This window comes from Curtobacterium sp. MCBD17_013 (assembly GCF_003234565.1).
In the GTDB taxonomy this organism is placed as follows: domain Bacteria; phylum Actinomycetota; class Actinomycetes; order Actinomycetales; family Microbacteriaceae; genus Curtobacterium.
Genome location: NZ_QKTU01000001.1, coordinates 1 through 57,671 on the forward strand (window position 1 = coordinate 1; position 57,671 = coordinate 57,671).

Genomic DNA, 57,671 nt, shown 5'->3' on the forward strand with positions numbered 1-57,671 from the left:
GGAAGTACGGGGGGGGGGGCGGGTAGGGCGTGGCCTGGGTCTGCATCAGCGGGTCGACGGAGGCCGAGGTGTACGAGGCAACCTCGTTCCCGGGCTCTGTCACCACGGTCTCCGGCGTCGCGGTCACGCCTGCCTCGGATTCCTCGAATCGGCGATCGTCGTACTGCGAATTCGTCATGATGTTCCCCTCAGGCGTCGTGCCGCGGTGGACCGCGTTGGCCAGAGCCTCCCATAGTTGAGGAAGGCCCAGACACCGCCCGTTCGGGTGACGCTTCACATCGCGGGAACGAGATCGACTTCACCGCTGTCGTTCGACAATGGTCGGGTCGAAAAGGGTCGGTTTCGACACCAAGACGGGCTAGAATCGCCCGATGCCCTCCGACCTCCGCACCCCCGGCCTCCGCCCCGCGACCGTGAGCACGGAGGCCGCCCGCCCCCAGGTCCGTCCGACAACCGAGGGCTGGAAGCAGCAGCTCGACCCAACGGGCCGCCCGCTGCTGCAGTTCGCGTCGCCGAAGCGCGGCAAGCCGCCGGTGCACCTCGCGGACCTGTCGGCCGAGGAGCGCGTCGCCCGCGTCAAGGAGCTCGGCCTGCCGGGCTTCCGGGCGAAGCAGCTCATGACGCACTACTTCACGCACTACACCTCGGACCCGGCGGCGATGACGGACCTGCCCGCCGCCGGACGCGAGGAGCTCGTCGCCGGACTGCTGCCGCCCCTCCTGACCGAGGCCCGGCGCCTGACGACCGACAAGGGCGACACGATCAAGTTCCTGTGGAAGCTGCACGACGGCGCGCTCGTCGAGTCGGTGCTCATGCGGTACCCGGGCCGGATCACGCTGTGCGTGTCGTCGCAGGCCGGGTGCGGGATGAACTGCCCGTTCTGCGCCACCGGGCAGAACGGCTTGACGCGCAACATGTCGACCGCCGAGATCGTCGAGCAGATCGTCCGGGCGAACGCGGCGCTGGCGGCGGGGGAGCTCGCCGGTGCCCCGACCCGTGGTGGCCAGGACCGAACCGACCCCGAGCGCGTCACGAACATCGTGTTCATGGGCATGGGGGAGCCGCTCGCGAACTACAAGCGCGTGATGGACGCCGTGCGCATCATGGTCGCACCGCAGCCGAACGGCCTCGGCATGAGCGCCCGGCACATCACCGTGTCGACGGTCGGACTCGTGCCCGCGATCGACAAGCTCGCCGACGAGGGCATCCCCCTCACGTTCGCGCTCTCCCTGCACGCGCCCGACGACGAGCTCCGCGACGAGATGATCCCGGTGAACTCCCGCTGGAAGGTCGACGAGGCCATCGACGCCGCGTACCGCTACTTCCGGAAGACGGGCCGTCGGGTGTCGATCGAGTACGCGCTCATCAAGGACATGAACGACCACGCCTGGCGCGCCGACCTGCTCGCGCACAAGCTCAACCAGCGCGGCCACGGCTGGGTCCACGTCAACCCGATCCCGCTCAACCCGACGCCCGGCTCCGTGTGGACGGCGTCGGAGCGCGACGTGACGGACGAGTTCGTGCGGCGCCTCAACGACGCCGGCATCCCGACGACGCTCCGCGACACCCGCGGCAAGGAGATCGACGGCGCCTGCGGGCAGCTCGCCGCCGCCGACGTGTAGGGCGACCGCCCGCCGGCCGGGAGGCGCGGTGCGGGCTGGTGCCGTCCCTCCCGTCCGACGTCCGGTGCGGGGTGCGCTCGCCGACGACAACGGGACATGCGCCCGCATGCGCACTCGTCGTCGGCGTGCGCACGTGCGGCGGCGGTACGAGTGGCGCCCGCAGGCGACAAGTGCGCCCGCAGGCGACAAGTGCGCCCGCAGGCGACAGCGCAGTTGTCGCTGGCGCGCGCAGATGCGGCGCGCCGGGCCGCAGCGTCAGCCGAGTGACGCCGTCGCGGCCCGGAGGTCCTCGAGCGCGGCGAGCGCGTGCGGCGCGAGCCCGGCATCGTCGTCGCGCGGACCCTCGACCCAGCGGCTGTAGCCCTGCTTGAACGCGAGCAGACCCATCTCGGCCGCGAGGTGCGCGGTGGCGGCCCGGACACCGCGGGCGACGAGCGCGTCCGTCATGGCGACGGCGAGCCCGACGCTCTTCAGCGCGTCCCGTCCCTGCAGCTCGGCGCTCGCGGCGACGGCGGCCCGGAGCCGAGGCCCGATGTCGCGGTTCATCGGCCCCATCTCGTCCGAGGCGCGTGCGAGCCCGGCTGCGACGGCCTCGAGCGGGGACGCGTCCGCGGGAGCGGCGGCGATGCCCTCGGCGAGCAGGGTGCTCAGGGTCTCCTGCCCGGCGACGAGGAGTTCGCGCTTGTCCGGGAAGTACCGGAAGAAGGTGCTCTTGGTGACGCCGGCGCGTTCGGCAATCTGCGCGACTGTCGTCTCGTCGTAGCCCTGCTCGGTGAACAGGTCGACGGCCGCGAGGACGAGTCGGTCCCGCGCTCCCGGTTCCCATCGCGCCATGCCATTCATCCTACGGCTCCGAGTCCGTGATGGGACAGTTGTCCCATCACGGTGCTACGGTGATGGGACAACAGTCTCATCACCCGGAGGAGTCCCCATGCACGTCTTCGTCACCGGCGGCACCGGCACGATCGGCACGCCCGTCGTCGCCGAGCTGCTCGCCAACGGCCACACCGTCCTCGCCCTCGCTCGCTCCGAGGCCTCCGCCGCCACGCTCGAGCAGGCCGGCGCCACCGCGATCCGGGGGAGCATCGCCGACCTCGACGTCCTCCGGACCGCGGCCGGGCAGGTCGATGGCGTGATCAGCCTGGCGTTCAGCCGCGACTACGGGTCGACCGAGTCGATCCAGCAGGGCATGGCCGAGGAGACCGCGGCGATGACCACGCTCGCCGACGCACTCGTGGGCACCGACCGTCCGCTCGTCGTCGTGTCCGGGACGCCCTGGGTCGAGGGTCGCCCGTCGACCGAGGAGGACCCGCTGCCGACGGACGGACCCGTCGGCGGGCGCGGCATCACCGTGAACGCGATCCTCGGGTACGCCGACCGGGGTGTGCGGTCCTCGGCGATCCGCCTGCCCCGCACGGTGCACGCGAACGGGACGGGCGGGTTCGCCGGGCTCCTCACCGAGAACGCCAGGAGGACCGGCGTCGCGGGCTACCCGGGTGACGGCAGCCAGCGCTGGCCCGCCGTGCACGCCGCCGACGCCGCGGTGCTCTTCCGGCTGGCGCTCGAGTCCGCCCCGGCGGGGTCCGCGTGGCACGCCGTCGCCGACGAGGGTGACGCCGTGATCGACCTCGTCCGGGTGATCGGTCGGCGCCTCGGCCTTCCGGTCGAGCAGGTGCCCGAGGAGACCTTCGGCCCGTTCGGACCGATCTTCGCGACGGACCAGCCGGCCTCGAGCGCGATCACCCGTAGGGCGCTCGGCTGGACCCCGACGCACCCGAGCGTGCTCGAGGACCTCGAGCTCGTGCAGCCCTGACCCCCTGGCGGCCGGGAGGGACGGGGCGGGCTGGCACCGTCCCTCCCGGCCGACCCGCCGCGGCCCCTGCACGTGCGCGCGCCGACGACAACTGCGCTGTCGCTGGCGCGCGCACTCGTCGTCGGCGCGCACCCGCGCGCGCCGACGACGACTTCGGGCGCACCCGCGCGCGTCGACGACGACCACGCGCGAACTCAGCCGAGACGCCCGGGTCCGGACCCCCGCGGTCACCACCGGAGTAACGTCGGCCCCGGTGTCGCCCATGACGCCGATGTGCGAGGAGGCACCGTGGCCCGAGGACCAGACCGACCCGGAACCGAGCAGGACTGGGACCCCGCCACCTGGACCGCCGACACCTGGCCGATCGCCGTGTGTCTGCACGGGTTCCCACCGGTCGGTCGCGACGGCACCACGTTGCACGACGCCCCGATCGCGGTGTGGGACGACATCTTCGCCCAGATCGAGCGGGTGGGCTTCACGCTCGCCGAGATGGCCGACGACCGGATCCGCCCCGCCGACTACGACCCCGGCAAGCGTGACGAGCTCCTCGCCACCGCCAGGGAGCACGGCATCGGGATCCCCAGCGTGCACCTGCAGCGCCGGAGCGTCATCATGCCCGGGCACGAGGAGGAGAACCTCGCGTACGCGCACCGCACGATCGACGCCGCGGCCGCGTGGGGCATGCAGGTGTTCTCGACGGGGCTCCACCAGCCGTTCAGCGAGGCCCAGCGCAAGGCCCTGTGGTTCTGGACCGCGCCCGGGCCGAAGGACCCCGACGACCCGGAGGTCTGGGACCGCGCCGTCCGGTCGATCCGCGAGCTCGGCAAGCACGCCGCCGACGTCGGGCTGCCCCTCGCGCTCGAGATGTACGAGGACACGTACCTCGGCACGGCCGAGAGCGCCGTCCGGTTCGTGGAGGCGGTGGGCCTCGACAACGTCGGCCTCAACCCCGACGTCGCGAACTTGATCCGTCTGCACCGTCCCGTCGAGGACTGGCGCGAGGTGTTCTCCGCGACCCTCCCGTACGCGAACTACCTGCACGTCAAGAACTACACACGCGACGAGGCCGGTGACGGCTCCTGGGCGACGAGCGTCCCCTCGACGATGGAGACCGGCATCATCAACTACCGGCAGGTCCTGCGCGAGGCCGTGGACGTCGGGTTCCGCGGCATCATCATGACCGAGCAGTACGGCGGGGACAGCCTCGGCGTCTGCGCCACCAACCAGCGGTACATCCGCACCCTGCTGCCCCAGGAGGTCGCACGATGAGTCAGATCAGAGCCGCCGTCGTCGGATCCGGGTACATGGGTGGCGGGATCGCGCAGATGCTCGCGCTGTCCGGGGCCGAGGTCGCCCTCGCCGACGTCTCCGCCGAGATCGCCGCGAGCAACCACACGCGGCTGCTCGATGAGGCTCGGCAGTTCGTCGCCGACGGGCTGTTCCCCGCCGACGCGGTCGAGCGCATCGCCGCGCTCGTCCACCCTGCCGAGTCCGTCGAGGCCGCCGTCGCCGACGCCGAGTTCATCGAGGAGGCCGTGCCCGAGAAGATCGAGATCAAGCACGCCACCCTCGCCCGGATCAGCGCGGCCGCGGGCCCGGAGGCGGTGATCGGCTCGAACACGTCGACCATCCGCATCAGCGCACTCGCCGAGGCCGTCGAGGGACCCGAACGGTTCCTCGGCGTGCACTTCTCGAACCCCGCGCCGTTCATCCCCGGCGTCGAGATCATCCCCCACGAGACCACCACCGAGTCCGCGATCACGACCGCCGAGACGATCGTCCGCGCGACCGGCAAGCAGACCGCCCGGGTCAAGGACAGCGTCGGCTTCGTCCTCAACCGCCTGCAGTACGCGCTGTTCTCCGAGGCAGCGGACATCGCCGCCGAGGGCATCGCGAGCCCCGAGGACATCGACACCATCGTCCGGACCACGTTCGGCTTCCGGCTGCCCGTGTTCGGCCCGTTCGCAATCGCCGACATGGCGGGCCTGGACGTGTACGCGTTCTGCTACGCGTCCCTCCAGACCCGGTGGCCGGAGCGGTTCGCGACCCCGGAGTCGCTCGCCGCGCTCGTGGCCGAGGGCAAGTTCGGCACGAAGTCGGGCGCGGGGTACCTCGACGTCCCGGCCGACCGGACGCCGGAACTCGTGGCGTACCGGAACCGGGCGTACGTGGCGTTGCAGAAGCTGCTCGACGAGCTCGGCCCCGCACCGATCGACTGACCGGACCGCGATGGAGGAGTTCGACGTCGCCGTCGTGGGCGCCGGGGCGCTGGGCAGCGCCGCTGCCCACCACCTGGCACTCCGGGGTGCGACGGTGGTCCTGTTCGAACAGTTCGAGTTCGGTCACGTGCGCGGTGCCTCCCACGACACGTCGCGGATCCTCCGCACCTCGTACGGCGACGAGGCCTACGTCCGGCTCGCGAAGTCGGCGTACCGGGACTGGGGCGAGTTGGAACGCGTCAGCGGCGAACGCATCGTGACCACCACCGGCGGCGTCGTGTTCGTGCCACCGGGCAGTCCGTACCCCGTGACGGCCTTCACCGCGGCACTCACGGCGCAGGACCTGCCGTTCGAGGTCCTCGACCGCGACGCGGTGCGCGCTCGTTGGCCGCAGTTCACCCTGCCCCCGGGAGTCGAGACCGTGTTCTCGCCCGACACCGGGATCGTCCCCGCGTCGCGCACCGTCGCGACGCTCCAGATGCAGGCACGGTCGCACGGAGCGGTGCTCCGCGACCGGACACGGGTCGAGGAGCTCCGACCCCAACCCGACGGAGTCGTGGTCATGACGACCGCGGGGAAGGTCCGAGCGCGGAAGGTCGTCGTCGCCGCCGATGCGTGGACGAACGCGCTCATCGCGCCCCTCGGTGTCGAGGTCCCGCTCGTGACGATGCAGGAGCAGGTCACGTACTTCGGGCCGGACCGCCCCGAGGACTTCGGCGACGACCGGCTCCCCGTGTGGATCTGGGAGGACGAGCCCTGCTACTACGGGTTCCCGACCTACGGGGAGCCGACCGTCAAGGCGGGTCGAGACGCCTCCGACAACCGCATGACGCCCGACGAGCGGACCTTCCGGCACTCGGAGGAGCTCCTGGACCAGCTGCGGGCGTTCATGCGCGGGTTCCTGCCCGCCAGCGGCGAGGACGTCCGGACCATCACCTGCCAGTACACGCTGACCCCCGGCCGGCGGTTCGTGCTCGACGCGCTGCCGGAGCACCCGGACGTGCTCGTCGCGCTCGGGGCCGCCCACGCGTTCAAGTTCACGCCGACGATCGGGCGGATCCTGGCGGAACTCGCCCTCGATGGTCGGACCGACGACGACATCAGCGCCTTCCGGCTCAGGGATGTCCTGGCTCCCGTGCCGACCGCCTGACCGTCCGTGGCGGGCCTCCCGGGTCAGCCGGGCCCGTCGCTCGCGGCGGCGAGCAGCGGCACGACCACGTCGCTGACCGGGGTGGGGATGCCGTGCGTGCGGCCGAGCCGTGCCACGACCTCGTTCCGGACCCGCCACTCGAGCGGGCGGTCCGCGGCGCGGTCGGTGAGGATCGAGGTCCCGAGGTCCGCCGGCTGTGCGCGGAGGCCGTCGAGGACCTCGTGCGGGACCTCATCACCGAGGCGGGCGCCCGTTGCCCGTGCCACGGCGAGGCACTCGGCGAGGTAGTCGAGCGTCAGCCGGGCGACGTCCTCACGTCGGAACATCCCAGATCGCCGCCCGCTCAGCGCCATGAGCCCCGCGGCCGCGTTGTGGAGGAGCTTGCGCCACGCGACGGTCACGAAGTCCTCGGTGACGTCGACCGCGCACCGGGTGCCCTCGAAGACATCGACCACCGACTGCGCCGCCGGCACGTCGGGGAGCGTCAGGCGCGGCGGTCGCCGCAGCGCCACCGTGCCGTCCGGCTCGGCCTGGGCGGGGAACCACACGACGGCCGGGAGGACCGTGCCCGCGACCCACGGACCGACGCTCGCCTCCTGCTCCACCCCGTTCTGCAGCACGCACACGACCGTGTCTGCGTGGCACAACGCGGCGAGCCAGGGCCCGGCGGCCTCGATCTGGGTGGCCTTGACGGCGAGGAACACGACGTCGACGGGTCCGGATACCGTCGTCGGATCGGTGTGCACCGGCCCGGGGACGACGACGACCGCGCCGTCCGGGGTCCGGAGCCGGAGGTGCTCCCGCGGCGTCCGGCCGGCGAGCAGCGGGGTCCGACCGGCCTCGTGGAGCGCTGCTGCCACCGTCGTGCCGATCGCACCCGGGCCGACGATCGCGATGCTCGGGTCCATGGACTCCATCCTGGCGCTTCGGCGCACGGTCAGGACGCGCTCGGCGAGCGGGGCCAATGTGGAGGCATGCTCACACGACGTTCCTCGGGTCTGGTCCTCCTCGGCACGGCGCTCACCGTGGTGCTCGCCGGGTGCTCGGGCGGGACCACCTCGCCGCACCCGAGCAGCACGGCGCGGACGGTCGCCCACAGCACCCCGACACCGTCCGCCGCCCCCGCCTCGCCCAGCACCACGAGCACCCCGAGCGCGACGAGCACGTGCGGACCCGCGACGGGGCGGGCTGCCGCCGCGACGGGGATCGCGGCACTCCCGCTCCCGGTGAACCTGCGGGGAACGGCCCACTGGGACGCGGCGGGCGCCGACTACTCCGGGTACGACCCCTGCGCGCCGCTGTCGTGGTCGGTCGTGACCGTCTCCGGCTCCACGGCGAGCTCCCCGTACGCGATCCTGCTGTTCCACGACGGCACCTACCTCGGAACCGCGACGAAGGAGCAGTACGCGTTCCAGCCCACGGTCCGGCGGACCTCGTCGACGAGCATCGCCGTGACCTACCCGTACCCGCAGGGCAACGACTCCGACGCCGATCCGACCGGCCGCGCGAACGCCACGTACACCTGGGACTCCGGTGCCGGGAAGGTCACGATGGACGGCAGCACGCCTCCGGCGCAGTGAGTCAGCCCGGGTCCGGCGTGCCGGTGGGCGAGCACCGCGCGACGTCGGCGTCGCTCGCTGCAACGGCCCGGCGGCATCCGTCGACCATCGTGTTCAGCGTGCTCGCCGTCGTGTTCGCGGTCCTGACGGTCGTGCTGCTCGTCCGCATCCACGGCGTCCACTCGGACGCGTTCCCGCTCGCCCTGCGCGCCGGGGGTCTCGCGACCATCGCGTGCGCGGCCGGTGGCCCGTTGCGTCTGGTGCCACTCCGCCGGAGGGACGAGCGCGGGGCGCTGACTGCCCGGCATCCCGGGATCGCCTTCGTCAGCGCGCTGGCGACCCCGACGACGAAGGACGACCTCGCCGCGTGGGACCCAGGTCTCTCCGTCACGTTCCCGTGCCAGCTCGCGTTCTCCCCGCAGGGGATCGCGCTCTGGGACACCGCGACCGACACGGAGGGCCGTCACATCGCGGAGCGGGCCGAGGTGCTGTCGATCGAGCCGTTCCACACCCCGGACCACTCGTGGGAACAGTCGGAGCAGGGATGGGGCGTCGTGCTGCATCTCGCCCCGCGCGACGGCGTGAGCACCGGCCGGTACACGGGCGTCGTGCACCTCTGGATCGAGGACGCACAGACCGAGCGTGACGAGTACGCAACGAAGCAGTCGATCCGGGCGATGGAGCGGGCGCTCGGCCGTTGACTACTCGGCGGCCCACGCCTCGTCCTGTGCAGGTGATCGAGCGGAAGGCCCGGTGCCGGACCACGCTGACGAGGAGCGAGGAGGATGGTCGCGTGAGCGAGACGACCGATCCGAAGACCGTGACGCTCATCCGGTCCGCGAGCCTGGCGCAGGGCGTCGACTACGCCTACGCTGCGACCGCTCCCGCCGGCGCGCGGCTGGTGTTCCTGGCAGGGGCCTGTCCCCTCGACGAGACCGGCGCGACCGTCGCGCTCGGGGACCACGCCGGGCAGGCCGCGCAGTGCGTCGAGAACATGGTGACGGCGCTCGGCGCGGCAGGCGCCGGCATCGAGGACGTCATCAGCACGCGGGTCCTCGTCGCGTCGTCGCGGCAGGCGGACCTCATCGCCGCCTGGGACGTCGTGCGTGCCGCGTTCGGTGCGCACGACGTCCCGAGCACCCTGCTCGGCGTCACCGTGCTCGGGTACGACGGGCAGCTCGTCGAGATCGAGGCGGTCGCCGCGGTCCTCGACGTGTGACGTCCCGCGGCGGCGAGCCCGAGGTCGACGAGACCTGGATCACCGTCGAGGGCGGCCCGACCGGCAGCGTGCCGGTCCGGATCGTCCGACCGCAGGGAGCCACCGGAGTCCTGCCCGTCGTGCTCTACACGCACGGCGCGGGCTGGGTCTTCGGCGACGCCCACACGCACGACCGGCTCGTCCGCGACCTCGCGGTCGGCACCGGCGCCGCCGTCGTGTTCCCCGAGTACGACCGCGCTCCCGAGGCGCAGTACCCGACGCAGAACGGGCAGTCCTACGCGGTCGCGCAGTGGGTCGTCCAGCACGGTGCCGAGCAGCAGCTCGACGGGTCGCGACTCGTCGTCGCGGGGGACTCGGTCGGCGGCAACATGGCGACCGTCCTCACCCTGATGGCGAAGGAGCGCGGGGACATCACGTTCCGCGCGCAGGCGCTGTTCTACCCGGTCACGAACGCCGCGTTCGACGCCGGCTCGTACGACGAGTTCGCCGAGGGGTACTTCCTGGCCCGCGACGGCATGCGCTGGTTCTGGGATCAGTACACGACGAGTGAGGAGGACCGTGCGCAGATCACCGCGTCGCCGCTCCGCGCCACCGAGGAGCAGCTCGCCGGCCTGCCGCAGGCCCTCGTGATCACGGGCGAGGCCGACGTGCTCCGCGACGAGGGCGAGGCCTACGCGGCCAAGCTCCGCCGCGCGGGCGTGCCCGTCACCGCCGTGCGCTACCAGGGGATCATCCACGACTTCGTGATGGTCAACTCCATGCACGACACCCACGCGGCGAAGGCCGCGATCGCGCAGGCGGTCGCCTTCCTGTCCGCGGCCCTGTCCGACTGACCCACCCGACCAGCCGGGAGGCGCGGCCCGCGTGCTCGACGCGGGTCGCGCCTCCCGGGTGCCGGTCATCGAGCACCTCATCGCGCCGGGATGCTTCGCGCTCACGCCGGCCGCTCGTACTCAGTGCGCCGCTTCGTACGCCCGGATCTCCTCGACCTTGTCGTTCGACGCGCTCGAGCTGTCGAACTCGTACGTCAGCCACTCCCGCACGTTGCGGCGGGCGAGCTCGAGGCCGATGACGCGCTGCCCCATGCAGAGCACCTGGGCGTCGTTCGACAGGATCGAGCGCTCCACCGAGTAGGAGTCGTGCGCGGTCACGGCCCGGATGCCCGGCACCTTGTTGGCCGAGATCGCGACGCCGAGGCCCGTGCCGCAGAACAGGATCGCCCGGTCGGCATCCCCGCGGGCGACGATCTCCGCCGCGGCAGTCGCCACGGTCGGGTAGTTCGTGTGCCCGTCGGCGTCCACGCCGACATCGACCACCGAGGCCACGAGGTCGCTCGCCTCGAGGTCCTTGCGGATCGCTTCCTTGTAGTCGTACCCGGCGTCGTCCGAGCCGATCACCAACCGCCACTGCGTCATCGCGTGGCTCCTTCCTCGCGACGGTCTGTCGCTCCGGGGTCCCGGTGTACTCCGTCGGTGTCCGTGCCACCTGCGAGTGCATGGCCCACCACGCCGACGATCGCCGCGAACGACACGGCGCCGGGGTCGGGGGAGCCGACGGCCTTGTCGCCGTGCGTCTTCGCGCGCCCGAGGTGCGGCACGAGGTCCGCCGTCGACGCCGCACCCTCCTCGGCAGCGGAGGCAGCGGCGGCCCACGCGGTCGCCAGGTCGTCGCCCACGTCGACCCGCGCGGTGAGCGTGTCGGCGAACGGCACGAGCGCGTCCACCATCGTCTTGTCACCGACGGCCGCTCCGCCCACCGACTGCACGGCCTCCCGGCCCTGGGCGACACCGGTCGCGACGGCGGTGGCGGTCGGCTGCGTCTCGTCGTCGAGCTCGCTCGCGAGGGTCCGCAGCAGCACGCCCCACAGCGCGCCCGAGGTGCCGCCCGCGCGGTCGGCCCAGCCGGCGCTCGCCCGGTGGAGGACCGTGGCGGCGCCGCCCTGGGCCTCCAGAGCGGCGGTCGCGGCCTCGAGTGCCGCGCTCGCGCCGCGCTGCATGCCGATGCCGTGGTCGCCGTCACCGGCGATCGAGTCGAGACGACCCCAGTCGTCGACGTGGTCCTCCACGGTCGTCGCGACCGTGCGGAGCAGGTCGACGATGCGGCTCGCGGTCTCGCGGGACTCCGCACTGGAGGGCCGGATCGCGTCCTCCGTGTCGGCCTCCGCGGCCGTCGGTCCGGCGCTCACGAGGTCCTGCTGGACGCTGCCCCGACGGAACGCCGGGGTGTCGGCGGGCGCGGTCCAGAGCCGCTCGAGCTCGTCGTCGAGCCAGAGCAGGGTCAGGGACGCGCCGGCCATGTCGAAGCTCGTGCAGAACTCGCCCACCTGCGGGTCGACCACGGTGAGCCCACGGTCCTGCAGCAGCCCCGCGATCGAGCGGTAGACGACGAACAGCTCCTCGACCTTGACCGACCCGAGCCCGTTGAGGATCGGGACCACGCGCGCGTCGTCGAGGTCGACGCCCTCGGGGATCTCCGCCTCGGCGAGGAGTCGCTCGACGAACAGCTCGGCGAGCCCCTCGGCGCTGGGGATGTCGGTCTCGTCGATGCCGGGCTCGCCGTGGATGCCGAGCCCGATCGCCATGCGCCCCTCGGGGACGTCGAACAGGGGTTCGTCGGCGCCGGGCAACGTGCAGCCGCTGAACGCGACGCCCATCGACCGCGTCCGCTCGTTCGCCAGCACCGCCACGCGCTCGACGTCGTCGAGGCCCATGCCCTCGGCCGCGGCGGCCCCGGCCACCTTGAACACGGTGAGGTCGCCCGCGATGCCGCGACGCTTGCCGCGCTCGTCGCTCGACGCGCTGAAGATGTCGTCCGTCACGAGGACCGTGCGGCAGTCGATCCCGTCCGCCCGGACCGCGTCCTGCGCTGCCGTGAAGTTGAGGACGTCGCCGGCGTAGTTGCCGTAGCTGAGCAGGGCGCCCCGGCCATGCTCGCTCGCGCGGATCACCGACTCGACCTGGATCGACGACGGCGACGCGAACAGGTTGCCCATCGCCGCACCGTGCGCGAGCCCCGGACCGACGAGACCGCCGAACGCCGGCCAGTGACCCGAACCGCCGCCGATGACCACGGCGACCTCGGGGTCCGGGCTCCTCGTGGATCGGGTGACACCGCCTCGGACCTGGCGGACTCGATCGCCGTTCGCGAGGACGAAGCCCTCGATCATCTCGTCGACGAACTGGGTGGGCTGGTTCCACAGACGCGTCACGACACTCGCTCCTTCGTTGGACCGGACGTGGTGATCGGGATCCTAACGACGTGGTCCGGGCGTCGCATGGTCATGACTCGTCCTCGGGATGGTCTTCGAGGAGCATCCCGTACGCACCACGTAGGTGCTGCTCAATGGCTGCAGCAGCTCGTGCGGGGTCACCGGTCGCGAGGACGTCGCGAACGGCCTTGTGCTCATCGTGACCGACTTCCAGGAAGTCGCGATGGGACGTGTTCCGTGCCTGGAGGAAGAACTCGACCTGACTCCGGATGAACTCCCACGAGCGCTTGAGGCGCTGGTGCTCGGCGGCTTCGTAGAGGAGATCGTGGAACGCCAAGTCGAGTTCGACCGCCTCGGTCGGGCTGTAGTCCGCGGTCACCTGCTGCATCCGATCGAGGATCACATCCATCGCGGCGAAGCGTGCGGGCGTCATACGGGTGGCGGCTCGCTCGATCGCCAGCCGTTCGAGCGCGAGTCGGAGCGAGTACACCTCGTCGATGTCCTGCCGCGTGAGCGTCACGACGAATGCGCCTCGGTGTCGACGGAGCTCGACGTAGCCCTCGTTGGCCAGCTGGGAAAACGCTTCGCGCACGGGACCCCGGCTGACTCCGAGTGCCACCGCGATCTCCGTCTCCTTGAGATGTTGCCCCTGGACGAGGTCACCGCGGCTGATCATGTCCCGGAGCACGTCCACGACGCTCTGCGAGAGCGCGGGCTGCGCGACGGGGGCGTTGAGCCCTGGAAACGTCATCCGGGCCTCCTTCGATCGAGATTGTAAACAATAAACCCTTGACAGTCAGCATTCGGCCGCTAGATTGACCGTAGCTCGTCGCCCACCAGGACACGCAGAAGTGACCACCGGGACCGCGACGATCATCTCGTGGCGTGCCCGACGCGCCATTTCTCGGCGCGCTCCGCGCCGTGCAGAGGGAGTCCCAGGCGGGACCGCCCACACAGGAAGGTCAAGGATGACCGACACCTCGCTGTCGTGCCAACGGTTCCCTGGCCATCTCGTGGTTCCGCCTCGGTCGACCTCACACGATCGAGATGACGGGTGGCTGACGACGACGTCGACGAGCTACAACCGAAAGGGAATCACAGTGCACAAGAAATCGTTCCTGGCGGTGCTGGCAGCGGCTGGCCTCGTCGCGGTGAGCGCCCTGGGCTTCTCGGGTCCGGCGAATGCCGCCGGTCGCTCCTGCGCCAACAAGATCGTGGATCCCGCGGCGCCGGTGGTCACCCTGTGGGCCTGGTCACCGACCGCGTCCGTCGCGGTCGACCAGTTCAACAAGGCGCACAAGGACGTGCAGATCTGCTGGACGAATGCCGGTGCGGGCTCCGCCGAGTACGACAAGTTCTCGACGGCCATCGCGGCGAAGAAGGGCGCTCCTGACGTCATCATGCTCGAGACCGAGCAGTTGCCGAGCTTCGAGATCAAGAACGCGCTCGTCGATCTCAGCAAGTACGGGGCGAACAAGGTGAAGCGCCAGTTCTCGGCCGGAACCCTGAAGGACATCTCGCAGAACGGCGACATCTACGCGATCCCGGACGACGGCGGGCCGGTTGCCATGATGTACAACAAGCAGATCTTCGACAAGTACGACCTCACGGTGCCGAAGACCTGGGCGGAGTACCAGTCGGCGGCGGAGAAGCTCAAGGCCGCGGGGGGACCGGCCTTCGGCGACTGGCCGAGCGACACCCCCGCGTTCACACAGGCGATGTTCAATCAAGCCGCCGGCTCGACTGCGAAGCAGAGCTTCAGCTACAACATCAAGAACAAGGCCGCGCTCGGTGTGAAGATCAACAGTGCGGCCAACAAGAAGGTGCTCCGCTACTGGTCGAACCTCGTCGACAAGGGACTCATCACCACCGTCGGCCAGCAGACCACCGACTTCACGACCAAACTGTCGAAGAACCAACTCGCCACGATGATCGCCCCCTCTTGGGAGCCCGGCCACCTCGGTACGTTCGGCATCCCGACCGGTGATGACGCTCCCTGGCGGCTGGCACCGCTTCCGCAGTGGAGTGCCAACAAGTCGGTGCAGGTGAACTGGGGCGGGTCCACCTACGCAGTGACGTCGCAGTCCAAGACCCCGAAGCTCGCCGCCGAGGTTGCGATCAAGCTGTTCGGGAACGAGAACCAGACCACGATCGGGGCACACTTCCCGATGCACTTGAAGGCGCAGAAGGCGGATTGGTTCGTGAACGCGTCGGACCCCTTCTTCGGCGGCCAGAAGTCCAACAGGGACGTCTGGATCCCCGCAGCCAAGGGTTACAAGGGCACCGTCTACAGCCCGTTCCAGAACTACTACTACACGCAGCTGCAGTCCCAGCTCACCAAGACCAACTCCGGGTCGTCGACCAGCAAGGCACTGAACTCGCTGCAGGCGACCATCACGAAGTACGCGACCTCGCAGGACTTCTCCTTGAAGAAGTAGTCGGGGCGCACCCGCCGGCGAGAGCGCGTTCCGCGCCATGCATGCTGGCGCCTCCGCCGGCAGAACGCCGCGACGAGCGGTACCACCCTTCCGGAGCTCTCGGACACCACATCCCCGAGAGCTCCGGATCGGGATCCATCGGACCGGGTGCGCGAGCCGCCGTGTCCGGCATCAACGAACAGACGAGGACAGTCGAATGAGTGGCGCTGAGTCTTCGGTGGCAACGACGCCAGCGAAACAGAGAAACACGATCGTGCGTGCCCGGCGGGGTGGAGTGAGGAGGCGACAAGGGCTCGGATGGTTGTTCATCGCACCGTTCGGTGTCGTCTTCGTCGTCTTCCTGATCGTCCCGCTCGGGTACGCCTTCTACCAGAGCCTGTTCAGCCAGAGCCTGGTCGCCGGCACCAGCTTCGCGGGATTGAGCAACTACGTGAAGGCCTTCACCGACCCGGACTTCCTGGGCGGAGCTGTCTTCGTCGTCGTCTTCTCGGTCGTGCTCATCCCCATCCAGATGGCGATCTCACTCGCCGCTGCGCTGGTGCTCGACACGCTCACGACCAAACTGGCTCGGTTCTCACGGCTGATGATCTTCGTCCCGTACGCGATCCCCGCCGTGGTCGGCGCCCTCATGTGGGGCTTCCTGTACAGCCCGAGCTTCGGGCCGTTGAGCGACCTGTTCGCGCTGTTCCACACGTCGGCGCCCAACCTCTTGAGCTCGCACAACATCTTCGGCGGCCTGCTCAACGTGGTGGTCTGGCAGTGGGTCGGCTACTACATGATCATCATCTACGCGGCACTCCAGGGCATCGACCCCAGCCTGTACGAGGCGGCTCGGCTCGACGGGGCGAGCGCGCGTCAGATCGCGTTGCGGGTCAAGGTCCCGCTCGTCACATCGGCGCTCGTGCTGATCCTCGTGTTCGCGCTCATCGGCACGCTCCAGTTCTTCACCGAGCCCACCGTGCTCACGCCGCAGGCGAACGGCTCGATCGGACCGGCGTTCACGCCGAACATCTACGCCTACAACCTGGCGTTCAAGTTCTCCCAGATCAACTACGCGTCGGCGGTCTCGTTCGCCCTGGGGATCATCGTGTTCATCGGGGTCTACATCTTCCTGTTCCTGACCCGTAAGAAGGGGAGTTTCCTCTGATGGCAACGACCGCACCCGCGCGAGCGAAGACGTCGAACCGGGCCTCGGCGCCGTCGAGCAAGGGCCGAGGCGCGAAGAAGCCGAGGAACGTCGCGGCCCACGTGTTCCTCGTGGTCCTCGTCGTGTACTTCCTGCTCCCCATCTGGTGGCTGTTCGTCGCCAGCACCAAGGACGCGCACGGACTGTTCAACCCGTCCGCCGGCGCGCTGTGGTTCGACAAGACCTTCGCGCTGTTCCAGAACATCGGCATGCTCTTCAGCTACAGCCACGGCATCTACCTCCGATGGCTCGGCAACTCGTTCCTGTACGCACTCAGCGGTGGCGTGGGGTCGACCGTCCTCGCGATCCTCGCGGGCTACGGATTCGCCAAGTTCGACTTCCGAGGGCGCAACCTCAGCTTCGCGATCCTGCTCGGTTCCGTGATGGTGCCGCTCACGGCGCTCGTGATCCCGACGTTCGTGCTCTTCTCGCAGATCAACCTCACCGACACGATCTGGGCAGTGATCCTGCCGTCGCTGCTCAACCCGTTCGGCGTGTACCTGATGCGGGTCTACGCCGCGGACGCCGTGCCGGACGAGATGCTCGAGGCTGCGCGTATCGACGGCGCGGGAGAACTCCGGACGTTCTTCCAGGTGGCGCTCCCGCTGATGCGCCCGGCGATCGTCACGGTGCTGCTGCTCTCGATCGTGGCCACCTGGAACAACTACTTCCTCCCGCTCGCGGTGCTGTCGAACAACAAGCTCTACCCCGTGACCGTGGGCCTGGGGCTGTGGAACGGCCTCGCCTCGGCCAACAGCGGAACGGGGACCGACTCGCTCTGGAGCATCATCGTCGTCGGTTCCTTCATCTCCGTCATCCCGCTGATCATCGCGTTCCTGACCATGCAGCGGTACTGGCAGGGCGGGTTGGCGATCGGCAGCCTCAAGTAGCTCCTCCCTCCTCCGAACATCAACAGCACCACGAAAGGTTCGACAATGACGTCCACGACCGACACCGAGCAGGGCACCGGCCAGCAGAACGCCAAGAACCCCGGCATCGCCGTCAGCACCGTCTTTCCAACTGCCGGTGGCCACGACCCAGCAGCGCCACACGTGCGCAGCGCGACAGTCAGGGTCGACGCTGCCAGCACAGGCACCGCGATCACGCCGATCTGGGCCAGCCTCGGGTACGACGAGATCAACTGGACTTACACACCGACGGGCAAGCGCCTGCTGCGGACCATCGGCGACTTCTCGCCGACCGCGTTCCACGTACGACCCCACTACATCTTCATCAGCGGAACCGGATTCGGTCTCCCACACCAGGGCAGCGGCAACGTCTACCACGAGGACGAGACCGGCACCCCGTTCTACGACTTCACGATCGCCGACCAGACCTACGACGCCATCGTGGAGGCTGGCCATCACGTGTTGGTGGAGCTCGGGTTCACGCCGCGCGACCTGGTGCCCGACCACGCCCACACCGAGCTCACGCTCACCGAGAGTCCCACCGTGTACAGCGCGTACGAAGCCGGGCAGTGGGGGTACCCGCCCAAGGACTACGACAAGTGGGCCGGACTCGTGACCGCCCTCGCTGAACACGTCCTCGAGCGGTACGGCGAGGACGAGGTGTCGACCTGGCTCTGGGAACTCTGGAACGAGCCCGACATCTTCTACTGGCGCGGTACGCCCGAGGAGTTCGACCGTCTGTACGAGGTGACCGCGGCAGCCGTCCGCCGTGTGCTGCCGACTGCGAAGGTCGGAGGCCCCACCGTCACCGGGGGACCGGACGGGACCGGCTTCATGCGGCAGTTCCTGGCCTACGCGGACGAGCGGGACCTCCCGATCGACTTCGTCTCGTTCCACACCAAGGGGTCGCACTTCACCCCCTGGCGGACGTACGGTCCGACGGGCGGTGAAGCGCCGGTCAAGGAGTCGCCGATGACGACCAAGATGTTGTTCGAGATCCGGAGCCTCCTGCGCGTCATGGCGGAGTTCCCGCGGTACGCCGACGTACCCGCGATCGTGGACGAGTGCGACGCGGGTGTGCCCGCGCACTGGGGCGTCTACGACAACTCGAACTTCGGGTTCCAGAACACGGAGTACTACCCCGTGTTCCAAGCCAACCTCATGAAGAAGATCCTCGACCTCAACGAGACCGAGGTGGCCTCGGTCCGCGAGGCCACCACCTGGAGCTTCTACTTCGAGGGTGAGCGCTACTTCGAGGGAACGCGTGCGCTCATGACGGCCGGGGGAGTCGAGAAGCCGTTCCTCAACGCCTACCGCCTCTTCGCGAAGCTGGGTGGGACCCGGATCGCCGCCGCGTCGGACGCAGCCTGGGACGTGAGGGAGCTCGACACCACGGCTCCTGCGAGCCCCCCGGAAGAGGTGGACGTCCTGGCCACACGCGCCGATGACGGCGAGGTCGCCGTGCTCGTGTACCGACACACCGACGACCAGTACCAGTCCGATGACGTCGCGGCCTCGGTCACGGTGGACGTCTCCGGCCTGGCCGCGTCCGAGTACCGTCTGGAGCACTTCCGGATCGACGCCGAACACAGCAACGCCCACACGGTCTGGAAGGAGCTCGGTTCGCCCCAGGACCCCACTGAGGAGCAGCTGTCCGCGATCCACGCGCGGATGGGTCTCGAGCGCCTCGAGGACGAGCGGTCCCTCGACGTCGCGGACGGCGCAGCGAGGATCACGATCGAACTCCCGCTCGAGTCCGTATCGCTGCTCGTCCTGAGCCCGCGATGACGACGCACCCGTTCTGCCGACCCTGGAGGCGCGCATGACCGTTCCGACCATCGCCCTGAACAACGGCGTCGACGTGCCCCAGGTCGGGTACGGCGTGTTCCAGATACCCCCCGACGGCGCACAGGAGGCGGTCGAGGCGGCGCTCGAGGCCGGGTACCGTCACATCGACACGGCAGCCGCCTACAACAACGAGAGCGGTGTCGGTGCGGGGATCCGCGCGAGCGGTGTCCCTCGCGAGCAGGTATTCGTCACCACCAAGCTCCGCAACGGCGAGCAGGGCGCCGACAGCACGCGCCGAGCGTTCGCTGCGAGCATCGAGCGCCTCGGCCTCGACTTCGTGGATCTCTACCTCATCCACTGGCCGTCTCCGGCGCGGGACGCCTACGTGGCGAGTTGGAAGGCGATGGAGCAGCTGTACCGCGACGGCGCGGTGCGCGCGATCGGGGTCTCGAACTTCCTCGTCCCGCACCTCGAGCGGCTACTGGACGAGACCGAGATCGTGCCGGCGGTCGATCAGATCGAGATCCATCCGTCGTTTCAGCAGCGCGAGTTGGTCGAGTACGCCCGGTCGAAGGGCATCGCGATCGAGGCCTACTCACCGCTCGGGCAGGGTGCAGCCCTCCGGCACGGGACGATCGTGGCGATCGCGGAGCAGCACGGGGTGACGCCGGCGCAGGTCGTCCTGCGGTGGCACCTGCAGCGCGGCAACATCGTCATCCCCAAGTCCGCCGACCCCGGGCGGATGCGGACGAACCTCAACGTCTTCGGCTTCGACCTGACCGAGGACGAGGTCGCGGATCTCGACGCGCTCGAGGCGGGAGCGCGCGTCGGCGGGGACCCCGCCGTGTTCGAGATCTCCCAGATCCGCTGAGCACGGAGGGCGTCCTCCCGTCCGTCGTCCAGGTGCCGCCGACGCGGACCTGACCATCACCACGAAAAGAGAGAACATGACTTCCACCTTCCCTGCGGCACGCACCGCGATCGTCACCGGAGCGGCGTCGCCCCGCGGGATCGGTCGGGCGACCGTGTCACGCCTGGCCCGCGACGGATGGAACATCGGGATCATCGACCTGGACGGCGACGCGTGCCGTCAGCTGGCCGCGGAACTCGAGACGGAGTTCGGCATCAGAGCTGCCGGAGCCGGTGCGAACGTCGCTGACGAAGCGGCGGTCCGCGCTGCCGTCGGCGAGCTCGAGGCCGCGCTGCCCCAGATCGTCGCGCTCGTGAACATCGCCGGCATCAGCTCCGCCACGCCGTACCTCGACCTCGAACCCGGTGAGTGGGCGCGTGTGCTCGACGTGGACCTCAACGGCGTCCACTACGTCTCGCGACGCGTGGCCGAATCGATGGTCAAGAGCGGCGTCGGACGCATCGTCAGCATCTCGTCGGTGTCGGCCCAGCGCGGTGGCGGGACGTACAGCAAGACCCCGTACTCGGTCGCCAAGGCCGGCGTGATCGGACTCACCCGCGCGCTCGCTCGGGAGCTCGGTCCGCTCGGTGTCACCGTCAACGCGATCGCCCCCGGCCCGATCGACACCGACATCATGGGCGGCACGCTCACCGACGAGCGCAAGGCGGCGATGGCCGCGGACCTGCTGGTCGGGCGCGTCGGCACGGTGGACGACATCGCCGTCGCCGTCGAGTTCCTTGTCCGCGAGGACACGGCGTTCATCACGGGGCACACACTGAATGTCGATGGTGGGCTCTACATGAACTGACCGCCCTGGGCACGCAGACGACAAGTGCGCGGGCGGGCGCGGGGCACTTGTCGTCCACGTGCGCACGTGCGGTGGTGCAGGCGTGGTTGGTGGTCATCTCGGCGCCGAGGACGTCATGGCGTTGATGCACGCGCCGCAGTGACGGGTTCCGACAGGCGCACCTCGAACCAGCGCTCCGCCAGATCTGCCAGCTCCTCGCCCGTGAGGGGCAAGCCCTCCGCCGTCAGGTCCAGGAGCGGATCGGCCCCGTGGCGGTCGCCCGACGTGCTCAAGACTGTCGAGCGGGGTCAGTCCTCCTCGTCGGCGGCCGATTCGGGCTCGACCTGCGTCTCCGCCATCCGGTTCCGGAGCTCGTCGGCCATGCTCGAGGCGCCTTCGCTCCCGTGGTCGTTGTCCACCTGCTCGATCAGGCCCGCCAGCTTCTCCTTGTTCGTCGCGTCGGTGGCGCCGTCCATGACGGGCTCGGTCTGCTCGTTGTCGCTCATGGCGCGGACGCTACGCGCGGTGCCTCCGTGTCGCGGCGCGTCGATCGCGCCGATGGCGCGTGTCGACGACAAGCGGTCGGTCGGACGACCGCGCCCGCGTCGTCGGCGCGCGCTTCTCGCCAGCGTCAATCCGATGCGAGGGCGATCCGAATGACCTCCACCGCGTCCGGGTCAACGCCAGCGCGCCGGCTCAGCGACGGGTCTCGCTTGATGCGCGCTACGGCCGCGAGCAATCGACGCCGCTCCGTGGCGGTCAGGTCGATCCCGAGCGCGTCACGACGCTCGACCAGCGCTGCGAGTGTGGCGATGTCCACAAGGTGACGGGAGTTGTCCTGTCCGACGAGTGCGTCGGCCGCCGCGGCCTTGCTCACGAGTGCGCCCTGCAGTGTCGGGCGGAGCAGACGCCCAACGCGTCCGTTCACGTCGACCTCGATTTCGGAGGCACGATAGAGCGCGCCCTGCGTGCCGGGCGCCGCGATCGTCGTCCCTCCGCGGACACCGCGCCGACTGTCAGCACGCTCGCCGAGGAATCGAGCCTGCAGGACATCGATCTGAGCCCCTTCTCGGACCCACCGATGTTGGTGCCCCTCGAATGAAGTCCCGTCTGGCTCGAATCCGAGGTCGGCGAGCACCCGCGTGAGATCCCAGAGAATCTGTGGACGTGCGCGGACGTCGAGCGCGACGTCAGCGTCCTGGGTCGGACGTGCGCTCGCAGAGCCCCGCTCCCAGCACAGCGACTGCACCATCTGGCCGCCGACGAGGATCCAGTCCCGCGGCAGTCGTTCGTACGCATCGAACAGCGCATGCCATGCAGCTGCCTGCGCAGGCGCGAGGGCCGGCGCAACGATCACTCGTTCGTTCCTCGAAGGAGCTGTGCCAGCCGAGCTCGCTCTCGTGGGCCGCCGTCCGTTGCGAGATCGAGGAGCAACGTCGACAGCGGGAGCGTGGCAGGCAGACCGTCAGCCTCGACATGGAGAGCGACGTTCGGGAACACAGATTCTCGGAGCAGGAACTCGCGCCGCAGGCTGTCCAAGTCCTGCTCCGTCACATGGGCTTCGAGGAAGTCAGGAGCGGTGATCTCCGCACGAGGATCGCTGACGCCGCCGAGAACGAGGCGATCGTCCGACCGAAGATCGGCCATGTCGGCAGGTTGCACGAACAGCATCAGAGGTCGCTGCAGGACGCGAGGGCGGAACCAGGTGGTGAAGACGTCGGCCGCGTGTTCGTCGTGGCGGAGGGCGTGGAGCCGTGCATCGAGGCGATGACGCTCGGTCGGACGCAGTGAGGCTCGCAGTGCGTCGCTCCCGTCGATCATCGACAGGAGCGCGGCGGCCGTGCGTTGCGCCAGCGGACGACTCCGCTGAGGACGCAGCCGTTCGCCGTCGTCGATGAGCCAGACGCCGCTCGCCTTTCGAGCCGTCAGGACTCCCCGGCGCGCTGCTTTGCGGACGATCTGCTCAGAGAGACCGTACTGGTGCGCGTAGTCGCCGATGCTCACCTCAGCCATGCACACAAGTGTAACGTCGGTGGTCGACTAGTGTGCATCCGTCAGTGCGGGCAATCGAACCGTCGGCGGTGTCTGGCGGACCAGTGAGACGCGCACGCGGAAGACAAGGGCGCGGTCGGACGACGGCGCCCTCGTCGTCGACACGCGCAGTTGCGGCAGCGCTACGCCTGCGGCGGCTGCCCGTTGCTCGCGGTCGTCCCGCCGTCGACCGGCAGGATCGCCCCGGTGATGAACGACGCCTCGTCGCTCGCCAGGAACAGGATCGCGGCGGCGACCTCCTCGGGCTGACCCCCGCGGCCCAGGGCGATCCGCTCGGCGAACGCCTGCTTGAGCTCCTCGTTCTGCGCCTGCTGCTGCGTCATGTCCGTCCAGATGAGCCCGGGCGCCACCGCGTTGACGCGCACCCCGTGCTCCCCGTTGTCGAGCGCCGCCGCCCGCGTGAAGTTGCTCACGCCGCCCTTCGCCGCGTTGTACGGGCTCATGCGCCAGTCGCCGCTCATGCCCGACACGCTCGAGGTGTTCACGATCGACCCCTTCGTCTCGCGCAGGTGGGGGAGCGCTGCGCGCGTGCCGTAGAACACGGCGGACAGGTCGGTCTCGATGACGCGGCGCCACTCCTCCGGCTCGATCTCGGTGATGTCGCCCGAGGTGAACGTCCCCGCGTTGTTCACGAGCACGTCGAGGCGGCCGTAGGTGTCGACGGCGGTGCGCACGGCCTCCTCCATCGTCGCCGGTTGCGCGACGTCGCCGGTGATCGTGGTCACGGCACCGTCCGGGAGGCTCGCAGCGGTCTCCGCGATCTTCTCGCCGACGGAGTCCACGGCCACCACGCGGGCACCCTCGCCGACGAACGCGCGCACCGTCGCCGCGCCGATCCCGGAGCCCGCTCCGGTGACGATCGCGACCTTGTTCTCGAATCGGTTGGGCATGGTGGTTCCTCTCATCGGTGGCGGGTGCGGTGCCTCCATTGACCCACCACCGCGCTCGGCGGCACTCAGCCGGGAGGCTCGGCTGCAGCCCGTCGGTTCGATGCCTGTGGACGCGGGTCCGGACCGTCGAGCGCCCGAATAGGATCCGGGGCGTGACGACATCGACGCCCCGCGAGCTCGCGGTGGAGCTCGGGTACCGGGACGAGACGCGTCCGGGCGCGGTCGTTCGCAGGTACCTGCGACAGCGGTACCCGGAGCACCCGAAGCACGAGCGCTGGGTCCTCGACGACGCACAGGCCGACGACGTGCGTGCCCACGTCCCACGTGCGGAGCCGCGCGGGTGAGAGCGCCAGCGCTGTTCTCGAAGGTCGCGAAGTGGCGCCGTGACGCCATCGTCGCGGCCGCCCAGGCTCAACACCGCCTCGGCGAGATCGTGCTCGAGTGCGAGGTCTGGATCGCCTTCGACACCCGCGAGGTGGCGTTCTCGCAATCGGACGCCAAGGAGACCCACGGCGGTAGCTTCGACGCCGACGACGTCCTCGCGCACTGGATGCGGTTCCTCGAGGAGCCCGGCGGGCGGTGGATCATCCCGCACCTGCAGGCGATGACGCGCGGCGAGGACGTGCGGAGCGCCGTGCTCGCGGACTACGAACAGCAGAACGGCGGCGGGGAGCCGGAGACCGTGCTCTGGTAGACGGGCGTAGGCGACTGCAGCGAACGGCATACGACGGCTGCTGCACACGATTCCGACAAGTGGGCTCCCGCACTCGAACGGGCCCTGACTCCGCGGTCAGGGGGCTCGCGCCGCTGAGGCGGACGCCTGTCGGTGCTCTACCGTTGCACGGTGACCTCTGTGTACCCGCCCTCCGATGCGCGTCGCTCCTTGGCGGCGGTGTACTTCGTCTGGCTGTTTCTCGGGCTCTTTGGCGGCCACCGCTTCTATCTCTCGCGGACGGGTTCCGGCTTCCTATATCTGTGTACGGGCGGACTTTTCCTTGTCGGATGGATCTGCGACGGCTTTGCCCTGCCACGGTTGGTAGGAGCGGAAGTTGCTCAGGGAACGGAATCTCCGCGCGGAATGAATAGGCGGCGAAGTGGCAGGAGAGCAGAGCGCTTCGCCGCAACCGCGTTCTGGGGCGGGGTGTCTGGTCTCACGGGCAAGCGCGTTCCGCAATACGTTCGCCGCGAAGCTCGGCGGATGAGGTAGGTATTCCTAAGTAGCTGTCGTCCTGTCCGCCTTTCAGTCGCCCCCGTGCACGGTCGTCGAGCTCGAACGAGTTCATCGTCCGTCGTGGGGTTGAGGTAAGTACCGGCAAGGCGACGTCGACCGTGCCGTCGTTGTATCCACCTCGTCGCAGTCCCCGAACAGGTGCAGCGAGTAGGTCGGCTGCTTCGTGACCAGTAGTCCGACGTTCCTTTCGTCGACGATCGAGACGTCGTACGAGAACGGGCAGTACTCGGGCATCGACGCCGAGATCGACGCCGCGAACTTCGCCACGACCCATCGGACCGCCGCGATCGCGTCGGCTTTCGGGGCGCGGTTCGGTAGGTCACGCCGACGTCAGCAACGGGGAGCGCGCTCCTTGCGCATCGACCCGTGGGCCGAGCTTGGGGGAGGGCTCAGGAGGCTCACGTCGTTGGCGCTTCCAGGCTCTACGCTTCAAGTTGACGCTGCCTCGCGAAGACGGAGGCTCGACAGGAGGTCCTGCATGTCCCATAGAGATCGAGAGGCAGCGAGACTCCGGTACGCGCTTGAGTTGCTCGCGCGAAGCGAGGTCCCTCTGCGACGCGGGGATGTGTGGGAGGCGGTCGCGGCCGAGGTGCCGCTGACCGAGGAGGACCTCGTCCATGTCGCATCACGCCCTGAGCCGCGCGCGATGAACGGATTCTGGTTCGCGACCTCGGACCTCGTGCGTGCCGGTTACATGACGAAGTCCGGCGACGGCTTTTGGGCAATCACTGAGGCAGGCCTAGCGGCCCTTGAGGAGGACGACGATCCGGTCGCTTTCGAGCGTTCGGCGGTCGCTCGTGCCCGAGAGGCAACGCGTGTTCTCAGAGAAGATCAGGCGGCGCTTCGACGTTCAGTGGTCCTGCCACCTCACCCACGCGCGGAGAAGGTCCGCCAGGTTGCGGGCAGATTCCGCGAACGGGGGCTTCGGACGATGTCGTCGGTGTTTGCTGAGGGCCGCTCGGTGTGGCGACAAGACGTCGCGGAGGAGCTCATGCGTCGATTCGTCGAGCAGGAGGAGGTGGACGGTTCGTCGTTCGCCGACAAGCTCCGGACGCAGTTCGCCGAAGCAACGGATGACGCGCGGTTGCTCATGGCGGAACTCATCGCTTGGCAGGTGCTCCCGTTGCAGAACCCGGGAGAACGCAAGAAGCGTGAGCGCGTGAGCGTGCTGCTCGAACAGATGAACGAGCGCGTCCTCGTACCCGCGGAGGTCGATGATGCGTTCCGCTCGTGGTCCTTCAATCCGGGGCAAGGCATGGCCCACGGGATTCACAGTGCGCTGTCGATCGTGGTCAGACTGGTACGCCAGTGGGTGGACCTGTCCGACGCGGAACGGGACGACCTGCTGAACGACCCGTGGCGGTGGCGGGACTTCGTCCTTCAGGTTCCGGGGAGCCCCTTCCCGACCCAGCGCAACGAGCTCATGTACCTCGTTCACCCCGAGGCGTTCGGCGAAGTCGTTTCGAGCGCCGACCGCGACCAAATCCGTGTTGCGTTCCGCGGGGAAGTTGCCGGCGACGCTGATGATCCGGAGCACGAGGATCCAGACAGGCTGTTCCAGCTCATCACGCTCGCCCTGCAGGTCAAGAACAACGGTGCCATCGACTTTTACCAGGGACCGTTGAACTCCATCTGGTCTCGCTCCGACGACGTGCCCGATCTGGAGCCCAGTCGGGAAGGGGCGGCCGCCGAGGATGACATGGACGGCGTCCGTCCCGACAGGGTCGCCTTCCCGTCCGCGACATCTGCGCTCGCGAACACGCTGTACATACCTGTGCCGTGGTTGCAGGAGACGCTCGACCTGCTCGAACGGCGAAAGCAGGTCATCTTCTACGGGCCTCCGGGTACCGGCAAGACATTCCTCGCTCAGGCGCTGGCAGCGCATGTGACAAGCGGCAGCGACGGCGACGCAACGATCGTGCAGTTCCACCCCACCTACTCGTACGAGGACTTCTTCGAGGGATTCCGTCCCGTTGCCAGCGACGAGGCCGGCAACCTCAAGTTCACACTGCGGAAGGGCCCGCTCCGCCGCCTTGCCGATGCAGCTGCGGACAATCCTGAGAGCAACTTCTTCCTCGTCATCGATGAGATCAACCGCGGCAACATCGCGAAGGTCTTCGGCGAGCTGTACTTCCTCCTCGAGTACCGTGACAGCGAGATCTCCCTCCTCTACAGCGACGAGCCGTTCACCCTGCCGAGCAACATCTTCGTCATCGGCACGATGAACACCGCAGATCGGTCCATTGCGATGCTCGACGCCGCCATGCGGCGGCGCTTCGCGTTCGTTGAGCTGCACCCGGACCGCATCCCCGTGAAGGACGTCCTGCCGAGCTGGGTCGCCGCCCAGGGCCTCCAAGACGACCGTGCCGACCTGCTCGACCGGCTCAATGGGGCCATCATCGAGCACGACGCGAAGGTGGGCCCGTCGTTCCTCATGCGTGATCTCGATGACGCCGGTGTCGCTGCAGTTTGGCGGTACGAGATCCTGCCGCTCCTGGCGGAGTACCACTACGGAGAGGGGATTGACCTCGACGCGCGGTATGGCTTGGCAGCGCTTCGCAAGCAGGCGTCGGCGCCCATCTCGGACCTCCACACAGATGCTGCCGACGACATCGATTGAGCTCCGCGAGGCGGACCGGCCGGAGGTGTACCGCTTGCCGCGAGCGGTGGCCGTCGGCCTGGTCACGGCCGGCATCGCGTCCGTTGCGCCGACTTTCGGCACTGACGAGTACCAGGTCAGCGGCGTGCGGAAGGTCGGCGTCGTGCGTATCGCCGGCCACACCGTGTGGATTCGTCCGAAGACACCCGTGCGGCGGCTGTTCGCACTGCTCGGCTACGCGCGCAGCGGGAGCTCCATCTGGACGTCCGACGATGTCGGATACGAGGAGGACGAAGAGCTTGTGCCTGCTCTGGCGCACGCATTCGTACGGCAAGCCTCGCGGGCACTCACTGGAGGACCGCTCCGGGGGTACGTGACGCGGGAAGAAGCGTTGCCACTCATGCGCGGTCGGTGGAGGATCGGTGACCAGCTGACGCGACGAGGCGGCCAGCCGCTCCCGGTCGAGGTGTCCTTCGACGACTACGTGGAAGACATCCCGGAGAACCAGCTCGTACTCACCGCGGCGCTGCTGTTGTTGCGGCTACCGGGAGTTCCAGCGGACGTCGTCGGGTCGCTGCGGAGGATGGTGCGGGTGCTCGCCGCGGTGACGGCGCTGCCAGTCGGGGCGCGACTACCCACTGTGAGGAGGGACCGGCGGAACGCGCGCTACACGGCTGTACTCGAACTGGCGCGACTCGTTCTCTCTGGGTCCTCCATCGACCAGCGCTCGGGGTCGGTGATCGGCACCGGATTCCTGGTCGATATGTGGTCGGTCTTCGAAGACTTCGTGTCGGTCGCCCTGAGCGAGGCGTTCGAGCCGTACGGGGGAGAGCTCGTGTCGCAGTACCAAACGACGCTCGACGTCGGGGGGTTGGTCAAGATCGCGCCTGACCTCGTCTGGCGTGTTGATGGGCAGGTTCAAGCGTGCATCGACGTCAAGTACAAGATTGAGAAGGGCGGCCAGTACCCGAACGCCGACCTCTACCAGATGGCTGCGTACTGCCAGCGCTTCGGCCTACGGGCAGGCCACCTTGTGTACGCCGCTGGCGCTGAGGGCCTCCCCGCCGTGCGTCTGCTCGGTGGGATCTCTGTGCAGCGCAGCGCCGTTGAACTCGATGCGCCGCTGCTCGTAATTTTCGAGCAGTTCGCGTCGGTCGCGCGCTCGGTCGCGCTGAAGCACCGTGCGAATTGTCCTGGGCGAGTTGGTACTTTCGCCCTCGAGTTGGCGTCAGACCCTTGACGGGCCGCGCAGGAGCCGAGTTTCTTTGCTCAACACTGATTGTGTCCGCGACACATCATACGGGCGGGGAAAATTCGTTGCAGTGCGTTCAGATCCCGCCGGTGACACCGAGGAAAGCCCCCGTTGAAGCGGGGGGTTTCTCGTTGCGTCGCTGATGCAGATCTGGTGCGCTCTCTTAAGGGCACCGTTCGGTGCCACAGCTGCTCTTCTTTGGCAGATGGACGGCCAGCGTTCGAGCGGGCCGGTGCGTCAGGTACTCCAGCCGCCCCACGATCCATCGTGCGCAGCGAAGCGCAAGTCGTCGCCTCGGTCTCTCGTGGCCGGCCGGAACGAATCTCACCGCTACTTCGCGCTACACACAGACGTGAAGCCGCGCACAGCTGCTCAAGTTCTACCAACGCAACCAGTTCGGATACCGGCACCTGTCCAAGCGGACCATCTGGCTGGGTCGAGGATGGCGTGATGTCACCGTCACGGGAACGGTGATCGCGAGTCCCGGGGGAGCGAAAGCATCGGCCGCGAAAGCCGCGATCCCGCAGTCCGCGGCCCTGTCGCTGTCTGGCATCCCGAAAAGGCAGATCGCCCGGCCTCGAGCCGCCCGACAACGACCCCGTCGACGTGCTCCTCGCCCAGGACGCATTATTCTCTAACGCGCGCAGGCGATGGACCTCCCACACCGGCGGCGACCGGAACACGGAGGGGACGTACGCGAGGGCGGAGCAGGCAATGTTCCATCGCGGCATCGTCCAGGTCCGACCGAGCTCGTGCTTCCCGGGAAATACCACCGGTTCCTTAACACATCGATCCGAATCCCCGCGGACGGTGGCGATCAGCACGAGGTGCGCGGCGTCATCCTCGCAAGGAACCGTTCACCAGGCAGTGTCGCCATCCTCGAGCCCGGAACGCTGCGGCTGAACCCCTCAGCCGACCTCGCACTGCGGCTGACCTGACCCGCTCGGACCGAGCTGCTTTGCCTTCTGTCGACCAAGCGAAGTGAGCAGCGATGGCCAGCAGGCGGTCCATGATCGTGTCGGAATCGAACGTTTGGAGCAGTTTTGCGGGTGCGGGCTCGCCGACGGTCGGATCAGAGCTCCGAAACCAGGTCTGAGTCGTGATCGCCGAGTACCGCACGCGTCCGCTCTGCGATTGCGGCGCGGACGGCTGAAGGTAACGGACCTGCTGCAGGCGTGCATGTCGCGGGAGATGCCTTCGGTGCCCAGAACGGAGGAGCGGAGCGGCGGCCCCCGCCTCCGCCTCCGGTGCTCGCTTCGCCCAGCGCCCCGCTCCTGCGAACGGGCGCACTCGGCGTCGGGAACGACGGATAGCGAGGGGTCAAGTAGTAGCTGCGGTTTCCACGCCGGCGCGCAGGGCAGGCCTCCCGCGGCGGCAGATCGGCGGCCCACTACGCGCGCTGCGCAGTACGACTTGTGACTGATGGGCGGAACGCTCGCCCCGGTTCGGATGTGAGTGTCGGATCACGTAACGTAAGCACTCTGCGCCCCGAAATAGCTGCGGCGGCGACCAATTGCGGGACGGTACCGCCGGTGACAATGGGGAGAATGTCGTGACTAGCACGCCTACCGCGCTGCCCGACCCAGGTGCGCAGGTCACCATCGACGGGCAGTTGGTCACCGTGATCGCGGCGACACCGACGCTGATCGGCGCCGAGCTGATCTTCAGCCGCAGCGACGGTTCGCTCGACCGGGCGTCGCTGGATGCCGCTGACCTTGCCCGCGCGCACGTGCCGGTCAACGACGCCGGTGGCCACCCGGAACGCGCGCTGACTGGGCTGTGGGGCCGGTGGATGCAGTACGCCGTGCCGCGTATCCGCTCGGCGGTGCTGGCAACACGCCCGCTGAAGCCCTTCGCCCACCAGGACGAGGCCGTCTTCACCCACATGCTGGCGCAGCCGCGGCTGCGGTTCCTTCTCGCCGATGAGCCCGGTACCGGCAAGACGATCATGACCGGGATGTATCTCGCCGAGGGCACGCGGCGCGGCCTGATCCCCGGACGAACCGTCATCGTCGTTCCCGCCCACCTGGTCGAGAAGTGGCGCCGCGACTTGCACCGCTACTTCGCAATCGAGGCAGACCGGCTCACCCCCGAGCTCGCCCGCGACCCGAAGGAGCTCGACCCGCGGGTCAGCGTATGGGTCGTCTCGGTGGACCTGTTCACCTACAACAACGACGTGCGCCGCAAGGTCGCCGGCGCGCGCGCCTCCTGGTCGCTGGCCGTCTTCGACGAGGCGCACCGCCTCACCCCGACGTCGCAGTACCTCACCGCCGCGCGTGAACTGTCGGTGCGCACCCATCACCTGCTGCTGCTCACCGCCACGCCGCATCGCGGCAAGGAGCACTTCTTCCGCGGCTTGCTGAACCTGCTCGACCCGACGCTCTACCCCTGGGATCAGCGGCAGACCGAGTACGACAACGCACTGCGCCCAAGCACGCTGTCCTTCCTGCGCCGCATGAAGGAGGAGCTCAAGGACCTCGAGGGGCGCCCGCTGTTCCCCGCGCGGTACGCCGAGACCGTTCAGGTCGATCTCACCGGTCCAGAGGAGGCCGCCTACACCGCGGTCATGGACTACGTCGATGCCTTCTACGGTGAGAACGCCACCTTGGCTCGGTCGATCTACGGCAAGCGCGCCGCCTCCTCGATCGTGGCGGCCGCCGCCACAATCCGCCGCCGTGAGGAGGCGCTGCGCGGTCCGGCCAGCGGCCGCACCGATGCGCCCGTCCCTGAGGAGTTCGTCGGCGCCGGCGCCGACCTGGAGTTCGAGGTCGCCGACGACGACGCCTGGCATCGCGCCGAGGAAACGGTTGTCGGCGCCCGCAGCCGAAACAAGGGCGAGGAGCTCGACCGGATCGGCGCGGTGCTGGACACCCTGAAGCAGGCGGCCGCCGAGCGGTCGACGAAGTGGCGGCTGGCCTGCGAGCTGATGGGCAAGCACGGCATCCGTCCCGGTGAGGGCCAGCTGCTGGTTTTCACCGAGTTCGCCGACACCGCCCGCTGGTTGACCGACGAGTTCGTCGCCGCCGCGTTCACCGTCGACACCCTTGAGGGCGCCGTCGGCCATCGGGAGCGCGACCAGCTGCAGCAGCGCTTCCTCGACGGCCAGTTCCAGGTGTTGGTCAGCACCGATGCCGGTGGGGAGGGCATCGACCTGCAGTCCGCGCACGTGATGCTCGACTGGGACATCCCCTGGTCGCTGGTCCGCCTGGAGCAGCGGATGGGCCGGCTGCACCGCATCGGTCAGAAAAATGCCGTGCACATCTATCACCTGGTCGCACCCGCGACCCGCGAGGGCCGCGTCCAGGAGGTCGTGCTGCAGAACCTGGAGACCGCTGGACAGTCCCTCGGGGGCCGGATCTTCGACCTGCTCGACGCCACCGCCGCACGCGCCGGGTTCGACTACGGCCGTGCCCTCGTCGAGGCCCAGCGCGGTGCCGCGATGCAGGTGTCACTGCCTGACGCGCGGGAGCTGCTCGACGTCGCCCGCGAGCTGGTCGCCGACGAGGACCGGTTGCACACCCCGGCCAACACCTCCGAGGCGATGGCCCGGTTCCGCGCCGACCGGCTCGAGGCGATCAATCCGGTCATCGTGGACGCGTTCGTCGACCAGCTCGCCCGTGCCCGCACCTGGGTGCTGGGTCCCGGCCCGGCGATGGGCATCCGCGAGGTCAGCGCCCAGGTTTCGCTCCCGCCCGCACTCGGCGGCGGACTCGAGCGGCTCATCGCCGCCGACGGCGCCTCGGTGCGTCAGGCGATCAACGACGGCTCCCAGGGCCTCGACGACGTCGTGGTCCTCGGCCCGACCGAGGAGCCGTTCGCGGAGCTGGTCGACCTGGCCTTGACCGAGGGCGAGTCCGAGCTCATCCGCGGCACGCAGCTGATCGACACGGCCGCGCTGACCGACTACACGCTGCTCATCTACGACGGTGAAGTCGAGGCCCACGACGGCGTCCATCGGCACCGCCGCAAGGCGCCCTTGCTCATCCGGTTCTCCGGCACCGGTGCGTTCGAGATCGGTTGGGAATCGCTGATGACCCTGCGCGCGGACACCACCGGCACCCCTGCGGCGGCGTCCTTGCCGCCGGCGGTGCGCACCGACGGCATGGCCCAGGCGCAGACTGCACTCATCCGTGAGGTCGAGCGTGTGCGCTCCGAACGGGGCGCCTGGGTGGTGAAGGCCCGTGAGCAGCTCGACCAGGTTGAGTACCGCTACCTCGATGAGCTCGACGAGCTACCGGCCGGCATCCGCCGCGAGCGGCGCGAGGCCTTCGCCGTGCTCAAGGATGAGCGGCTGCGGCAGCTGGAAGACATCGGCAAGGTCACCGGCACCGCCCCGCGGCTCATCGGCTGGGCTCAGGTGGCATCCGGCGTTCGCAGCGCCGAACTCGGCTACGACCCCAACAGCGAGAAGGCTGCCATCGCCACCGTGCTCGAGGAGCTCGAGCGGCTGGGATTCGTCGTCGATGACCGACAGACCGCCGGTGTCGGCTATGACCTGTTCGCCCGTCACCGTCACACCGGTGAGCAGCGGCTGGTCGAGGTCAAGGGCTTCCAGGACGGGCTCATGCCGGTGTGGCTGGAGCAGCACGAGTGGGCGCAGGCCCAGCAGCGTGGCGAGGACTACTGGCTGTACGTGGTCACCAACTGCGCGACCGCGGCCACGGTCGCTCTTCGCGCGCAGGACCCGGCCGGCCGGTTGGCCGCCGGTCCCCGGCGCATTGAACGGTTCCAAATCAAGGTCACCGACTTGAAGCGACTGATGAAGGACGACGAGTGACGAACAACGGGGCTGCACAGGCGACTGCCGCAGCAGGCAGTACCGGCACGGTCGGGGACATGCGTGAACGGCTGATAGACCACTGGTTCCCCTGTGCCGACGTCGATGCCGCCGTCGGCACGACCGCCGGTTCCGGCCGCAGCGAGAAGGCGCTGTTCACCTGGTTCGCCTCCCGTCCGATCGCGCAAGCTCGTGCGGCCGTGCTGGCCACACTGGCCCCCGCTGAAGACGGCGCGAAGGACCTGATCCGAGCTGCGGTACGTCACGGTGACCGCGCGGCCCTGGAGGATCTCAGCGCGCGTATCCGCAACGCCTATCCGGCTGGCCGTCCCGTCGTGCTCGACATCTTCTCGGGCCGGGGAATCATCCCGCTTGAGGCTGCCCGGCTCGGCGTGACCGCCGTCGGTACGGACCTGAGCCCGGTGGCCACCCTGGGCGGCCGACTGCTGGCCGACTATCCGATGCGTGATTGGAGCGACGAGCCACCACTGCCCTTCAAGCCCGCCGGCGACGCGGCCCGCAAAGTGCTGTTCGGCGAGGACGAGCCCCGCCTCGTCGTCGACGTCCGCACGGTCCTCGCCGAGGTGGAGCAACGCGTCGCCGATGCCGTGGCCGGGTTTTACCCGAAGGCCGCCAACGGCCGCTTCCCCTGGGCCTACCTGTGGGCGGTCACCATCCCCTGCGACAATTGCCGCCGACATTTCCCGCTGGTGGGCAACATGCGTCTGCAGTTCCCCTCCGGCCGCGACGGCGACCTCGGGCAGTCACTGCTGCTGATCGCCGACGGCGACCGGTGGCGCAGCGAGGTCATCGACGGTGCGCCGACGCAGGAACCCACCTTCTCCGCCGCTGCCGGCCGTAAGGGAAAGAGCGCCCGGTGCCTGTTCTGCGGACACGTGCACAGCCTGGACTCGGTCAAGGGGAAGGGCTTCGCCGGTCAGTACGACGACGCACTGCTCGCGGTCGGCGAGGAGAACGAGGGGCTCGGGAAGACCTTCCGCGTGCCGCGTCGGGACGAGATCGACGCCGCGGCCCGCGTGGACCTCGCCACCCTACCGCCGGTCGGCAACATGCCCGCCGTCCCCGACGAGCCCATTCCGGCTGGCAACCAGGACACGATCCGGGCCAGCGGCTACGGCTACCGCACATATGGGGACCTGATGAACCCCCGCCAGACGTTGCTGTTCGCTGAGACCACACGCGCGATCCGTGCCGTGCACGCGGGCCTGCTGGCTGCGGGAGCGTCCACCGACTACGCCGCGGCGCTGGCTGGGTACGTCGCCGCTACGATGCAGCGCCGGCTGCGGATGTCGACCCGCGGCGCCAAGTTGCGGGCGTTCGGCGGCAACGCGACTCGCAAGGGTACGTGGGTGCAGGTGCACGACATCTTCGCCGACGAGAGCAAGGTCTCCTTCCAGTTCGACTACCTCGAGTCCGGTCCGGGGACCGGTCCCGGCACATGGGACAGCGTGACCGGCAGCGGACTGCAGGCCCTGAAGAAGGTCATCGCCGAGTCGCCCAACGCGGAACCCGGCCGCTTCCGACGCGCGTCAGCGGTCGCCCTGCCTTTCCGCGATGGCACCGTCGACGCGGTGGTGTGCGATCCCCCGTACTACAACATGATCGACTACGGAGATGCCTCCGACCTGTTCTACGTCTGGCTCAAGCGCTGCCTGGCCGACGTGATGCCCGACCTGTTCGCCGGTGTCGGCGTGCAGGACAAGACCGACGAGATCATCGTCAAGCGCGGAAACGCCCCCGGTGAGCACCGCACCCGCGAGTTCTATGAGCAGATGCTCGGTCGCGCCTTCGCCGAGGCAAAGCGTGTCCTGCGGGCGGATGGCCACCTCGTCGTCGTCTTCGGCCACTCGGACCCCGACGCATGGCTTCGGCTGCTCGGCGCACTGCGCGACGCCGGGTTCGTTGTCACCAGCTCCTGGCCGTCGCGCACCGAGACGTCCAACACCGGCGTCGCCAGCATCAAGGTCACCGTCACCATCGGCTGCAGGGTCGCCGCACCGCAGCGGCCGATTGCCACCGTCGCTCAGGTCGACCGCGAGGTCACATCCGCAGTGAAGGCCGCGGTGCGGCAGTGGGACGCCGACGGACTGGCACTCACCGACCAGCTCATGGCCGCCTACGGGCCTGCGATGGAGGTCTACGGCGGCTACAGCGAGGTGCTGTCCCCCGGGGGCGAAGAGGCCGGCTTAGACCGCTACCTCACCCTGGCCCGCGCCGCGGTCCGGGACGCGACCGCCCTCAAGCTCGACCAGCTACCGCTGGAAACCTTCGACGCCCCCACCCGCTTTGCAGTGTTCTGGCAGCGTCTCTACGGCCGCACGGACGTCCCGAAGGGAGAGGCCCGGTTCCTCGCGCAAGCCGACAACCTGCGGCTGGAAGAGCTGCGCGGGGCGTTGCTGACCGAGAGTAAGGGTGGCTTCAAGCTGCGGCTGGACGCTCCCGACGCAGTCAGCGACCGGTCCTCGCACTTTGAGGTCGCGCGGGCGATGGCGAAGGCCTGGGACAACGGCGGCACCGAGGCCGTCGCAGGCGTCCTGGCCACCGCCGACCGGCAGGCCAACGACGCCCACCTGTGGGCCATAGTCGCCGAGATCGTCCGGCAGCTGCCGACCAGCGACCCGGTTGCGAAGGCCCTTACGGCGGTCCAGCGCAACGCCGGAACAATCGGAACCATGATCGAGTACGTGGCCGCCGCGGCCGCGGCAGATTCGGAGGCGCGGGCTCAGCCCACGTTGTTCGGGGAGGACCTGGCGTGACCACCAATGACTCCGCCCAGCACTGGGCGGACATCCTCGAGCTGCGGCCCGAGGTCCGCGCCTCCGACGGGTCGGTCGGTGAGCTGCAGATGAGCTTGCACAAGGCCGCATACCAGACCGTTGACGTGCCCTACCGCAAGGTCGACTACTACGGCGACATCACCGAACCGACCCCCAACCTCGTCGGCTTCTTCGCACGGGTCGCCCGCCGGCTGGGCACCACCGCCGACGCTTCGGCGCTGTTCCACCTCGACCAGGGCATGGGTGGCGGTAAGAGCCACGCGCTGGTCGGGCTATTCCACATGGCCAAGAGCCCCGAGAGCTTCTTCGCCACCGATCTGGGCCAGCAGGTGCACGCTGAGGCCGCCCACGGAATAGGCGAGGTCGACCTCACCGACGCAGTCACCGTCACACTCACCGCGGACTACTTCAGCCCAGGTGCCACCAACGAGGTGTTCGGCCCGGCTACCAACTTGTTTGAGCGGTTCATTTGGGCGCTCGTCGGCGGCAACATGGACCGCTACCAGCGCTACGTCGCCGCCGGACCGAACAAGGGCACCCTTCAGCAGGCGCTGAGCGAGACCAATCGGCCGGTACTCATCCTGCTCGACGAGCTCATGGACTACGTCATGGCGCTCGCCGACGCTGCCCACATCGCCACGATGCCGAGCGAGAAGGCGTTCATCAACGCGCTGATGGACGCCTGCGACGACGTGCCGCGGGTGGCGTTCGTCGTCGTGATGATCCGCTCCGAACTCGACGAACGCGGCTACTCGCCTGCGGCGGTGGACTTCCGTGACTACGTTGCCGCCCGCCTGGTCCGCAACGGCCAGACCGTCGCCGTCACAGAGGCGCAGGACTTCTCCGCGATCATCCGCCGGCGGCTGTTTGAGCTCCCCGATGCTGAGCTGCCCCTCTGGGACCTGACCCGCCGGGTCGCCGCTGCCGCCGACGGCACCTGGAAGCACCAGGTGCTCGACAAGCTGGGGGCCAACCGTGGTCTGCTCGGGTTCGAGGAGCGGGTGACGGCCAGCTACCCGTTCCACCCGGAGCTGATGCGCCTGGTTCGCGAGGAATGGTCGCAGGTTTCTGGCTTCCAGCGCGTTCGCTCAACCGTCGCCATCTTCGCTCGCACCGCGCTGCACTGGGTCACGGAGCACAAGGCCGGCCGGTGGGCCCCGCCGCTGATCGGCGTCGGTGACATTCCGCTCACCGTCGCCTTGGAGCAGCTGCTGTCCTCCGGTCTGCTGCTGGGCAACGACCGCGCCATCCAGGGCTACCGGGCCGTGGCCAACACCGACGTCACCAGCTCCGACAGACAGAGTGGTCGTGCGGTGAACGTCGACGCGGTGCTGCGGCGAGACGGCGTCACCGTTGACCAGCCGGCACCCGCAGTCCGCATGGCTACCGCCCTGCTGTGCTATTCGATCGTGAGCCGGGGACAGGCACGCCGCGGCGCCACGAAGGCCGAGCTCATGCTCGCCATCTTTGGGCCTGCTGGTGCCCTGACGCCGTACCCGGCGGCCGAGGAGGTCTTCAACAAGCTCACCGGTGACGAGGGCCTCGGTGCCCTCGAAGTGACCACCCCCACCAATGCGCCAGCACGCTACCACCTGTCGATCAAGCAGACGCTGCGCATGTACTTCACCGCGGCGGCAGCCGTCGTCCCGCCGGAGGCCCGCGGCGAACTGGTGTGGGAGCAGGCGCAGAAGCTGGCGTCGAAGGGCGCTTTCGACAACCTCGTGACGGTCGACATGCCCACCGGCGGGGAGCCGCTGGAGAACACCTTCGAGGGCGTGGACAGCAACGAGGCCCGGTTGGTACTGCTGGACCCACGGCGCTGGACATTGCTCAACGGCAAGGACTCCGCGAGCCGGGAGGACATCACCGCCCTGCTCGGTCTCGGTGACCACCCGCTGCGGGTGGACAACGCCGCCAGCTGCGTCGTCGCCTGCGTCAATACCCAGCGCCGGGACATTGCGTTCAAGCGCGCCGCGGAGGTGCTGGCCTGGCGTGAGGTCATCAAGCAGCTCTCCGCCGACACCGAGGATGACCTGAAGGAGGCCACTGCCAAGCACGACGAGGCGCTGAAGAAGCTGCACCGCGACATCGAGCGCGCCTACCAGCACTATGCCTACCTGGTGCGCGCCGGTGAGCTGCACGTGGAGTACAAGCGGTTCGACGAGGACACTCGCACCGCGCTCAACGGTGGCCACGTCTGGACGGCGCTGATCGACGCCGGCCGCGCCACCCAGTCGGCCGGGCTGAGCGCCGGTTACCTGGCTGCGCTAATCGACGAGTTCGACCGGGCACTGACCCCGCGCGAGATCGTTCAGGCGTTCTACAAGAATCCGGCCTTCCCGCTGGTCACGTCTCCGGACGAGATCCGTCGCGTGCTCTTCGAGCTGATCACCGGCGAATGGGAACTCGTCGACGCCGACGGCAACCGTCTCGCCGTGGCAAGCCCCGCACAAATCTCGATCAACTCGATCAATCAGACCCTGCGTCGCCGACAGCCCGACCCGGTGCCACCGACTTCGACTCCGGGTGGCGGCGACCAGCACGGCGGTGGCCAGCAGCCTGGCGACGGGGGTCAGCTGCCCTGGAGTGACCATGGTGGCGACAGGCCGGGCACGATCCCGCCGCCGCCGGCCCCGCCGACGGGCCCCACCGTCTACAAGCGCTACCGGCTGCAGCTGTCCAACAAGAGCATCACCGGCGATGCGCGCGAGCAGGCCTGGCAGCTGCTGCAGGAGCTGCGGAAGGTCATGGACCCCGCCGCTCAGGCCGACCACCAGCTGTTCAGCCTGGATCTCACCCTGGTCACCGCCGAGGGTGACCAGGGTGCCATCGAGGCGAAGGCGCAGGCGCTCGGCGCGCAGGTCATCGTGGAGGACGACGACTTCTGACCGACGGCTCGCAACTTCTGCGGCCGGCTCCCAATGGGATGCCCGCCGCGGAAGTTCGTGAGCGCCCCGCGGGAGGGGCCTTTGGCAAGAAGAGCTCGAGCTGCCTGATGGAGTCGTCGGGGCGCAGATTGAGGTTCTCGCAGACCTGCTGATCCAGCGTGCACGAGACATCCAGCGTCGTGTCGTTGGCGGCGACCATCTCGATGAAGCTGCCCTGTGGCTTGTGACAGTCCCGGATGCGCTCGTACGGGCTCGTCCGACGCTAGGTCGGGAGATGCGGGGATGGGTGTGGTCTTCTTTGCGGTTGTCCTGACACTTTCACTCATCGTCACTCTCGCGATAGTCGCCGTGAGCATCATGGCTCCGGCCTTCGCTCCGCCGCGGCGTGAAGAGCCGTCTGTCCTACCCGCTGACGGCGGAGGGCCCGAACACGGCTGATCGCCCCGGCGGTCGAGCGTGGTTACCGGATGCGCGCCGGGTCTTCTGACCGCTCGTCCTGTCCCGTAGCATCGACGACATGCGAACAATGCGCAGCTTCCAGACTGCGGGCGTGTCTGATCCTGTGATGGCGAAGTACGCGATGGTTGCCCCCGTGCTGGAGGCAACCTTGTATTCTCTCAAAATCACCCGCGTCGAGCGTCTCGGGGGATACCACAAGGTCACCCTAGAGGATCTCGCGCGCGAGTACCGAGAAGGGTCGGGGGATGCTGGTATTTGCTTCGAGTGGGCTGTTCATGACGCGATTGCTCGCCGAGACCCGTTGATCCACCCGCTCGCAAGTCAGGTGCTTGAGGATTTCTGCGGAATCGGCGACGGAGCAGATTCGATCCTCTTCGGCCCGGAAAAGGATGGACGTATCCCGATCCTTGAATCGGTGAACGCGGCTCTTACTCCGGATTCGCGTTTGTATGTGGGGAACCGTGGGCAGCCGCCTAAGCTTAAACGTCACATCCCGGACATCATCCAAGCTTTCCACTCCAAAGGGAATGGTGAAAAGCTGCCGCGTTCGATATCCGGCATCTGGAAAGCTGACTTGTTCATCGGCAATCCGCAATCGGACAAATGGGTGGGCACGACGGTGAAGTCTCAAGCTGGCGGTCTCCAAGGCGCATCCGGCCTGCGGATCGGAATTTATCCTTCCGAAAGCCCCCGCGACACCCCTAGGCAGGACGAGGGGTTGGGCCTCATCCGGCTTCCACTGCCGTACGACGGTGGATTCAGTGAACTTTACTACAAAAGCTTTTTCCTCGTTCGGGCATTTTTGCGAGCTGACTCCCTTATGCCGAGTAGGGTGAACCTCCCAGACGCGGAAGATCGATACATCACGGACGAACTTCGGAAGCGAGCCGAGTTCCCGATCCTGGAGGTAATCGAGGCAGTTCGATCGATGTCACAGCCGGACCTATTGGAGACGGAAGACGTCCAATTCGTTCAGTCTGACGTTTCTCTTGGTGTGGATGGGCTTGCAGAAACAGCTGATGATGTCCTCGAAGGTGCGATCTCATTGGCGCCGACGCCGCTTCTAGAAGTCTGAATGCGCGGCCGCGGTTGGCGCCGCGGCTTCAGCGAGTCGATCCGCAGTCCTCGTCGTGAACGTCGCCGACCGTTAGGCCCTGCGGCGGCTCACCGTCGACGAGCTAGCCGCCCCGTCGACGGGCGCTCGTGCGTGAATACGACAGCGAGCTGCGCGGTGCGGAGCCGGACCGGGATGGTGTGTCCGCGAAGTGGCTGAGGCCGACGCGAATGAGCAGGTTCAGGCGGCCGCTGGAAATGCTGAAGTTTGATCAGACGTCTGGACTCGTGGTACCGGGGCGGGGATGGCCGACACCACAGGTACGGCATGGTCGTATCCCGTGGTGCGATCAACGAGTACTTATGCCAGCCGACGCCAGTAACGCTCACGCGGGAGGAGATCGGCCCAGGGCCCGTCGTGGAGGTCGCGGGGGAGAGGGTCGAGGTGTGGCTCCGGTTCGTCGAAACCCGCATCCGAGAGCCCGCCTTCGTGCTTGCCTGCAGGACCCTGCTGCACGGTCTTGCGGAGAGGGCCGCGAGTTGTGGTCGTGGTGGACTTTGGTACACCGCGACTTTGGGGGGGCTTCGATCGGCCGGACTTGGCTCCAGCGTACCTGCGGCTGCAGCGATCGGACGTGGGGTCGCACTCATCCTTGAGCACGGCGATGGGTTCAAGTTTCACCGGTACAAATGGACCTTCGTCGCTCCGCTCAGTACTGCCCCAACGACAACCCCCGCTGGAAGAACCGCTGCGCGAACCCGAACAGCAGCGCGGTCGGCAGGGACACCAGGAGCGCGGCGGTCAGGATGATCGTGAACCCGGGGCCGCCACCTTCGACGGACTGCAGCGCGTTGAGCAGGGGCATCACGGGCCGGGTCGAGGGGCTCTGGGTCAGGATCAGCGCGATGAGGAAGTCGTTCCAGACCCATGTCGCCTGCAGGATGAACACGACGACCAGGGCGCTGCGCGACATCGGCAGGTAGATGCGGGTGAAGATCCGCCAGACGCTGGCACCGTCGACGACCGCGGCCTCGAACACGCTCGGCGCGATGCCGACGAAGAAGTTCCGCATGACGAACGCCGAGAACGGCAGGGCGACGACGGCGTAGATGATGATCAGGCCGGGCGCGGTGTCGAACAGGCCGATGTCGGCGTAGACGGAGAACCAGGGGATGAGCATCATCTGCAGCGGGAACACCGTGCCGCAGAAGATGATGAAGAACCAGAAGAACCCGTGCCGCACCTTCAGCACGATGACCGCGAACGCCACGGCGGCCCCGAGCGCGACGGCAATGATCGGCGCGACGATCGCGTACACGGCGGTGATCCCGAGGCCGGAGGGCACGTCGGTGTTCTGGAACACCGCGATGACGTTGTCCCACAGGCCGACGGGCGAGCCGGCACTCCACAGGTTGTCTCCGGAGTACGAGGCGGAGCTCTTGCTCGCGTTCGCGAACAGCAGGTAGATCGGCACGAGCCACAGCAGGCCCATGGCGCCGAGGATCACGTAGCGGGGCATGGTCGACCGCATCAAACGGCCCTCCGTTCCGGGGCCGAGGCCCGAGCTGTGGCCGAGGCCGGAGCCGCGGCTGAAGCCGCGGGTGCGGCCCCGACCGTCTCCCGAGGCGAGGCATCGGACGGACCGCTGGCGGACCTCCCGGCCGAGCCGCCGGACGCGCCGGTCCCGCCGTCGCCACCGCGCGTACGCCGGGAGGCCCGACCCGCGCCCGCCCCACCGCGTGCCGCTCCGTCACCCGAGGAGTCCCCGATCGCGAGCTGGCGCCGCAGGTAGATGACGCTCGCGGCGACGGTGATGACGCTGAGGAAGATCGCGACGGCGGACCCGAGCCCGTACTGACTGTTCGAGAACGTGTCGCGGTACATGGTGACGCCGAGGGTCTCGGACACCCGGTTCGGCCCGCCCTGCGTCATGGCCTGGACGATGTCGAACGTCTTGAGGCTGTTGACGATCGACAGGCCGACCACGATGGTCGTGGAGGGCCGGAGCAGCGGCCAGATCATGTACCGGAACATGCGCCAGCCGGAGGCGCCGTCGACGCGCGCGGCCTCGAGCGGCTCCTTGGGGATCGACTGCAGGCCGACGGTGAACAGCAGCGCGTTGACGCCGATGCCCTGCCACGACGCGGCGAGGATCATCACCACGGTGTTGAGCGGGGCCACCTGGAGCCAGCGGATGTCGCTGCCGGGCAGGTGCAAGAACGCGAGTGCCTGGGACAGTGCACCGCCGTTCTGCAGCACGAAGTTGAACAGGATGCCGACCGCGACGCCGGAGAGGGCGTAGGGGATGAGGAACGGCACGCGGAGCCAGGCGGCGCCCTTGAGGCCGAATGACAGGTAAGCGACGAGGAGCCCGATCCCGACGGGGATGAGCAGCGAGCCGCCGACCCAGATCAGTGTGTTGAGGAGCGCGGTGGTGAACACCGGGTCCGTGAACATCGAGGCGTAGTTGGCGAGCCCGACGAACGACGCGCTGCCGAGGCCCGTGTACGACGTGAAGCTGAGGTACACGGTGTAGAGGACGGGGAGGTAGAGGACCAGGACCACCACGGCCGCGCCTGGGCCGAGGAAGGCCCAGGCGGCGGCCTGGTAGTTGGTCGATTTGCGGTCGGCCATCGGTTACTTGTGGCTCTTCCAGTACTGCGCGGCGACCTGCTGGATGCCCGACAGGTACTTCTTCGGGTCACCGGGGTTCGTCATGAACCCGGTGAACTGGTCGAGCGCCTCGGTCAGGATCTGCTGCGGCGTGGCCTCGTAGTAGCGCAGGTAGGTCTCGTACTTGCTGTTGTTCGACAGTTCCTTGCTCGCGTCGACGAAGGTCTGCGTCGCGGCGGTGGCCTTCGGGTTGTACGGCAGGTTGTTCTGCTGCTTCGACCAGGCGGTCTGCGCCTTCGCGGTCATCCACCAGGCCGAGTACTTGAGCCCGAGCTGCTTCTGGGAGGACTTCTCGGGCACGCACGCCGGCGCGGTCTCGATGGCGACGGGGGTCTTGGCCTGCGCCGGGTTCACCTTGGGGATCGTGAACACGCCCCAGTCGGTTCCGGGCTTGAGGCCGACCTGATCGATCGTCGACGCGTACCAGGTGCCGAACGGGATCATGGCGAGCTTGCCGTCCTTCATCTGCGTCTCGGGCGCCGTCTTGGAACCCGGGTCGCTGAAGTACCCCTTCTTCTCCATGTCGAGCCAGGTGTCCATCACCTTGACCACGCGCGGATCGGTGTACGAGACCTTGCCGGTCGAGAGGCCCTGGTAGAGGTTCAGGTCCGTGCCGGCGAGGAGGATCTGGAACCACACGAACGCCCAGGGGTCGCCGCCCGAGCTCCAGAACGGCGAGATGCCGTGCTGCTTGAGGACCGCGGCGTCGGACATCATCTCGGCCCAGGTCGTCGGCGGCGTCAAGTTGTACTTGGCGAACATCGACTTGTCGTAGTACATGACCCAGTCGTCGACGCTGATCGGGGTGCAGTACTGCTTGCCGTCGATCGTGTAGAGGCTCTTGACGCTCGGGGCGATCTGGCCGTTCGCGATCGCCTTCTTCCAGATGCTCGAGGTGTCCGCGACGAGGCCCTGGTCGACGAGCTGCTTGAGCTGGTCGCCGGTGTGCCAGGTGAACAGCCCCGGCGTCTTGTTCGTCCGGAACGACTGCTTGACGAACGCCTGGAACGCCGGCTGGTCCGCGTAGGTCGAGGACTTGAGCGAGACGCCGATGTCCTTCTGCGACACCTTCGAGAACGACTTGAAGTCCCACGACTTGTCGTTGACGAAGCTCAAGGTGCCGGTGGTGGTGTTCGACGAGCTCGACGACGAACACCCGACGAGCACCGCTGATGCCGCCAGGGTCATCGCGATGACCGGTAGCAATCGCTTCATTTTCACGCTGAACTCCCTTGTTCTCGGCTCGGTGCACGCGTCTCGCCGCTCGTGGAACTCGGTGCGAGGAGTGCGGATGCAATCCGTTGGTATCGTTACCAGGCGCTGACAGTAACATGCGCTGCGACGGAGCGGCAAGCGTGTCGATCACGATCCGGACGGACTGCGCGGGTCGGACAGCGGCGCCGCCGGACGACGGCGTGACCGGACGACAGGCGAGTGGGGACGATGAGCGGAACGCACCAGCAGCACCGGCCGGGAGGCCCGATCCACGTCATGGACGTCGGCGGCAGTCATGTGACCGCCGCGGTCGTGACGGGCCCCGGCGCCACGATCGCCCCCGATGCGGGACCGGCGTCTGGTGTCGCGACGGTCACCGGTGGCGTGCCCGGGGCCGGCTTCGAGCGTGCGGATGTCGCGGGTATCGGAGCCGACGTCCGGTGGGCGGTGCGGGCCTCCCGGACGCGGCCACTCGATGCGGGTGCGCCCCGCGACGCCCTGCTCGAGGTCCTGGTCGACGCCGCCCGCGAGGTCGCTGCCGAGGGTGCGCCCGCCTGGACGATCGCGATGCCCGGTCCGTTCGATCCCGTCCGTGGTGTCGGCGACTTCCGGGGCATGGGGAAGTTCGAAGCGCTCACGGGTGTCGACCTCCGGGCGGCGCTGGCCGACCGGCTCGGGGTGCCGCCGACGGCCGTCGGGTTCTGCAACGACGCGGTGGCGTACGGCATCGGGGAGTGGGCTGCCGGTGCGGGCGAGCGAGCTGCACGGATGGTGTGCCTGACGCTCGGGACGGGCGTGGGGTCGGCGTTCCTCGACCACGGCGTGCACGTCGACCACGGCGACCTGGTGCCTGCTCGCGGTGAGGCGCACACGATCCGGCTCGACGGGCGGCCGCTCGAGGAGACCGTGTCGACCGCCGCGCTCCGGGATGCCTACGCGCGGGCGACGGGTGCCGCGGGTGCGACGGGTTCCGCGGGCGCGACGGATGCAACTGGCGCGACGCAGCACGGCGGGGGAGCGGACGCGCCGAGCGTCCGCGAGATCGCCGACCGCGCGCGGCAGGGCGACATCGTGGCGGCGCGGGTGATCAGCACGACGATGACCGCACTCGGGCGGGCGCTCGGTCCGTGGGTGCGGCGGTTCGGGGCCTCCCGGACGGTGATCGGCGGTGCGATGGCGGGCTCGTGGGACCTGCTCGAGGAGCCCCTGGCGACGGCGCTGGCTGATGCCGGTGCGGTGACCGAGCTCCGGCAGGCGCAGCTCGGGTCGGACGCGCCGCTCATCGGGGCGGCGTGTTGTGCGCCCTCGGCGGAGGTGGGGCGGCGTGTTGTGCCCCCTCGGCGGATCGCGGCCCCGCGCGCTACCCCCGCTCCGTGCCCCGCACCGACGCCTTGACGGTCCCGAGGCGCTGACCGGTCCCGCGCCCGTGCGGACGGATCGTGTAGGGCCCGACGGCGGCCGGGACGATGAAGGTCTCGGCGTAGTGGACGACGAACGGCTCGAACGCGCCGGTCGGGCTCTCGACGACGGCCTCGGCACCCTCGACGAGGTTGAGGACGTTGACCGTGCCGCGGGTGTCGTGCGGGACGACGTCGGTGAACCAGTGCCGACGGACCTCGATGAACTCGAGCTCGTGCAGGCCGGTGCGCTCCTCGACCCAGCCGTCGCCGGAGGCCACCTCGGTCACCTGGTCGACCAGGTGGTCGCGGGTCCACGTCGTGTCCCGGTCCCACTGCACGTTCGCCATCGCGTGGTCGAGGTGGATCGGACGCGGGACGCCGTCGAGCCCGACCCGGCCCCAGTCCCACATCTTGAAGGTGAAGATGTACGGCGTCGCCGAGATCTCGAGCACCATCGAGTTCGCGCCGGAGCAGTGCACGGTGCCGGCGGGGATGAGGAAGTGGTCGTGCTTCTTGGCGGGGAACGCGTTGACGAACGCGTCGGCCTCGAACGGGGCGGCACCGGTCTCGGCGGTGCGGAGCGCCTGCTCCATCGCGGCCGGTTCGGCGTCCTCGCGGAGCCCGAGGTACACCACGGCGTCGTCGGCGGCGTCGAGCAGGTAGTAGCTCTCGTCCTGCGTGTAGTGCATGCCGAACTTGTCCTGGATGTACCCGGTCAGCGGATGGACCTGAAGTGACAGGTTGCCGCCCTCCATGGTGTCCAGGAAGTCGAAGCGGATCGGGAACTCCGGGCCGAACCGCGCGTGGGTCCGCTCGCCCAGGAGCTCCCGCGGGTGCCGGAGGACCAGGTCGAGCGAGGGGACCTCGACCACCGTGCCGTCGACGTCGATCAGGAGGCTGTTCTCCTCGGGCACGCAGTCGAAGCACCAGGCGTAGTTCTCGGCGTCGTCGAGGTCGAACGTCGTCTTCATCCACTGGCCACCCCACACGCCGGGGTCGAAGAACGGGACGACCCGGAACGGACGGGTCGTCGCGGCGGCGAGTCCTGCTCGGAACGTGTCGCCGGTGATGAGCTTGGCGGTCGCCATCGTGCTGTTGGCGTCGAGGACGTAGTCGATCCGGTCGAACAGCGCCCGCTTGTGCCGGTCGGCCATCCGCCACTCGACGAAGAACCCGCGCTTGACCTTGCGGAGCTGGTCGTCGTCGCCGTTGTCCGCGCGCCAGTTCGGGGCACCCGCGCGCTGTCGCTGCTGGATCTCCCATCGGGCGAGGTCGGCGAGGACGATGGTGTCGAACGTCGTCGGCACGAGCGTGGCGCCCCAGCCGTAGACGACGACGGGCCGCTCGGACGCGGCGACCCGGTCGGCCACGGCGGCGAGCCGGTCCGCGTCGTACAGGACGTCGAGCGTGCGATGGTCCATGACGCCGAACACCCGGTCGTCGGTGAGGTTCGGGGCGAGGAGCGCGTCGATGTACTCGGGGGAGTGCGCCGCCGCGGCCTCGACGTCGATGAGCTCGGCGTCGGGGAGTACCCGGGCGAGCTCGGCACGGAGCCCCTCGAGGTCGCTGCCGGGGTAGGTGTCGATCGCGATCGGGCGACCGGGAGCCGCGTGTTCCGCCAGTCGCCCCCACGCCTCGGGGCCGGTCCAGGCGTGGTGCCCGGGTCCGACGGCCACCGACGGTGCCGTGTCGTAGGTCGCCCGTGATCCGGTCGGTCGGTCGTCCATCCCCGCTCCCTTCGCGTCCGCGACCGACGCTGGCCGCATGGACGTGTGTTCAGGTTGGTAACGTTATCAGGATCGGCACCGATCGCAAGCCCGCCGGGAGGCCCGGCTCCGTCCCCTCGGGAGGCCCACCTCCGGCCGGCCTCGGCGCCGCGTCCGGCGTCTCCTCGGGAGCGCTGCCGCTCCTCCCGATGGACCCGAGCCTCCCGGCGGCTGGTTTCGACGTCCCGGTTGTCGTTCGCCAGCAGCACCGTCGAAACTCCCGGGCGGCTGCGGCTCCACCACGTGCCCCGCCGCTGCTCTCGACGGTCCCGGTGTCGTTCGACAGCGGGATCGCCGGCATACACGGGTGGTCCTCGAGTGCGGGGCGGTGCAGCCGGGAGGCCCGCCGCGGCTACGCGAAGTCGACGAACTCGACCGGCAGCTCGACGAGCCGCGGCGCGCTGTCGTCCCCACGATCGAGGCGGTCGAAGAGCATGCGGGCGGCGACGCGACCCAGCTCGGCGGCGTCGTGCGCGACGACGGACAGCGGCACCGGGGACATGTCCGCGAACTCGAACGAGTCGAACCCGAAGAGCCGGATCGGAGCGGGCTGCTCGCCGCGGTCGCGCGCCTGTGCCCGGGACTTCGTGATCGCGCGGATCGCGCCGATGGAGTTGCGGTTGTTGGCGGCGAAGACGGCGGTGGGCGGGGCCTCCAGGCCGAGCAGCTGGTCCATCGCCTGCTCGGCGGAACTGACGTCCTGCTGCCCGAGCCGGACGAGCTCGTCGACGGGCTCGAGCCCGTGGCGCTCGTGCGCCTGGCGGAAGCCCTCGAACCGTCGGCGGCCGGTCGACACCGACACCTGGTTGCCGAGGAACCCGACGCGGGTGTGCCCCTCGGCGAGCATGCGGTCCGTGGCGACGAGCGCACCATGGATGTCGTCGAGCAGGATCGCGTCGGCGCTGACGTCGGGGAACGTGCGCGACGCGAGCACCACGGGCACGCCGGCCAGGGCGTCGGGGGCGAACCGTGCGGGTTCCCGACCGGCGGGGACCACGATGAGGCCCTCGACCTGCCGACCGAGGAAGTCCGCGAGCAGCTGCTGCTCGAGGTCCTCGTCCTCGTTCGTGACACCGATGATGATGCGTCGGCCGGCCTCGCCGACGACCTCCTCGACGCCCTGGAGCATCCCCGCGTAGTAGGGGTTCCCGACGTTCGTGATGAGCACGCCGACGAGTCCCGAGCGGCGACCCTGGCGGAGTCGACGGGCGTTCTCGTTCCGGTGGTAGCCGACCTCGGCGATGGCGCGCTCGACCCGGTCCTGGAGCTCGGGCCGGACGTTCTTGCCCCCGGAGAGCACACGGGACACCGTCATCGGGCTGACCTCGGCGACACGCGCGATGTCCTTGACCGTCGGCGCACCACGACCGCGCCCCGTCGTGGGCCCGCTCCCGTTCCCCGCGGCTGCCATGCCTCAAGGTATACAGCAGCACCGGCTCCGGCCGGACACACGTGCACAGCAGCACCGGCCTCGGCCGGTCACACGATTGCCCCTTGCGGAGCGCCCCCGTCGTCCTGCTAGCGTTATTGGTAACGATATCAATTCGACGACGAATGGTGCTGCTGATGACCGACGCCCGTGGTGATCGCCCAACTCGACCCCCGCTGATCTCGGCACAGCCGTGGCAGCACACCGATGCGCGCGTCGGACTGATCGACCGCGCCGTCGCCGCGACCGGCACGTTCGGCGGCGAACGTGTCCGCGTCCTGCCCGAGCCCATGCGCGCCACACGGGACGACGTCGAGGTCCAGGCGGTGCGCCTCCTGTTCGACACCGAGGAGGCGGCGGCGCGCGCGACCGACGTCGTGATCGAACCCGGCACCGCGACCGGCACCGGCACCGCCGCCGCCGCCGCGCCGGGCGCGCTCGTCGGCTTCGCGACGGCCCCCGACGCGCTGTCGGTGCGCCTCCTGGTCCGCGTCGTCGACGCGCCGACCGCGGCATCCGTCCGGATCCCGTCCCTCGGCGACGGCGCGGTGTCCGTCGAGCTCACGCCGCAGCGCCCGTGGTCCGTGCACGTCGTGCACCACTCGCACTTCGACTTCGGCTACACCGACCCGCAGGCGACGGTCATCGCGAGCCAGCGGTCGTACCTCGACACCGCCATGGACCTCGCCCGCGCGACCGACGACTGGCCCGAGGAGGCCCGGTTCCGCTGGAACGCCGAGGCGCTCTGGGCGTTCACCGACTGGGAGCGGCACCGCCCACAGGCGCAGGTCGACGAGTTCGTGCAGCTCGTCAAGGACGGCCGGATCGGCCTGAGCGCGATGCCGTACAACCTGCACACCGACACGTGCTCGACGGACGAGCTGCACGAACTCCTCCGCGACGCCCGGCGCATCCGCGACCAGTACGGCATCGACTTCACCACCGCGATGCAGACGGACGTCCCGGGACAGGTGGCGGGCCTCCCGGACGCGCTGCAGGAGGTCGGCGTCAAGTACCTGGCGGTCGCGCACAACTGGGCGGGCCGGTCGCAGCCGCACACCTCGGGCGCGCTCAACCTGCCCCGCATGTTCCGCTGGCGCACCCCCGCCGGCAACTCGGTGATCGTGTGGATGACCGACAGCCCGCACGGCCTGGCGTACATGGAGGGGCCGATGATCGGCTTCACCGAGTCGTACGCGTCCGTGGACGCGCTGTTCCCCGCGTACCTGACCGCGCTCGCCACCCGCGGCTACCCGTTCCCGCCCGGGATCTTCGGCGCCCACGGCGAGCAGACCGAGGGCCGCGACGGCTACCCGTGGGAGGTCCTGCACATCCGAACGCAGGGGTTCATGGGCGACAACGGCCCCGCCCGGCTCCAGCTCGCCGAGATCGTCCGCGAGTGGAACGACACGTGGACCTCCCCGACGCTGCGGGTGTCGCGGAACGAGGACTTCTTCGCCGAGGCGGAGGCCCGCCACGGCGACGAGCTCCAGACGTTCCAGGGGGACTGGGGCGACTGGTGGGTCGAGGGCGTCGGCTCCGCGGCCGTGCCGCTCGCACTCGCCCGGGAGGCCCAGGCCGCCGTCACCGACGCCGGCGCGTTCTCGCAGGCGGCCGCGTTGATCGGCGCTGCCGCGGTACCGGAGGAAACCGCGCGCCGCACCGAGGCGTACGACGCGATCTCGATGTTCAACGAGCACACGTGGGGCGCCGGGAACTCCTGGACCCACGGGGACGCCGGGTTCGAGTCGGGGGAGCTGCAGTGGCAGTGGAAGGTGGCGCAGGGCATCGGCGCGCACCAGCGGGCCACCGAGTTCCGGGAGCAGGCGATGGCGTACCTCGGCGCCGCGGTGCCGCGCGACCCCGACGCGGTCGTCAGCTTCATCGCCGCGAACGCCACCGGCCGCCGCCGCAGCACCGTCGCGCGCCTGCTCGTCAAGGAGGCCCACATCGGCCTCGACCAGGACATCGAGGTCCGGGACGGCCGCACCGGCGAACCGCTGCCGGTGGTCCTCGAACCGCAGTCGAACACGGCGCACCGGGAGTCCGGGCGCTGGGCGGTCGTGCGGGTCGAGGACGTGCCCGCGTTCGGGTTCGTCCGACTCGACGTGTCGGTCGCGGCGACGTCCGCGCCGAGCGACGCTCCCGTTCCCCTCCGGTCCCGGGCCCGCGCCGAGGTGCTCACGCTCGAGAACGAGTACCTGCGCGTCGTCGTCGACGAGACCACGTCCTCCATCGCGTCGATCATCGAGCGGCGGACCGGACGTGAGCTCGTGAACGGGTCGTCCGTCGCTGGGTTCAACGCGTACCTCTACGACCAGTACGGCAGCTCGGGCGCCGGGTTCAACCACCTGGCGAACAAGCTGTCCGTCTCCGACCGGCTCGAACTGCTCGTGTCGCGGACGACCGCCCGGCCCGCCGTCGTCCTCGAGCGGACGAGCGACGCGGTCGAGGAACGCCTGGTCTACGAGTTCGTCGCCGACGGGGTGGACTCCGTCGTCGTGACGCTCCGGCTCCGGCACGGCGACGGCGTGCTGCTCATCGAGAACCGCCTGGCCAAGCCGACGACCCTGATCAAGGAGAGCGCCTACTTCGCGTTCCCGTTCGCCGTCGACGACCCGGTCGTCCGGTTCGAGGTCTCCGGCGGGGTCACGGGCGACGGCGTCCCGCACATCCCGGGAGCGCCGCAGCACATGCGCGCGATCCGCAACTGGATCACCCTGAGCGACCCGGAGACCCACGACGACGTCGTCTGGGTGACGAAGGACGCCCCGCTCGTGCAGACCGGGAGCATCGCGGTGCCGTACGCGCCGTTCCCCGCGAGCACGAGTCCCGTCGAACCGGGCACCGTGTTCTCGTGGCTCCACAACAACGTGTGGGACACGAACTTCCCGATCGAGCAGGCGTTCACCGCGACCTTCCGGTACGCAGTCGGGGTCCGCACGGACCGGGACGGAGCCTCGGCCGAGGGTCTGGCCGTGGCGGCGACCGGCGAACTCGTGCACCCGTTGACGACCGCGGAGGCCAAGGGCCGTCCGGACACCGCCGCTCGGGCCGATGTGTCCCTGCTCGACCTCGACGACGACCGCGTGCAACTGGTCGGTGTCGTCGCGGGACCGGAGGAGGGCACCTCGATCGTGCGGCTCCAGTCGTTCGCCGACCAGGACGTCGTGCTGACGCTCCGGCCCGGCGTGGCGATGGCCGAGGCGTGGGTGAGCTCGTTCCTCGGGGACCGGGGGACGGGCCTCCCGGTCGATGATGGTGCGGTGCGGGTCACGCTCGCGCCGTTCGCGACGACCGCGGTGGGCGTGCGTTGGGGCGGCGGGGTCGCCGCCGACTGAGTGCACACGGCGTCCGCGCGCGTAGGTGCGCGGGGACGACAAGTGCGCGCGTCAACGCGCGCGCACTTGTCGTCGACGCGCGCACATGCCCGGGTGTTTGTCGTCGGGGCGCGCACATGCCCGGGTGTTTGTCGTCGGGACGCGCGCACATGCCCGGGTGTTTGTCGTCGGGACGCGCAGCAGCACGAGAGCGTCCGACCGCGCGCGCATCTGTCGGCGGCCCCCGGTACCGTCGTCCTGCTCGACCGACGAGCGCCCGCACTGGGGGACCGCATGCAACTGACCGCCGACCACCGCGTCGTGCTGAGCCCGAGCGACCTGAGCGTCTGGGCGTCGTGCGAGTGGGCGTTCCTGCGGCGCCTCGACGCCAAGCTGGGGCGCGCCGAACCGGTGGACGAGGCGGCAGACGCGATGCTCGACCGCACCGCTCGCCTGGGTGACGAGCACGAGCTCCGGTACCTCGCGACGCTCAAGGCCGAGCACGGCGCGGACCAGGTCATCGAGTTCGAGCGCCCCGACCCGGACCGGTACGAGCAGGCGGCGCAGGCCGCGGCGGACGCCATGCGCGCCGGCGTCGCGGTCCTATACCAGGCGACGTTCCACGACCCGGGCTTCATCGGGTTCTCGGACTTCCTCATCCGCAACGACCGCGGCGAGTACGAGGTCTACGACACCAAGCTTGCCCGGCACGCCAAGATCACCGCGCTCCTGCAGCTCGCCGCGTACGCCGAGCAGATCGAGCGGCTCGGCATCCCGGTCGGGGCGCAGGTGCACCTGGTTCTCGGCGACGAGACCGTGAGCAGCCACGACCTCGCCGACATCGCACCGGTGTACCGGACGCAGCGGGACGAGCTCCGCCGCGTCATCGACGACCGCATCGCCGCCTCCGAGCCGCTCGCGTGGGGCGACCCCCGCTACACCTCGTGCGGCCGGTGCGGCATCTGCAGCACGCTGGTCGAGGAACACCGCGACCTCGTCCTCGTCGCCGGCATGCGCCTCGACCAGCGAGCGCGCCTCATCGCGGCGGGCGTGACGGGCATCGACGCCCTCGCGACCGCCGAGGGCCCGGTGCCCGGTGTCAGCGCGGCGACGCTGGCGACGTTGCGGGCGCAGGCGCGCCTCCAGACCGGATCGGAACGCGACCGACAGCGGGCCGGTTCCGACGCGCACCCCGCACCCCGGTTCGAGGTCGTCGACCCGCAGGCGCTCGCGGCGATCCCGGCGCCGGACGCGGGCGACGTGTTCTTCGACTTCGAGGGCGACCCGCTGTACTCCGAGGACGGCCACACCTGGGGCCTCGACTACCTGTTCGGCCTCGTCGACACGGACGCCCGCTTCACCGCGTTCTGGGCGCACACGATCCGGGAGGAACGACGCGCGCTCGTCGACTTCCTCGCGTTCGTCAAGGAGCGGCGCGCGCAGTACCCGGGCATGCACGTCTACCACTACGCGTCGTACGAGCGGACGCACCTGCTGTCGCTCGCCGCCCGGCACGGTGTGGGCGAGGACGACGTCGACGACCTGCTGCGCGACAACGTCCTGGTCGACCTGTACCCGATCGTGCGGAAGGCCCTGCTCGTCGGCAGCCGGAGCTACTCGATCAAGAAGCTCGAGCCGCTCTACATGGGCGAGGACCTGCGCGACGACGCCGGCGTGACGAACGCCGCGGACAGCATCACCGCGTACGTCGACGCGATCGAGGAACTCCGGAACGGGGACCGGGTCCTGGGGCAACACGCGCTCGACCAGGTCGCGGACTACAACGAGTACGACTGTCGCTCGACGCTGCGGCTCCGCGACTGGCTGCTCGGCCTGGAGGCCTGGGGGCGCGTCGACGACGGCGGCTCCGCACCCGACACGGCCGGGTCCGACGGCGCATCCGACGAGCTGGAGGTCGCGCTCCCGCCCACGGTGCGCGAGCCCGACCCGGTGTACCTGGCGCTCATGGCCGATATCGAGGGCGTCGACGCGCTCGACCGCACGGCGGACCAGCAGGCCATCGCGCTCGCCGCGGCCGCCATCGACTACCACCGGCGTGAGGGCAAGACGTTCTGGCAGGAGCACTTCGACCGGCTCCGGAACCCGATCGACGACTGGGCCGACACCCGCGACGTGTTCATCGTCGAGCAGGCCGAGGTCGTGCAGGACTGGGCGAAGCTGCCCGGCAAGCGGACGTTCTCGCGCGAACTCCGCCTGCTCGGCGCGCTCGCACCCGGCAGCAAGGTCCGCGAGGGCACGAAGCCGCACCTCGTCTACGACGAACCCCTGCCGATCTCGATCACCTCGCCGGGGCCGGGCATGCGTGGCGCCTCGAGCAAGGGCGAGGTCCTCGACATCGGGCCGACCGGCGACCGCATCGAGATCCTGCTCAAGGAGTCGGTCGGGCAGGGGCAGACGGGGCACGAGGACCTGCCGGTGGCGCTCACACCCGCCGCACCGCCAGCCGCGAAGCCGCAGCCCGAGGCGATCGCCGAGTGGGGGCGCGAGGTGCTCGATGCGCTCCCGTCGATGCTGCCCGACCCGGCCCTCGACCTGCTGCGGCGGGTGCCGCCGCGCGGAGGCGTCGTGCCGCTGTCCGTGACGGAGGACGACACCGTCGCGGCCGTCGTCGCGACCCTGCTCGGACTCGACCGGTCGTACCTGGCGATCCAGGGGCCTCCCGGCACCGGTAAGACGTACGTCGGCTCGCACGTCGTCGCACGGCTCGTGCAGGAGCACGGGTGGCGGGTCGGCGTGGTCGGGCAGTCGCACGCGACCTCCGAGAACTTCCTCGACGCCGTCGTCACCGCGGGTGTTCACGCCGACCGCGTCGTCAAGGTGCCGCAGCGCGGGGGAGACCCCGACCGGCTCGAGGCGGCAGCTTGGACGCCCGTCAAGGACAACGTCGCGCTCGCCGCGTTCCTGACCGGCCCCGCAGCGGGATCGACCGGTCGTCCCGGCGGTGTGGTCGGCGGGACGGCGTGGACCTTCGCCAACGCCAACACCGTCGAACGGCGGTCGCTCGACCTGCTCGTGGTCGACGAGGCGGGGCAGTTCTCCCTCGCGCCCACGATCGCCTCGTCCGTCGCCGCGTCGCGACTCCTGCTGCTCGGCGACCCGCAGCAGCTGCCCCAGGTGTCGCAGGGCTCGCACCCCGAGCCGGTCGACGAGTCCGCCCTCGGCTGGCTGGCCGACGGTGAGCACGTCCTGCCGCCGGAGTTCGGGTACTTCCTGGCGCACACCCGGCGGATGCACCCGGCCCTGACCGCGCCCGTCTCGCGCCTGTCCTACAACGGGTCGCTCACCGCGTCCGAGGCCGTCCTGTCCCGGTCGCTCCGGGGACTCGAGCCGGGCCTCCACGTCGCGCCGGTCGCGCACGTGGGGAACACGACGTCCTCGCCCGAAGAAGCGGAGCGGGTCGTGTCGCTCGCGTCGTCCGTCATCGGGCTGCCGTGGACGGACGGCGGCGTGACCAGGCCACTGACCGACGAGGACGTCATCGTCGTGGCGCCCTACAACGCGCAGGGCGCGCTGATCCGCGCCGCGCTCGACGCCGCCGGGCTGCGTGGGACGCAGGTCGGGACGGTCGACCTGTTCCAGGGCCGGGAGGCCGTGGTCGCCATCGTGTCGCTCGCCGCGTCCTCAGCGGCGGAGATCCCGCGCGGCCTCGACTTCCTGCTCATGCCGAACCGGCTCAACGTCGCGATCTCGCGGGCGAAGTGGGCGGCGTTCGTCGTGTACTCGCCGGGGCTGACGACGGCGCTTCCGACGTCGATCGCGGGGATGGCGTTGTTGTCCCGGTTCATCGAGCTCGTCGCGGGGTGAATCGCCAGCGGTGCGCATCATCACCGACGACGTCACCGGCGCCACGGACACGAGAGGCCACTTCTGCTGCGCAGTAGGAGGACCCTCGTGCTGCAAAGCGCCGTCACCGATCTGTGCGCACCTCCGACCGCCGACCCTCCTCGAAGAACGCCGCCAACTCGGGATCCGCGACGCGCTCGAGCACCTCATCTACCCGCTCGCGATTGTGCGTCCACCGGGTGTCCGCGGCGGTCGGCACCACCCGCGCGACCTCGTGACCGTGGTTCGTGATCACGTACTCGGCGCCGGCCTGGACGTCCTCGATCATCTCCGGCAGCTGCGGCTGCGCGGGCCGTCGTGGCGCCGATGCCAGACGACGCTCCGGTGATGATCGTCGCTGCGTTCTCGATGTCCATGCCTCGGTCCTTCCGGTCGGACCACGAATCAACTCACGCTCGGTTGGTGTGCTCTGTGCGCGGAGCATCAGGCACCAGGACGCGCGGCTGCCGGTTGTCCACAGGCGCCACGGCGGGCACGCTCGTGGTCGCCGTGCTCTGGCACTCTCGTGGGCATGAACACCATGGCGAACACGGAACGTGAGGTCGTGCGAGAGCAGATCGAACAGCTCCAGGACGGGCCCCTGTCGGTACTGCGCGTGGACATCGATGAGCGGGACGACGCCTACGGCGAGGCGGTTGTGGTGACGATCACGATCGTGTCGAGTGAATCGGATCTCGAGTGGGATGAGGATGCGTTCGTGTCCATCCGGAGTGCCGCGCGCAGGATCGCGGTGAGCCAACTCCATGAGGAAACCGTTCGAGTGGTCTACACAGCTGACGTTGTGGGTCCGAACGAACCGGGACCTGACGTCCGCGAGACGCACGCGTCCGAGGTACTCAACTGATGCCTGTTCGCGACCTCCATGGCAGGGGACTCCTCGATCTGGCCGAGGAGCTCGCGAGCCGAGCGACCAGGTCCGCCGATCCCACCATCTCGCAGCAGCTCGTTGATGCAAGGACGACCGACCTGCGTCGGTCCATCAGCACCGCGTACTACGCGGTCTTCCACACGGTCAGTGAGCACGTTTCCGCGCGGCTGCTGGGGAACGCGCGGTGGACTCCGCAGCACTCGGCTGTGTCGCGGTGGGTCACGCACACTGACCTGGTCGCGCTCGCCCGTGCCGCTGCAGACGAAAGCGGTAGTCGCACTCTCACCGAGGCGCTCGAACCTGTGAACACGAAGCTCGCGGTCCTCGCG

Annotated in this window: 45 protein-coding genes (1 of these 45 running past the window's edge); 29 read left to right on the top strand and 16 right to left on the bottom strand. The window is 69.2% G+C overall.

The window, feature by feature from the left end:
* Positions 1-371 precede the first annotated feature (371 nt).
* On the top strand, positions 372-1,622 hold the full coding sequence (rlmN, locus tag DEI81_RS00005) for a 23S rRNA (adenine(2503)-C(2))-methyltransferase RlmN (protein WP_111008470.1): 1,251 nt from the start codon (positions 372-374) through the stop codon (positions 1,620-1,622).
* Between the two features lie 255 nt (positions 1,623-1,877).
* Here the strand turns inward: rlmN and DEI81_RS00010 are convergent, their stop codons facing one another.
* Entirely contained in the window at positions 1,878-2,456 is a 579-nt protein-coding gene (locus DEI81_RS00010) for a TetR/AcrR family transcriptional regulator (RefSeq protein ID WP_111008471.1), read from the bottom strand.
* A gap of 97 nt (positions 2,457-2,553) precedes the next feature.
* On the opposite strand from DEI81_RS00010, the gene DEI81_RS00015 reads away from it, so the two are divergent.
* The 4 genes from DEI81_RS00015 to solA all read left to right on the top strand — a co-directional run bounded on the left by DEI81_RS00015 (position 2,554) and on the right by solA (position 6,804).
* Positions 2,554-3,435, top strand: a complete 882-nt coding sequence (locus tag DEI81_RS00015; RefSeq protein ID WP_111008472.1) for an SDR family oxidoreductase — start codon at positions 2,554-2,556, stop codon at positions 3,433-3,435.
* 288 nt (positions 3,436-3,723) lie between these two features.
* The gene (locus DEI81_RS00020) at positions 3,724-4,704 is read left to right on the top strand and encodes a sugar phosphate isomerase/epimerase (protein ID WP_111008473.1); all 981 of its coding nucleotides are present in this window, start codon (positions 3,724-3,726) and stop codon (positions 4,702-4,704) included.
* Positions 4,701-5,654, top strand: coding sequence for a 3-hydroxyacyl-CoA dehydrogenase family protein (locus DEI81_RS00025; RefSeq protein WP_111008474.1), 954 nt, complete (start codon positions 4,701-4,703; stop codon positions 5,652-5,654). The genes DEI81_RS00020 and DEI81_RS00025 overlap by 4 nt, the downstream gene beginning before the upstream one ends.
* A gap of 10 nt (positions 5,655-5,664) precedes the next feature.
* A complete protein-coding gene (solA, locus tag DEI81_RS00030) occupies positions 5,665-6,804 on the top strand; it encodes an N-methyl-L-tryptophan oxidase (protein WP_111008475.1) in 1,140 nt (379 codons plus the stop codon).
* Positions 6,805-6,827: 23 nt separating this feature from the next.
* On the opposite strand, the gene DEI81_RS00035 is transcribed toward solA, so the two are convergent.
* Complete coding sequence (locus DEI81_RS00035; protein ID WP_258368374.1) at positions 6,828-7,712, bottom strand: oxidoreductase; 885 nt, start codon at positions 7,710-7,712, stop codon at positions 6,828-6,830.
* A 66-nt stretch (positions 7,713-7,778) separates the two neighbouring features.
* On the opposite strand from DEI81_RS00035, the gene DEI81_RS00040 reads away from it, so the two are divergent.
* The 4 genes from DEI81_RS00040 to DEI81_RS00055 all read left to right on the top strand — a co-directional run bounded on the left by DEI81_RS00040 (position 7,779) and on the right by DEI81_RS00055 (position 10,415).
* A complete protein-coding gene (locus tag DEI81_RS00040) occupies positions 7,779-8,384 on the top strand; it encodes an LppP/LprE family lipoprotein (protein ID WP_111008477.1) in 606 nt (201 codons plus the stop codon).
* A complete protein-coding gene (locus DEI81_RS00045; protein ID WP_111008478.1) occupies positions 8,381-9,064 on the top strand; it encodes a hypothetical protein in 684 nt (227 codons plus the stop codon). The genes DEI81_RS00040 and DEI81_RS00045 overlap by 4 nt, the downstream gene beginning before the upstream one ends.
* A gap of 92 nt (positions 9,065-9,156) precedes the next feature.
* Complete coding sequence (locus DEI81_RS00050; protein WP_111008479.1) at positions 9,157-9,582, top strand: RidA family protein; 426 nt, start codon at positions 9,157-9,159, stop codon at positions 9,580-9,582.
* Positions 9,579-10,415: an alpha/beta hydrolase gene (locus DEI81_RS00055; protein WP_111008480.1), complete on the top strand. Its 837-nt coding sequence runs from the start codon at positions 9,579-9,581 to the stop codon at positions 10,413-10,415. The genes DEI81_RS00050 and DEI81_RS00055 overlap by 4 nt, the downstream gene beginning before the upstream one ends.
* 120 nt (positions 10,416-10,535) lie before the next feature.
* On the opposite strand, the gene DEI81_RS00060 is transcribed toward DEI81_RS00055, so the two are convergent.
* The 3 genes from DEI81_RS00060 to DEI81_RS00070 form a co-directional block, all read right to left on the bottom strand.
* Complete coding sequence (locus DEI81_RS00060; RefSeq protein ID WP_111008481.1) at positions 10,536-10,997, bottom strand: ribose-5-phosphate isomerase; 462 nt, start codon at positions 10,995-10,997, stop codon at positions 10,536-10,538.
* The gene (locus DEI81_RS00065) at positions 10,994-12,790 is read right to left on the bottom strand and encodes a dihydroxyacetone kinase family protein (RefSeq protein ID WP_111008482.1); all 1,797 of its coding nucleotides are present in this window, start codon (positions 12,788-12,790) and stop codon (positions 10,994-10,996) included. Before DEI81_RS00065 ends, DEI81_RS00060 begins: the two co-directional genes overlap by 4 nt.
* A 70-nt stretch (positions 12,791-12,860) precedes the next feature.
* A complete protein-coding gene (locus DEI81_RS00070; RefSeq protein WP_111008483.1) occupies positions 12,861-13,541 on the bottom strand; it encodes a GntR family transcriptional regulator in 681 nt (226 codons plus the stop codon).
* Between the two features lie 349 nt (positions 13,542-13,890).
* Here DEI81_RS00070 and DEI81_RS00075 point away from each other — a divergent pair, with 349 nt between their 5' ends.
* The 6 genes from DEI81_RS00075 (at position 13,891) to DEI81_RS00100 (ending at position 20,828) form a co-directional block, all read left to right on the top strand.
* The gene (locus DEI81_RS00075; protein WP_181435271.1) at positions 13,891-15,228 is read left to right on the top strand and encodes an ABC transporter substrate-binding protein; all 1,338 of its coding nucleotides are present in this window, start codon (positions 13,891-13,893) and stop codon (positions 15,226-15,228) included.
* Positions 15,229-15,529: 301 nt separating this feature from the next.
* Positions 15,530-16,375 carry a carbohydrate ABC transporter permease gene (locus DEI81_RS00080; RefSeq protein ID WP_258368376.1) on the top strand — a complete coding sequence of 282 codons (846 nt, stop codon included), beginning with the start codon at positions 15,530-15,532 and terminating at the stop codon, positions 16,373-16,375.
* The gene (locus DEI81_RS00085) at positions 16,375-17,304 is read left to right on the top strand and encodes a carbohydrate ABC transporter permease (protein WP_111008486.1); all 930 of its coding nucleotides are present in this window, start codon (positions 16,375-16,377) and stop codon (positions 17,302-17,304) included. The genes DEI81_RS00080 and DEI81_RS00085 overlap by 1 nt, the downstream gene beginning before the upstream one ends.
* A 45-nt stretch (positions 17,305-17,349) precedes the next feature.
* Entirely contained in the window at positions 17,350-19,110 is a 1,761-nt protein-coding gene (locus DEI81_RS00090) for a glycoside hydrolase (protein WP_111008487.1), read from the top strand.
* Between the two features lie 34 nt (positions 19,111-19,144).
* Positions 19,145-19,981, top strand: coding sequence for an aldo/keto reductase (locus tag DEI81_RS00095; RefSeq protein WP_111008488.1), 837 nt, complete (start codon positions 19,145-19,147; stop codon positions 19,979-19,981).
* Between the two features lie 76 nt (positions 19,982-20,057).
* The gene (locus DEI81_RS00100; protein ID WP_111008489.1) at positions 20,058-20,828 is read left to right on the top strand and encodes an SDR family NAD(P)-dependent oxidoreductase; all 771 of its coding nucleotides are present in this window, start codon (positions 20,058-20,060) and stop codon (positions 20,826-20,828) included.
* A 287-nt stretch (positions 20,829-21,115) separates the two neighbouring features.
* On the opposite strand, the gene DEI81_RS00105 is transcribed toward DEI81_RS00100, so the two are convergent.
* The 4 genes from DEI81_RS00105 to DEI81_RS00120 all read right to left on the bottom strand — a co-directional run bounded on the left by DEI81_RS00105 (position 21,116) and on the right by DEI81_RS00120 (position 23,749).
* Positions 21,116-21,313: a hypothetical protein gene (locus DEI81_RS00105; protein WP_146243962.1), complete on the bottom strand. Its 198-nt coding sequence runs from the start codon at positions 21,311-21,313 to the stop codon at positions 21,116-21,118.
* 125 nt (positions 21,314-21,438) lie between these two features.
* Positions 21,439-22,164 carry a hypothetical protein gene (locus DEI81_RS00110; protein WP_111008491.1) on the bottom strand — a complete coding sequence of 242 codons (726 nt, stop codon included), beginning with the start codon at positions 22,162-22,164 and terminating at the stop codon, positions 21,439-21,441.
* Positions 22,161-22,820, bottom strand: coding sequence for a hypothetical protein (locus DEI81_RS00115; RefSeq protein ID WP_146243963.1), 660 nt, complete (start codon positions 22,818-22,820; stop codon positions 22,161-22,163). The genes DEI81_RS00110 and DEI81_RS00115 overlap by 4 nt, the downstream gene beginning before the upstream one ends.
* Positions 22,821-22,981: 161 nt before the next feature.
* On the bottom strand, positions 22,982-23,749 hold the full coding sequence (locus tag DEI81_RS00120; RefSeq protein WP_111008493.1) for an SDR family NAD(P)-dependent oxidoreductase: 768 nt from the start codon (positions 23,747-23,749) through the stop codon (positions 22,982-22,984).
* A 152-nt stretch (positions 23,750-23,901) separates the two neighbouring features.
* Here DEI81_RS00120 and DEI81_RS00125 point away from each other — a divergent pair, with 152 nt between their 5' ends.
* The 3 genes from DEI81_RS00125 to DEI81_RS16720 all read left to right on the top strand — a co-directional run bounded on the left by DEI81_RS00125 (position 23,902) and on the right by DEI81_RS16720 (position 24,956).
* Positions 23,902-24,093 carry a hypothetical protein gene (locus tag DEI81_RS00125; RefSeq protein ID WP_111008494.1) on the top strand — a complete coding sequence of 64 codons (192 nt, stop codon included), beginning with the start codon at positions 23,902-23,904 and terminating at the stop codon, positions 24,091-24,093.
* The gene (locus DEI81_RS00130; protein WP_111008495.1) at positions 24,090-24,443 is read left to right on the top strand and encodes a hypothetical protein; all 354 of its coding nucleotides are present in this window, start codon (positions 24,090-24,092) and stop codon (positions 24,441-24,443) included. Before DEI81_RS00125 ends, DEI81_RS00130 begins: the two co-directional genes overlap by 4 nt.
* 159 nt (positions 24,444-24,602) lie before the next feature.
* The gene (locus DEI81_RS16720) at positions 24,603-24,956 is read left to right on the top strand and encodes a TM2 domain-containing protein (protein ID WP_375334752.1); all 354 of its coding nucleotides are present in this window, start codon (positions 24,603-24,605) and stop codon (positions 24,954-24,956) included.
* A 72-nt stretch (positions 24,957-25,028) separates the two neighbouring features.
* Here the strand turns inward: DEI81_RS16720 and DEI81_RS15890 are convergent, their stop codons facing one another.
* Positions 25,029-25,247 carry a hypothetical protein gene (locus DEI81_RS15890; protein WP_146243964.1) on the bottom strand — a complete coding sequence of 73 codons (219 nt, stop codon included), beginning with the start codon at positions 25,245-25,247 and terminating at the stop codon, positions 25,029-25,031.
* A gap of 211 nt (positions 25,248-25,458) precedes the next feature.
* Here DEI81_RS15890 and DEI81_RS00140 point away from each other — a divergent pair, with 211 nt between their 5' ends.
* The 6 genes from DEI81_RS00140 (at position 25,459) to DEI81_RS15895 (ending at position 40,828) form a co-directional block, all read left to right on the top strand.
* Positions 25,459-27,600 (top strand): AAA family ATPase, encoded by a 2,142-nt coding sequence (locus tag DEI81_RS00140; RefSeq protein WP_146243965.1) that lies wholly within the window; start codon positions 25,459-25,461, stop codon positions 27,598-27,600.
* Entirely contained in the window at positions 27,578-28,819 is a 1,242-nt protein-coding gene (locus tag DEI81_RS00145) for an McrC family protein (protein ID WP_181435272.1), read from the top strand. Before DEI81_RS00140 ends, DEI81_RS00145 begins: the two co-directional genes overlap by 23 nt.
* Positions 28,820-30,383: 1,564 nt before the next feature.
* Positions 30,384-33,608 carry a helicase-related protein gene (locus DEI81_RS00150; RefSeq protein ID WP_146243966.1) on the top strand — a complete coding sequence of 1,075 codons (3,225 nt, stop codon included), beginning with the start codon at positions 30,384-30,386 and terminating at the stop codon, positions 33,606-33,608.
* On the top strand, positions 33,605-36,385 hold the full coding sequence (locus DEI81_RS00155) for a DUF1156 domain-containing protein (RefSeq protein ID WP_146243967.1): 2,781 nt from the start codon (positions 33,605-33,607) through the stop codon (positions 36,383-36,385). Before DEI81_RS00150 ends, DEI81_RS00155 begins: the two co-directional genes overlap by 4 nt.
* The gene (locus tag DEI81_RS00160) at positions 36,382-39,294 is read left to right on the top strand and encodes a DUF499 domain-containing protein (RefSeq protein ID WP_111008500.1); all 2,913 of its coding nucleotides are present in this window, start codon (positions 36,382-36,384) and stop codon (positions 39,292-39,294) included. Before DEI81_RS00155 ends, DEI81_RS00160 begins: the two co-directional genes overlap by 4 nt.
* A gap of 517 nt (positions 39,295-39,811) precedes the next feature.
* Positions 39,812-40,828 (top strand): hypothetical protein, encoded by a 1,017-nt coding sequence (locus DEI81_RS15895; protein ID WP_146243968.1) that lies wholly within the window; start codon positions 39,812-39,814, stop codon positions 40,826-40,828.
* Between the two features lie 688 nt (positions 40,829-41,516).
* Here DEI81_RS15895 and DEI81_RS00165 read toward each other — a convergent pair.
* The 3 genes from DEI81_RS00165 to DEI81_RS00175 are packed head-to-tail and all read right to left on the bottom strand — an operon-like array spanning position 41,517 to position 44,695.
* The gene (locus DEI81_RS00165) at positions 41,517-42,338 is read right to left on the bottom strand and encodes a carbohydrate ABC transporter permease (protein ID WP_111008501.1); all 822 of its coding nucleotides are present in this window, start codon (positions 42,336-42,338) and stop codon (positions 41,517-41,519) included.
* A complete protein-coding gene (locus tag DEI81_RS00170) occupies positions 42,338-43,441 on the bottom strand; it encodes a carbohydrate ABC transporter permease (RefSeq protein WP_111008502.1) in 1,104 nt (367 codons plus the stop codon). The genes DEI81_RS00165 and DEI81_RS00170 overlap by 1 nt, the downstream gene beginning before the upstream one ends.
* 3 nt (positions 43,442-43,444) lie before the next feature.
* Complete coding sequence (locus DEI81_RS00175) at positions 43,445-44,695, bottom strand: ABC transporter substrate-binding protein (protein WP_111008503.1); 1,251 nt, start codon at positions 44,693-44,695, stop codon at positions 43,445-43,447.
* A gap of 228 nt (positions 44,696-44,923) precedes the next feature.
* Between DEI81_RS00175 and DEI81_RS00180 the strand changes: the two genes are divergently transcribed.
* Positions 44,924-46,090 (top strand): ROK family protein, encoded by a 1,167-nt coding sequence (locus tag DEI81_RS00180; RefSeq protein ID WP_146243970.1) that lies wholly within the window; start codon positions 44,924-44,926, stop codon positions 46,088-46,090.
* Here the strand turns inward: DEI81_RS00180 and DEI81_RS00185 are convergent.
* Positions 46,056-47,822 carry a class I mannose-6-phosphate isomerase gene (locus DEI81_RS00185; protein WP_111008907.1) on the bottom strand — a complete coding sequence of 589 codons (1,767 nt, stop codon included), beginning with the start codon at positions 47,820-47,822 and terminating at the stop codon, positions 46,056-46,058. The two genes, DEI81_RS00180 and DEI81_RS00185, sit on opposite strands and share 35 nt — an antisense overlap.
* A gap of 391 nt (positions 47,823-48,213) precedes the next feature.
* Positions 48,214-49,272, bottom strand: a complete 1,059-nt coding sequence (locus DEI81_RS00190) for a LacI family DNA-binding transcriptional regulator (protein ID WP_111008505.1) — start codon at positions 49,270-49,272, stop codon at positions 48,214-48,216.
* A 155-nt stretch (positions 49,273-49,427) separates the two neighbouring features.
* On the opposite strand from DEI81_RS00190, the gene DEI81_RS00195 reads away from it, so the two are divergent.
* On the top strand, positions 49,428-52,631 hold the full coding sequence (locus tag DEI81_RS00195) for a glycoside hydrolase family 38 C-terminal domain-containing protein (RefSeq protein ID WP_181435273.1): 3,204 nt from the start codon (positions 49,428-49,430) through the stop codon (positions 52,629-52,631).
* Positions 52,632-52,904: 273 nt separating this feature from the next.
* Positions 52,905-56,435: a bifunctional RecB family nuclease/DEAD/DEAH box helicase gene (locus DEI81_RS00200; RefSeq protein WP_111008507.1), complete on the top strand. Its 3,531-nt coding sequence runs from the start codon at positions 52,905-52,907 to the stop codon at positions 56,433-56,435.
* 103 nt (positions 56,436-56,538) lie between these two features.
* On the opposite strand, the gene DEI81_RS16725 is transcribed toward DEI81_RS00200, so the two are convergent.
* The gene (locus DEI81_RS16725) at positions 56,539-56,742 is read right to left on the bottom strand and encodes a hypothetical protein (protein ID WP_181435274.1); all 204 of its coding nucleotides are present in this window, start codon (positions 56,740-56,742) and stop codon (positions 56,539-56,541) included.
* Positions 56,743-56,985: 243 nt separating this feature from the next.
* On the opposite strand from DEI81_RS16725, the gene DEI81_RS16100 reads away from it, so the two are divergent.
* On the top strand, positions 56,986-57,318 hold the full coding sequence (locus DEI81_RS16100; protein ID WP_181435275.1) for a hypothetical protein: 333 nt from the start codon (positions 56,986-56,988) through the stop codon (positions 57,316-57,318).
* On the top strand, positions 57,318-57,671 hold the 5' portion of the coding sequence (locus DEI81_RS00210; RefSeq protein ID WP_111008509.1) for a hypothetical protein. The gene runs 207 nt beyond the window's last position; only the first 354 of its 561 coding nucleotides appear in the window; its start codon is at positions 57,318-57,320; its stop codon lies beyond the right edge, outside the window. The genes DEI81_RS16100 and DEI81_RS00210 overlap by 1 nt, the downstream gene beginning before the upstream one ends.

Bases quoted from the DNA above. Each gene is read 5' to 3' on its own strand.
- rlmN (WP_111008470.1), top strand. From the start codon at position 372: ATGCCCTCCGACCTCCGCACCCCCGGCCTCCGCCCCGCGACCGTGAGC.
- DEI81_RS00010 (WP_111008471.1), bottom strand. From the start codon at position 2,456: ATGGCGCGATGGGAACCGGGAGCGCGGGACCGACTCGTCCTCGCGGCC.
- DEI81_RS00015 (WP_111008472.1), top strand. From the start codon at position 2,554: ATGCACGTCTTCGTCACCGGCGGCACCGGCACGATCGGCACGCCCGTC.
- DEI81_RS00025 (WP_111008474.1), top strand. From the start codon at position 4,701: ATGAGTCAGATCAGAGCCGCCGTCGTCGGATCCGGGTACATGGGTGGC.
- solA (WP_111008475.1), top strand. From the start codon at position 5,665: ATGGAGGAGTTCGACGTCGCCGTCGTGGGCGCCGGGGCGCTGGGCAGC.
- DEI81_RS00035 (WP_258368374.1), bottom strand. From the start codon at position 7,712: ATGGACCCGAGCATCGCGATCGTCGGCCCGGGTGCGATCGGCACGACG.
- DEI81_RS00040 (WP_111008477.1), top strand. From the start codon at position 7,779: ATGCTCACACGACGTTCCTCGGGTCTGGTCCTCCTCGGCACGGCGCTC.
- DEI81_RS00060 (WP_111008481.1), bottom strand. From the start codon at position 10,997: ATGACGCAGTGGCGGTTGGTGATCGGCTCGGACGACGCCGGGTACGAC.
- DEI81_RS00070 (WP_111008483.1), bottom strand. From the start codon at position 13,541: ATGACGTTTCCAGGGCTCAACGCCCCCGTCGCGCAGCCCGCGCTCTCG.
- DEI81_RS00085 (WP_111008486.1), top strand. From the start codon at position 16,375: ATGGCAACGACCGCACCCGCGCGAGCGAAGACGTCGAACCGGGCCTCG.
- DEI81_RS00090 (WP_111008487.1), top strand. From the start codon at position 17,350: ATGACGTCCACGACCGACACCGAGCAGGGCACCGGCCAGCAGAACGCC.
- DEI81_RS00095 (WP_111008488.1), top strand. From the start codon at position 19,145: ATGACCGTTCCGACCATCGCCCTGAACAACGGCGTCGACGTGCCCCAG.
- DEI81_RS00100 (WP_111008489.1), top strand. From the start codon at position 20,058: ATGACTTCCACCTTCCCTGCGGCACGCACCGCGATCGTCACCGGAGCG.
- DEI81_RS00105 (WP_146243962.1), bottom strand. From the start codon at position 21,313: ATGAGCGACAACGAGCAGACCGAGCCCGTCATGGACGGCGCCACCGAC.
- DEI81_RS00115 (WP_146243963.1), bottom strand. From the start codon at position 22,820: ATGGCTGAGGTGAGCATCGGCGACTACGCGCACCAGTACGGTCTCTCT.
- DEI81_RS00120 (WP_111008493.1), bottom strand. From the start codon at position 23,749: ATGCCCAACCGATTCGAGAACAAGGTCGCGATCGTCACCGGAGCGGGC.
- DEI81_RS00140 (WP_146243965.1), top strand. From the start codon at position 25,459: ATGTCCCATAGAGATCGAGAGGCAGCGAGACTCCGGTACGCGCTTGAG.
- DEI81_RS00145 (WP_181435272.1), top strand. From the start codon at position 27,578: ATGCTGCCGACGACATCGATTGAGCTCCGCGAGGCGGACCGGCCGGAG.
- DEI81_RS15895 (WP_146243968.1), top strand. From the start codon at position 39,812: ATGCGAACAATGCGCAGCTTCCAGACTGCGGGCGTGTCTGATCCTGTG.
- DEI81_RS00165 (WP_111008501.1), bottom strand. From the start codon at position 42,338: ATGCGGTCGACCATGCCCCGCTACGTGATCCTCGGCGCCATGGGCCTG.
- DEI81_RS00170 (WP_111008502.1), bottom strand. From the start codon at position 43,441: ATGGCCGACCGCAAATCGACCAACTACCAGGCCGCCGCCTGGGCCTTC.
- DEI81_RS00175 (WP_111008503.1), bottom strand. From the start codon at position 44,695: ATGAAGCGATTGCTACCGGTCATCGCGATGACCCTGGCGGCATCAGCG.
- DEI81_RS00180 (WP_146243970.1), top strand. From the start codon at position 44,924: ATGAGCGGAACGCACCAGCAGCACCGGCCGGGAGGCCCGATCCACGTC.
- DEI81_RS00185 (WP_111008907.1), bottom strand. From the start codon at position 47,822: ATGGACGACCGACCGACCGGATCACGGGCGACCTACGACACGGCACCG.
- DEI81_RS00190 (WP_111008505.1), bottom strand. From the start codon at position 49,272: ATGGCAGCCGCGGGGAACGGGAGCGGGCCCACGACGGGGCGCGGTCGT.
- DEI81_RS00195 (WP_181435273.1), top strand. From the start codon at position 49,428: ATGACCGACGCCCGTGGTGATCGCCCAACTCGACCCCCGCTGATCTCG.
- DEI81_RS00200 (WP_111008507.1), top strand. From the start codon at position 52,905: ATGCAACTGACCGCCGACCACCGCGTCGTGCTGAGCCCGAGCGACCTG.
- DEI81_RS16725 (WP_181435274.1), bottom strand. From the start codon at position 56,742: ATGATCGAGGACGTCCAGGCCGGCGCCGAGTACGTGATCACGAACCAC.
- DEI81_RS16100 (WP_181435275.1), top strand. From the start codon at position 56,986: ATGAACACCATGGCGAACACGGAACGTGAGGTCGTGCGAGAGCAGATC.